General features: G+C 48.1%; 51 protein-coding genes and 1 riboswitch (1 of these 52 running past the window's edge). Of the genes, 24 read left to right on the top strand and 27 right to left on the bottom strand.

Annotation, left to right across the window (positions count from 1 at the left end):
* The 4 genes in view from rpoN to ispG are tightly spaced (at most 45 nt apart) and all read left to right on the top strand, a layout consistent with a single transcriptional unit that may run on beyond the window.
* Window positions 1–574: the end of an RNA polymerase factor sigma-54 gene (gene rpoN, locus BLU99_RS04445; RefSeq protein WP_091899998.1), read on the top strand. The gene continues 944 nt to the left of window position 1, outside the view; the window shows 574 of its 1,518 coding nt (coding positions 945–1,518); its start codon lies beyond the left edge, outside the window; it ends in the stop codon at window positions 572–574.
* A 17-nt stretch (window positions 575–591) separates the two neighbouring features.
* A complete protein-coding gene (locus tag BLU99_RS04440) occupies window positions 592–1,218 on the top strand; it encodes a hypothetical protein (protein WP_091899997.1) in 627 nt (208 codons plus the stop codon).
* Between the two features lie 34 nt (window positions 1,219–1,252).
* The gene (gene purE / locus BLU99_RS04435; RefSeq protein WP_091899996.1) at window positions 1,253–1,759 is read left to right on the top strand and encodes a 5-(carboxyamino)imidazole ribonucleotide mutase; all 507 of its coding nucleotides are present in this window, start codon (window positions 1,253–1,255) and stop codon (window positions 1,757–1,759) included.
* Between the two features lie 45 nt (window positions 1,760–1,804).
* Window positions 1,805–3,178, top strand: a complete 1,374-nt coding sequence (gene ispG, locus BLU99_RS04430) for a (E)-4-hydroxy-3-methylbut-2-enyl-diphosphate synthase (RefSeq protein ID WP_091899995.1) — start codon at window positions 1,805–1,807, stop codon at window positions 3,176–3,178.
* A gap of 5 nt (window positions 3,179–3,183) precedes the next feature.
* On the opposite strand, the gene BLU99_RS04425 is transcribed toward ispG, so the two are convergent.
* Window positions 3,184–3,813, bottom strand: coding sequence for a hypothetical protein (locus BLU99_RS04425; protein WP_144006084.1), 630 nt, complete (start codon window positions 3,811–3,813; stop codon window positions 3,184–3,186).
* 431 nt (window positions 3,814–4,244) lie between these two features.
* Window positions 4,245–4,430, top strand: a riboswitch (cobalamin riboswitch).
* Between the two features lie 58 nt (window positions 4,431–4,488).
* Between BLU99_RS04425 and BLU99_RS04420 the strand changes: the two genes are divergently transcribed.
* On the top strand, window positions 4,489–5,385 hold the full coding sequence (locus BLU99_RS04420) for a LysR family transcriptional regulator (protein ID WP_091899993.1): 897 nt from the start codon (window positions 4,489–4,491) through the stop codon (window positions 5,383–5,385).
* 1,372 nt (window positions 5,386–6,757) lie between these two features.
* On the opposite strand, the gene pdxT is transcribed toward BLU99_RS04420, so the two are convergent.
* The 4 genes from pdxT to BLU99_RS04395 all read right to left on the bottom strand — a co-directional run bounded on the left by pdxT (window position 6,758) and on the right by BLU99_RS04395 (window position 9,921).
* Window positions 6,758–7,309 carry a pyridoxal 5'-phosphate synthase glutaminase subunit PdxT gene (gene pdxT / locus BLU99_RS04410; protein WP_091899991.1) on the bottom strand — a complete coding sequence of 184 codons (552 nt, stop codon included), beginning with the start codon at window positions 7,307–7,309 and terminating at the stop codon, window positions 6,758–6,760.
* Between the two features lie 4 nt (window positions 7,310–7,313).
* Complete coding sequence (gene pdxS / locus BLU99_RS04405) at window positions 7,314–8,207, bottom strand: pyridoxal 5'-phosphate synthase lyase subunit PdxS (protein ID WP_091899990.1); 894 nt, start codon at window positions 8,205–8,207, stop codon at window positions 7,314–7,316.
* A 13-nt stretch (window positions 8,208–8,220) separates the two neighbouring features.
* A complete protein-coding gene (locus BLU99_RS04400; protein ID WP_369807702.1) occupies window positions 8,221–9,102 on the bottom strand; it encodes a bifunctional hydroxymethylpyrimidine kinase/phosphomethylpyrimidine kinase in 882 nt (293 codons plus the stop codon).
* Window positions 9,103–9,228: 126 nt separating this feature from the next.
* Window positions 9,229–9,921 (bottom strand): SIR2 family NAD-dependent protein deacylase, encoded by a 693-nt coding sequence (locus BLU99_RS04395; protein ID WP_091899989.1) that lies wholly within the window; start codon window positions 9,919–9,921, stop codon window positions 9,229–9,231.
* A gap of 177 nt (window positions 9,922–10,098) precedes the next feature.
* Here BLU99_RS04395 and BLU99_RS04390 point away from each other — a divergent pair, with 177 nt between their 5' ends.
* The 6 genes from BLU99_RS04390 (at window position 10,099) to BLU99_RS04365 (ending at window position 15,879) form a co-directional block, all read left to right on the top strand.
* A complete protein-coding gene (locus BLU99_RS04390; protein ID WP_091899988.1) occupies window positions 10,099–10,704 on the top strand; it encodes an FKBP-type peptidyl-prolyl cis-trans isomerase in 606 nt (201 codons plus the stop codon).
* A 30-nt stretch (window positions 10,705–10,734) separates the two neighbouring features.
* On the top strand, window positions 10,735–11,613 hold the full coding sequence (locus BLU99_RS04385) for an FKBP-type peptidyl-prolyl cis-trans isomerase (protein ID WP_091899987.1): 879 nt from the start codon (window positions 10,735–10,737) through the stop codon (window positions 11,611–11,613).
* Complete coding sequence (locus tag BLU99_RS04380; protein WP_091899986.1) at window positions 11,613–12,578, top strand: FKBP-type peptidyl-prolyl cis-trans isomerase; 966 nt, start codon at window positions 11,613–11,615, stop codon at window positions 12,576–12,578. Before BLU99_RS04385 ends, BLU99_RS04380 begins: the two co-directional genes overlap by 1 nt.
* A 111-nt stretch (window positions 12,579–12,689) precedes the next feature.
* Window positions 12,690–13,163 carry an Lrp/AsnC family transcriptional regulator gene (locus BLU99_RS04375; protein ID WP_091899985.1) on the top strand — a complete coding sequence of 158 codons (474 nt, stop codon included), beginning with the start codon at window positions 12,690–12,692 and terminating at the stop codon, window positions 13,161–13,163.
* A 2-nt stretch (window positions 13,164–13,165) separates the two neighbouring features.
* Window positions 13,166–14,881 (top strand): membrane dipeptidase, encoded by a 1,716-nt coding sequence (locus tag BLU99_RS04370; protein WP_091899984.1) that lies wholly within the window; start codon window positions 13,166–13,168, stop codon window positions 14,879–14,881.
* A complete protein-coding gene (locus BLU99_RS04365; RefSeq protein WP_091899983.1) occupies window positions 14,881–15,879 on the top strand; it encodes a M28 family peptidase in 999 nt (332 codons plus the stop codon). Before BLU99_RS04370 ends, BLU99_RS04365 begins: the two co-directional genes overlap by 1 nt.
* Before the next feature lie 7 nt (window positions 15,880–15,886).
* Here the strand turns inward: BLU99_RS04365 and BLU99_RS04360 are convergent, their stop codons facing one another.
* Window positions 15,887–16,519: a DUF4294 domain-containing protein gene (locus BLU99_RS04360; RefSeq protein ID WP_091899982.1), complete on the bottom strand. Its 633-nt coding sequence runs from the start codon at window positions 16,517–16,519 to the stop codon at window positions 15,887–15,889.
* Between the two features lie 134 nt (window positions 16,520–16,653).
* Here BLU99_RS04360 and BLU99_RS04355 point away from each other — a divergent pair, with 134 nt between their 5' ends.
* From BLU99_RS04355 to BLU99_RS04345, 3 genes are all read left to right on the top strand, one after another.
* Window positions 16,654–18,654, top strand: coding sequence for a ComEA family DNA-binding protein (locus tag BLU99_RS04355; protein ID WP_091899981.1), 2,001 nt, complete (start codon window positions 16,654–16,656; stop codon window positions 18,652–18,654).
* A gap of 83 nt (window positions 18,655–18,737) precedes the next feature.
* Entirely contained in the window at window positions 18,738–20,711 is a 1,974-nt protein-coding gene (locus BLU99_RS04350; RefSeq protein WP_091899980.1) for a DUF3857 domain-containing protein, read from the top strand.
* Window positions 20,708–22,543: a DUF3857 domain-containing protein gene (locus BLU99_RS04345; protein ID WP_091899979.1), complete on the top strand. Its 1,836-nt coding sequence runs from the start codon at window positions 20,708–20,710 to the stop codon at window positions 22,541–22,543. Before BLU99_RS04350 ends, BLU99_RS04345 begins: the two co-directional genes overlap by 4 nt.
* Here BLU99_RS04345 and BLU99_RS04340 read toward each other — a convergent pair.
* The gene (locus BLU99_RS04340) at window positions 22,529–23,674 is read right to left on the bottom strand and encodes a glycosyltransferase family 4 protein (protein WP_091899978.1); all 1,146 of its coding nucleotides are present in this window, start codon (window positions 23,672–23,674) and stop codon (window positions 22,529–22,531) included. The two genes, BLU99_RS04345 and BLU99_RS04340, sit on opposite strands and share 15 nt — an antisense overlap.
* Window positions 23,671–24,054, bottom strand: a complete 384-nt coding sequence (locus BLU99_RS04335; protein ID WP_091899977.1) for a GtrA family protein — start codon at window positions 24,052–24,054, stop codon at window positions 23,671–23,673. The genes BLU99_RS04340 and BLU99_RS04335 overlap by 4 nt, the downstream gene beginning before the upstream one ends.
* A gap of 96 nt (window positions 24,055–24,150) precedes the next feature.
* Here BLU99_RS04335 and BLU99_RS04330 point away from each other — a divergent pair, with 96 nt between their 5' ends.
* The 4 genes from BLU99_RS04330 to BLU99_RS04315 are packed head-to-tail and all read left to right on the top strand — an operon-like array spanning window position 24,151 to window position 27,822.
* Complete coding sequence (locus tag BLU99_RS04330) at window positions 24,151–25,191, top strand: pyridoxal phosphate-dependent aminotransferase (RefSeq protein WP_176771041.1); 1,041 nt, start codon at window positions 24,151–24,153, stop codon at window positions 25,189–25,191.
* Window positions 25,188–25,916, top strand: coding sequence for a phosphocholine cytidylyltransferase family protein (locus BLU99_RS04325; RefSeq protein ID WP_091899976.1), 729 nt, complete (start codon window positions 25,188–25,190; stop codon window positions 25,914–25,916). Before BLU99_RS04330 ends, BLU99_RS04325 begins: the two co-directional genes overlap by 4 nt.
* A 15-nt stretch (window positions 25,917–25,931) precedes the next feature.
* Entirely contained in the window at window positions 25,932–26,750 is an 819-nt protein-coding gene (locus BLU99_RS04320; RefSeq protein WP_091899975.1) for a LicD family protein, read from the top strand.
* A gap of 10 nt (window positions 26,751–26,760) precedes the next feature.
* Window positions 26,761–27,822 carry a glycosyltransferase family 4 protein gene (locus tag BLU99_RS04315; protein WP_091899974.1) on the top strand — a complete coding sequence of 354 codons (1,062 nt, stop codon included), beginning with the start codon at window positions 26,761–26,763 and terminating at the stop codon, window positions 27,820–27,822.
* Here the strand turns inward: BLU99_RS04315 and BLU99_RS04310 are convergent.
* The 10 genes from BLU99_RS04310 to dgt form a co-directional block, all read right to left on the bottom strand.
* A complete protein-coding gene (locus BLU99_RS04310) occupies window positions 27,790–28,773 on the bottom strand; it encodes a glycosyltransferase family 9 protein (protein ID WP_091899973.1) in 984 nt (327 codons plus the stop codon). The two genes, BLU99_RS04315 and BLU99_RS04310, sit on opposite strands and share 33 nt — an antisense overlap.
* Complete coding sequence (locus BLU99_RS04305; protein ID WP_091899972.1) at window positions 28,770–29,609, bottom strand: LicD family protein; 840 nt, start codon at window positions 29,607–29,609, stop codon at window positions 28,770–28,772. The genes BLU99_RS04310 and BLU99_RS04305 overlap by 4 nt, the downstream gene beginning before the upstream one ends.
* Complete coding sequence (locus BLU99_RS04300; RefSeq protein WP_091899971.1) at window positions 29,606–30,370, bottom strand: lipopolysaccharide kinase InaA family protein; 765 nt, start codon at window positions 30,368–30,370, stop codon at window positions 29,606–29,608. Before BLU99_RS04300 ends, BLU99_RS04305 begins: the two co-directional genes overlap by 4 nt.
* Window positions 30,367–31,317, bottom strand: coding sequence for a lysophospholipid acyltransferase family protein (locus BLU99_RS04295; protein WP_091899970.1), 951 nt, complete (start codon window positions 31,315–31,317; stop codon window positions 30,367–30,369). The genes BLU99_RS04300 and BLU99_RS04295 overlap by 4 nt, the downstream gene beginning before the upstream one ends.
* Entirely contained in the window at window positions 31,318–31,530 is a 213-nt protein-coding gene (locus BLU99_RS12140) for a hypothetical protein (RefSeq protein ID WP_143065780.1), read from the bottom strand.
* A 4-nt stretch (window positions 31,531–31,534) separates the two neighbouring features.
* Entirely contained in the window at window positions 31,535–32,674 is a 1,140-nt protein-coding gene (gene glf / locus BLU99_RS04290) for a UDP-galactopyranose mutase (RefSeq protein WP_091899969.1), read from the bottom strand.
* Between the two features lie 103 nt (window positions 32,675–32,777).
* Window positions 32,778–34,568: an LTA synthase family protein gene (locus BLU99_RS04285; RefSeq protein WP_091899968.1), complete on the bottom strand. Its 1,791-nt coding sequence runs from the start codon at window positions 34,566–34,568 to the stop codon at window positions 32,778–32,780.
* A complete protein-coding gene (locus BLU99_RS04280) occupies window positions 34,568–36,394 on the bottom strand; it encodes an ABC transporter ATP-binding protein (RefSeq protein WP_091899967.1) in 1,827 nt (608 codons plus the stop codon). Before BLU99_RS04280 ends, BLU99_RS04285 begins: the two co-directional genes overlap by 1 nt.
* Window positions 36,395–36,399: 5 nt before the next feature.
* Entirely contained in the window at window positions 36,400–37,740 is a 1,341-nt protein-coding gene (gene miaB, locus BLU99_RS04275) for a tRNA (N6-isopentenyl adenosine(37)-C2)-methylthiotransferase MiaB (protein WP_091899966.1), read from the bottom strand.
* Window positions 37,741–37,765: 25 nt separating this feature from the next.
* Window positions 37,766–39,103: a dGTP triphosphohydrolase gene (gene dgt, locus BLU99_RS04270; protein ID WP_091900381.1), complete on the bottom strand. Its 1,338-nt coding sequence runs from the start codon at window positions 39,101–39,103 to the stop codon at window positions 37,766–37,768.
* A gap of 234 nt (window positions 39,104–39,337) precedes the next feature.
* Between dgt and dut the strand changes: the two genes are divergently transcribed.
* Genes dut through BLU99_RS04250 form a run of 4 tightly spaced genes read left to right on the top strand, consistent with a single transcriptional unit; the run spans window position 39,338 to window position 44,064 of the window.
* Window positions 39,338–39,775 carry a dUTP diphosphatase gene (dut, locus tag BLU99_RS04265; protein WP_091899965.1) on the top strand — a complete coding sequence of 146 codons (438 nt, stop codon included), beginning with the start codon at window positions 39,338–39,340 and terminating at the stop codon, window positions 39,773–39,775.
* Between the two features lie 29 nt (window positions 39,776–39,804).
* On the top strand, window positions 39,805–41,559 hold the full coding sequence (locus BLU99_RS04260) for a tetratricopeptide repeat protein (protein WP_255397443.1): 1,755 nt from the start codon (window positions 39,805–39,807) through the stop codon (window positions 41,557–41,559).
* The gene (locus BLU99_RS04255) at window positions 41,556–42,419 is read left to right on the top strand and encodes a lipoprotein insertase outer membrane protein LolB1 (protein WP_091899963.1); all 864 of its coding nucleotides are present in this window, start codon (window positions 41,556–41,558) and stop codon (window positions 42,417–42,419) included. Before BLU99_RS04260 ends, BLU99_RS04255 begins: the two co-directional genes overlap by 4 nt.
* Window positions 42,420–42,435: 16 nt before the next feature.
* On the top strand, window positions 42,436–44,064 hold the full coding sequence (locus tag BLU99_RS04250; protein WP_091899962.1) for a peptidoglycan DD-metalloendopeptidase family protein: 1,629 nt from the start codon (window positions 42,436–42,438) through the stop codon (window positions 44,062–44,064).
* 7 nt (window positions 44,065–44,071) lie between these two features.
* On the opposite strand, the gene BLU99_RS04245 is transcribed toward BLU99_RS04250, so the two are convergent.
* Both BLU99_RS04245 and BLU99_RS04240 read right to left on the bottom strand, forming a co-directional pair.
* On the bottom strand, window positions 44,072–45,136 hold the full coding sequence (locus BLU99_RS04245) for a M20 family metallo-hydrolase (protein ID WP_091899961.1): 1,065 nt from the start codon (window positions 45,134–45,136) through the stop codon (window positions 44,072–44,074).
* The gene (locus BLU99_RS04240; protein ID WP_091899960.1) at window positions 45,133–46,149 is read right to left on the bottom strand and encodes a TerC family protein; all 1,017 of its coding nucleotides are present in this window, start codon (window positions 46,147–46,149) and stop codon (window positions 45,133–45,135) included. The genes BLU99_RS04245 and BLU99_RS04240 overlap by 4 nt, the downstream gene beginning before the upstream one ends.
* A 203-nt stretch (window positions 46,150–46,352) precedes the next feature.
* Between BLU99_RS04240 and BLU99_RS04235 the strand changes: the two genes are divergently transcribed.
* Window positions 46,353–47,822 (top strand): ComEC/Rec2 family competence protein, encoded by a 1,470-nt coding sequence (locus tag BLU99_RS04235; protein WP_091899959.1) that lies wholly within the window; start codon window positions 46,353–46,355, stop codon window positions 47,820–47,822.
* Here the strand turns inward: BLU99_RS04235 and BLU99_RS04230 are convergent.
* The 3 genes from BLU99_RS04230 to BLU99_RS04220 are packed head-to-tail and all read right to left on the bottom strand — an operon-like array spanning window position 47,819 to window position 51,334.
* On the bottom strand, window positions 47,819–48,730 hold the full coding sequence (locus BLU99_RS04230; protein WP_091899958.1) for an AEC family transporter: 912 nt from the start codon (window positions 48,728–48,730) through the stop codon (window positions 47,819–47,821). The genes BLU99_RS04235 and BLU99_RS04230 overlap by 4 nt on opposite strands.
* 17 nt (window positions 48,731–48,747) lie before the next feature.
* Window positions 48,748–50,133 carry an RIP metalloprotease RseP gene (gene rseP, locus BLU99_RS04225; RefSeq protein WP_091899957.1) on the bottom strand — a complete coding sequence of 462 codons (1,386 nt, stop codon included), beginning with the start codon at window positions 50,131–50,133 and terminating at the stop codon, window positions 48,748–48,750.
* A 37-nt stretch (window positions 50,134–50,170) separates the two neighbouring features.
* Window positions 50,171–51,334, bottom strand: a complete 1,164-nt coding sequence (locus BLU99_RS04220) for a 1-deoxy-D-xylulose-5-phosphate reductoisomerase (protein ID WP_091899956.1) — start codon at window positions 51,332–51,334, stop codon at window positions 50,171–50,173.
* 202 nt (window positions 51,335–51,536) lie between these two features.
* Between BLU99_RS04220 and BLU99_RS04215 the strand changes: the two genes are divergently transcribed.
* Window positions 51,537–54,086, top strand: a complete 2,550-nt coding sequence (locus BLU99_RS04215) for a C10 family peptidase (RefSeq protein WP_176771040.1) — start codon at window positions 51,537–51,539, stop codon at window positions 54,084–54,086.
* Between the two features lie 89 nt (window positions 54,087–54,175).
* Here the strand turns inward: BLU99_RS04215 and rimM are convergent, their stop codons facing one another.
* From rimM to tsaB, 4 genes are read right to left on the bottom strand one after another with little or no spacing between them, the layout of a single operon-like run.
* Window positions 54,176–54,685 carry a ribosome maturation factor RimM gene (rimM, locus tag BLU99_RS04210; protein ID WP_091899954.1) on the bottom strand — a complete coding sequence of 170 codons (510 nt, stop codon included), beginning with the start codon at window positions 54,683–54,685 and terminating at the stop codon, window positions 54,176–54,178.
* A gap of 2 nt (window positions 54,686–54,687) precedes the next feature.
* Window positions 54,688–55,992 carry a UDP-N-acetylglucosamine 1-carboxyvinyltransferase gene (murA, locus tag BLU99_RS04205; RefSeq protein ID WP_091899953.1) on the bottom strand — a complete coding sequence of 435 codons (1,305 nt, stop codon included), beginning with the start codon at window positions 55,990–55,992 and terminating at the stop codon, window positions 54,688–54,690.
* 9 nt (window positions 55,993–56,001) lie between these two features.
* On the bottom strand, window positions 56,002–56,598 hold the full coding sequence (locus BLU99_RS04200) for a DUF4290 domain-containing protein (protein ID WP_091899952.1): 597 nt from the start codon (window positions 56,596–56,598) through the stop codon (window positions 56,002–56,004).
* A gap of 43 nt (window positions 56,599–56,641) precedes the next feature.
* On the bottom strand, window positions 56,642–57,346 hold the full coding sequence (gene tsaB, locus BLU99_RS04195; protein WP_091899951.1) for a tRNA (adenosine(37)-N6)-threonylcarbamoyltransferase complex dimerization subunit type 1 TsaB: 705 nt from the start codon (window positions 57,344–57,346) through the stop codon (window positions 56,642–56,644).
* Window positions 57,347–57,671 lie beyond the last annotated feature (325 nt).

Genomic DNA, 57,671 nt, shown 5'->3' with positions numbered 1-57,671 from the left:
AGTGTCGCAGTCGTTTGTCGACTCCATGAAGGAATACCAGCAGAACAAGGAGCATCTCAGTCGGCAGACCAAGGAGGCTCTGCTCTATATCAAGAAGAAGGTCGACGCGGCACAAGGCTTCATCGAGGCCATCAAGATGCGCCGTCACACGTTGTCCGTCACCATGCGTGCCATCATCCAGTTACAGCACCAGTTCTTCGTCGATGGCGATGAGGCTTCCTTGCGCCCGATGATCCTGAAGGATGTGGCAGAGAAGACAGGCCTCGACGTGTCGACCGTCTCCCGTGTGAGCAACTCGAAGTATGCACAGACCCGTTGGGGCACGTTCCCCCTGCGCCATTTCTTCAGTGACAGCTATGTGACGGAGAGTGGCGAGGAGTTGTCGACACGGCAGATCAAGGCGGCTTTGCGCGACATCGTCGACGGAGAGGATAAGAAGCACCCCCTGAGCGATGATGCCATCAGAGACCAACTGGCCGCCAAGGGCTTCCCGATAGCACGCCGTACCGTGGCGAAATACCGTGAGCAGTTAGCGATTCCCATCGCCCGACTGAGGAAGATGGCGATTAAGTGAAAAGAAGAGACAACGAGATGGTGATAACAAAAGAGAAGAATATTATTCTGGCAGCGCGCATCGTGAGCATGCTGTTCACCCCTTTCTACCTGCCACTGGTGGGACTGATGGCACTGTTCGTGTTCAGTTACCTCAGTCAGATGCCGTGGGCCTATAAGCTTCAGGTGCTGACGCTCGTCTATGTGTTCACCATCCTGTTGCCCACAGTGCTCATCCATCTCTACCGTCGCTATCAGGGGTGGAACCTGATAGAGCTCGGCATCAAGGAGCGCCGTGTCGTTCCATATGTGATCTCCATCCTCTGTTATTTCTTCTGCGTCTATCTGATGGACCTGCTGCATATCCCCCATTTCATGGGAACGATGGTCTCTGCGGCCCTGTTTATTCAGATTATCTGTGCGCTGATCAATGTATGGTGGAAGATCTCCACGCATATGGCTGCTATCGGCGGTGTGGCCGGTGCCCTCTTCGTGTTCGGCGAGTTCTTCGGCTTCAATCCCGTGTGGTGGCTCTGTCTGGTGCTGATCCTTGCCGGGGTTCTCGGCTCCAGTCGGATGATCCTCCGGCAGCACACGTTACCTCAGGTGGTGACGGGCTTCTTCGTCGGAGTCGTCTGTTCCATCCTGGGACTGATCTATCTGTAGTGATAACATATGATGCAATCAAGTAAATAAAGATATGAAACCATTAGTCAGTATTATCATGGGCAGCACCAGTGACCTGCCTGTTATGGAGAAAGCCTGCAAGCTCTTGGATGAGATGCAGGTGCCGTTCGAAGTGAATGCTCTCTCAGCCCACCGCACGCCTGATGCGGTGGAGGAGTTCGCCCGTACCGCCAAGGACAGGGGCATCAAGGTGATTATCGCAGGCGCCGGCATGGCTGCCGCCCTGCCGGGTGTCATCGCTGCCTCGACCACCCTGCCCGTCATCGGTGTACCCATCAAGGGCATGCTCGACGGTCTCGACGCCATGCTCTCCATCATCCAGATGCCACCGGGCATTCCCGTGGCCACCGTCGGTGTCAACGGTGCGCAGAACGCAGCCATCCTCGCCGTGGAGATGATGGCTCTGGATGATGCCGCTCTGGCACAGCGTCTGGAGGTGTATAAGGGTAACCTGAAGATCAAGATCGAGAAGGCCAACGAGGAACTGGCTGAGGTCAAATATCAGTATAAGACCAACTGATAGCTGTTGACTTTCAGGTATTTTGTAATCAAGGTTCGAAGTTCTATGTATAAGAGAAGACAATCATCCGAGACCCGCGTTGGAACGATTGGCATCGGAGGCTCAAACCCCATCCGTATCCAGTCGATGGCTACGGTCGATACCAACGACACCGAGGGTGGCGTGGCACAGGCCAAGCGCATCATCGATGCCGGTGGCGAGCTGGTACGCTTTACCACACAAGGCACACGAGAGGCGGAGAATATGAAGAATATCTCGGCCCGACTGAAGGCCGACGGTTATATGACCCCTCTGGTGGCCGATGTCCATTTCACAGCACATACGGCCGATATCGCAGCCCTTTACTGCGAGAAGGTCCGCATCAACCCGGGTAATTACGTCGATCCCGGGCGTACGTTCAAGCATCTGGAATATACCGACGAGGAATATGCGGCAGAGCTGCAGAAGATCGAGCGTAAGCTCGTGCCGTTCCTGAATATCTGTAAGGAGCACCATACGGCCGTACGTATCGGTGTGAACCATGGCTCGCTCTCCGACCGTATCATGTCGCGCTATGGCGACACCCCCGAGGGTATCGTGGAGAGCTGCATGGAGTTCCTGCGTATCTTCAAGCGCGAGCAGTTCCATGATGTGGTCATCAGCATCAAGGCGTCGAACACGGTGGTGATGGTAAATACCGTGCGCCTGCTCGTGGCCACGATGGACAAGGAGGATATGCATTACCCCCTGCATCTTGGTGTCACCGAGGCTGGCGAAGGCGAGGACGGTCGTATCAAGAGTGCCTTGGGCATCGGTGCTCTCCTGACGGAGGGCATCGGCGACACCATCCGTGTCAGTCTCTCTGAGGAGCCGGAGTGCGAGATCCCCGTGGCCCGTAAGCTGGTCGACATGATCGAGGCGTGTGCCGCCCTGCGTGAGCAGGCAGAGGCCTCCATCAACGATAACACCATCGTCCTTGATGTCGATGCGCCCGACTGGGAGACCCTGCAGCTGAAGGCCGCCATGGCGGTGGGTGCCCTGCTCATCGACCGTAAGGCTATGAAGATCGTGATCCGTTCGCCTCGCTATGCTTCTTCCCAGTTGGAAGCCCTGGGCGATGCGTTATTGCAGGCCGCCCGTATCAAGTTCACGAAGACGGAATATATCTCCTGTCCTGGCTGTGGACGTACGCTCTACAACCTGCAGGAGACGATTGCCAAGATCAAGGCAGCCACAAAGGACTGTGTGGGACTGAAGATCGGTATCATGGGCTGTATCGTCAATGGGCCTGGTGAGATGGCCGATGCCGACTATGGTTATGTCGGTGCCGGACGCGGTAAGATCTCCCTCTACCGTGCCAAGGAGTGTGTCGAGAAGAATATCCCCGAGGAGGAGGCCGTCGAGAAACTCCTCGAACTTATCCGTAACGATCGGAAATAGATGCCCTAGCGCCTGCCACTGCGGTGGGCGTCGCCGGCCTTCCTACTGGTACCCTGTGGCTGGGTCGGCACGCTGATGGTCTGTTGACGGGCACCCCTGATGGCCTGACTCTTCTTCTTGTCGGGCTGTGGCCATCTGGAGCCGGCCTGCGGCAGTTGGCGTGCGTTGCGGTTGGGGTCGTTCGAGTAGGTGCGCCCTTGATAGGGACTGTAATGGTACTGACGGTTGCCGCCCTTGTAGGTGTCGTAGACACGTGGCGCGTTCCTGTAGAACCTGTTTTTCGGGTAGTGTCTGTATATGACAAAGGTGAACGACTTCGACTGCCAGCCGATGGGCCGGTAGAAGTATTCCGTGATGAGGAACCGCTGATACTGGTAGCTCGAGAGCACGAATTTCAGTTCGTTGTTACGACGCGTCCAGTAGAATCCGTACAGATCGCTCTCGAAGTTGAGGCTGATCATGTAGTCGAGGTTAATCTCATAAACCGCATTGTACTGGTCGTCGGTCAGATCGAGCTCATAGCCCATCTTGTCGGTCAGGTACAGCGCATGGCTGCGTGCCTTGGAGAAACTCATCGCTTGGGCGGAGACGGCTATCGCCATCATCGCCACCAAAGTAATCATCAGTCTTTTCATGATCATCGTTTTTTAGTCGCTTTTTCATCGGCAAATATACGATTTAGTCGATAAAAAAGAAAAAATAATCGACGAACAGGCCGATTATGCGTTTTTTCTCGTATGAAGCCAATACGGTCTTTGTCGGTGATCGGGGAGTTGGTCGTGGACGGTCATGCCGTCAGGCATGCTTGTTCTTATAGACAATCAGCAGCGTGACACCGATGAAGGTCAGCAGGAATTCTATAGCGACGATAATAACATAACCCATAGTGCGAAGTTTTTTTGGTTTCTTATTCTACTGCAAAGATAGATGATTATCCGACGTGGGAGACGCTTCGGTTATTAGTTGTTCCGAACGAGACTATCGGAAAAAGCAATAACCGCCTTTTTTCTGTGGGGATATTTTTGTTTGTTTGTTGAAAATGTGTATCTTTGCACCTGTGATACAGAGATGTGTCGCCCGTGAAGGTGCACTTAGCTGTGCTTAATTGGGAATGTGAGTGAGAATCTCCGACTGTCCCGCAGCAGTAAACTCCATTATGGCTCTCAGGCAGAAAAGCCATTGCCCGTTTGGGCGAGAAGGCGCTTGGGAGTGGAGGAAAGTCTGAAGACCAGCCTTTGTACGGAATGATGCCTGATGCTCTCGATGTAAGGGCAGAGGGAAAGAGTATGACAGAAAGTGAATCGTGAGTTATGGAACTGCGACAACTGAGGTATTTCCTCAGGCTATCCGAGACGCTCAATTTCTCGGTGGCCTCGAAAGAACTGTTTATCACCCAGAGCACGCTCTCGCAACAGATCCTGAATCTGGAGCGTGAGCTGGACCAGCAACTGTTTATCCGCAACAGTCATGAGGTGCTGCTCACCGAGGCGGGCAGGATGCTCCTGCCGCTGGCCCGTGAGAGTGTGTATAAGGTGGACAACTGTTTCCTGAGGATGCAGGAGCTGAAGAACATGCTGACGGGCGAGCTGAATATCGGCGTCACCTATTCGTTCAGCAGCATGATCTCGGAGACGATGATCGACTTCCTGAAGAAATACCCCAAGGTGAAGCTCAATGTGTTCTATGCGTCGATGACAGACCTGATAGAGCGACTGCAGCGCCATGAGCTCGACTTCGTGGTGGCCTTCAAGCCGACGGAGCACAACGAGCATATCGAGAGCCGACTGTTGTTCGACAACCGCCTGGCGGCGATCGTCAATGAGCACCATCCGCTGGCGGCCAAACAGGAGGTGACCCTCGACGAGCTGGAGCGCTACTGCTTCGCCCTGCCTGCCAAGGGACTGCAGGCCCGCCATGCCTTCGATCAGGTGCTTCTGCATACAGACCACCATTATAATGTCAAGGCAGAGATCAACAACGTGTCGCTGCTCTTGAAGCTGGTCCGTCAGACGAAGTTCGTCACGGTGCTCGCCGAGGCGACCATCATCGACGAGACGGGCCTTCGTGCCGTCCCAATCAACGTGCCGTCGTCCAGGATGGAGGGCTGTATCCATGTGCTCCGCGACGGTTATATGAAAAACTCCACACGAGCTTTCATCCAGATGCTTGAACAGTGTACAGAGGTTCTTAAGAACAGGCTGTATTAAGAAAGAGTAGCGCCATTTTCTCTCTCTCTCTCGTGCGCTACTCTTTTTCCATTCCTTAGATTGTCAGGAAAAACTGCCTAAAAAAACGTTCGTCTGAAGTTGCGAACTAGAAAAACCGAGGGGCTCTTTAGTCCCCTTCTTGCCCTGTTTAGGTGCACTTTTCCCCTGTTCGGTGGAGAGAAGGGGCCTACTTTGGGTGGGGGTGCCTTCTAACAGTTAAAGAGATGGTCTCCACGACCGAAAGGAATGGCACTTACGAGTGAAAGGGATAATCTCTTATAGGGTATAGAGATAATCCCTTTCACTCGTAAACCCTATCTCCACGACTCATAGGCCCTATCTCTTTGAGGGAAAAAACCTACCCCTTTCTTGTGCGGATGTAATCGTTTTATTATCAGTCAATTACAAAAACGGTCCAAAACTCACGCCTACGCCCCATATTCCCATGTTCCTGCCCACCACGCGAGTTATGCGCGCCCATTTGTAAAGATATATCACCACAGACTCTTCGAAAGTCCCTTCGACAAGCTCAGGGACCGTAGATCGTGAGCGGTCCCCGAGCACCCCACCGCGGTCCCTGAGCCTACAATCCCCCAGCGGTCCCTGAGCCTGTCGAAGGGACACCCTACAATTTACCCCACAGATTTGGCCGTTTCAAACAAATTGCCTATATTTGCCCTCGATATCAACCGTAAAGATAAGTTATGCAGAAAGTTTATATATCATTATTTATCGTAGTGTTATTCTCGTGTTGCTCAAAAGGATATGATAGAGTAAAATTGATAGCTGGCGATAGCTGCCAGTATTGGTATTATGCGAATTCAGATCCTGATATCAAGACAAAATTCTACATATACTTTGATCGTAAGGGGAAAAACTATACTCTCGAAGAAAGATATGCCGACAAGAAATGCTATCTCCATGACGGTGGGGATGTGGAATATATTCCGACATGGTCTTTGGTGAATGATTCTGTAATTGAGTTGGGTGGACTCAATCGTCATTTGACAGTTGTGAATGACACTTTCCTGATCATAACAACTGATGAATTTCATTGGGTAGACACGCTATACAAGGTAACGGATCCTCATTTGCTAAAGAAACTACAAGAGGTTCGAATTCCGTGAAAGTAAAATAATCGACCATTTGTCTCGTCGCCCCCGCCCTTACGTACAGTTACAGGGGAAAACATATTGCCTATATTTGCCATCGCTAATCAACTATAAATCGCTTGGGATAGCGGATAAACGATCCTTGTGTGAAGAATGAATAAATCCGCAGCCCTGCCATGAGCAAGGCTGCGGATAATCTTTGTAGAGGACTTTTATGTGGTCGCTTCATGACTGCGATGAAGACCGGTGGTGCCGGTCTGTCAGTCGGTCACGGTAGAGAGGAAGAGCTCGTGGATGCGGGTGTCGTCGTCGAGCTCGGGATGGAAGGCGGTGACGAGCTGCCGACCTTGGCGGGCGGCGACGATATGACCGTCGACCTGGGCGAGCACCTCGCACTCGGGCGATAGGACCTGGTTGATGTAAGGGGCGCGGATGAAGGTCATGGGCACATCATCGCCGATACCTGCTACAGGAGCAGTGGCGTGAAAGCTACCGAGCTGGCGACCGTAGGCGTTGCGCTGCACGTCGATGGCCATCGTATCCAGATGCATCGGCGAGAGGAGGATCAGGCCTGCGCAAGTGCCGAAGACTGGCAGACCTGCGAGGATGTCTTTGCGGATAGGCTCGAACAGACCGAGCTCGTGCAGAAGCTTGGACTGGGTGGTCGACTCGCCTCCAGGGATGATCAGTCCGTCTTTCGGCTGTTGCCAGTCGGCGAGCTGCCGTACCTCGAAGGTGTCGACGCCTAAACGATGGAGCATCTGCTCGTGTTCGGCAAATGCTCCTTGTAATGCTAGAACGGCTATTCTCATCGTATTACTTTCCTCGTTCTGCCATCAGCAGTTCAATCTCCTGCTCATTGATTCCCACCATGGCCTCACCGAGGTCTTCGGAGAGCTCTGCCAGCATCTTGGCATCCTGATAGTTGGTGACGGCCTTGACGATGGCGGCAGCACGCTTGGCAGGATTACCGCTCTTGAAGATGCCGCTACCGACGAACACGCCCTCGGCGCCGAGCTGCATCATCAGGGCTGCGTCGGCAGGGGTGGCCACACCACCAGCAGCGAAGTTCACGACGGGCAGCTTCCCGTTTTCATGCACATACCGTACCAGTTCATATGGAGCCTGTAACTGCTTGGCGGCCTCATAGAGCTCATCCTCGCTCATCGAGACGAGACGACGGATCTCGCTCTGCATCAGACGCATATGGCTCACTGCCTGCACCACGTCGCCAGTGCCAGGCTCTCCCTTTGTGCGGATCATTGTGGCACCCTCGGCGATGCGGCGAAGGGCCTCGCCCAGGTTCTTGGCGCCACAGACGAAGGGTACGTCAAACTTTGTCTTGTCGATATGGTAGATATTGTCGGCGGGTGAGAGTACTTCGCTCTCGTCGATATAGTCGATCTCGATGGCTTGGAGAATCTGTGCCTCGGCGATGTGACCGATACGGCACTTGGCCATCACGGGAATGCTCACGGCCTCCTGGATGCCGCGTATCATCTTCGGATCACTCATCCTGGATACGCCTCCAGCGGCGCGGATATCGGCAGGGATACGCTCTAGGGCCATCACGGCACAGGCACCTGCGGCCTCGGCAATCTTAGCCTGCTCGGGGGTTGTCACGTCCATGATCACACCGCCCTTCAGCATCTGGGCCAGTTCACGGTTGAGTTTTGCTCTCTGTTTTGAATCTTGTTTTTTCTGTTCCATTTTTTCTTTGTTCTTATTTCTGTTTCCTGAATGCTGTCGGACTGATACCTTTCTGCTTCTTGAAGAACTTGGTGAAGTGGGCCTGCGAGGAGAAACCGAAAAGATAGGCGGTCTCCTGTACCGTGTGGTCTGTTGACTTCAACTGTCGTTCAATTTCATGCGTCAGGTAATCATCGATGATGGTCTTCGGCGCCTTGCCCGAGATGCGGCGTGTCACCTGTGCCAGATAACGGCTGCTGACATTTAGAAGGTCGGCATAGAAACGGACGTCGCTGGCCTCGCGGTGGTGCTCGGTCACGGCATCGAGGAACTCGTTGTAGAGCTCACTGCTACGCCCCTGTAAGTCGGCGGCTCTGGCCACTTGGGTGTTGATGTACGCCTTAGCCTTTGACTTGGCCTCGTCGGGCTTCGCCCCCTGACTGAGAAAGACGGCCACGGCACTGGCATAGCGGTTGGCTAATCCGTGCATGGAGCCTTCGTCTTTCTTGACAACCAGCGTACAGAGCGGCAACAGCTCGTTTCTGATAGCCTCCTGCATGTCGTGACTGATGAGGGTGTCGCCTCTTGACGACAGCACTACGGCATCGAGCACGACGTGGCGTGGACGGTACTTCCGCAGGGCCTCGACCACCACATCGAGCGTGTCGCGTCTGCGGATCAGTCCTACCTTCACGACCTCGGGCTGGAAATCGTTCATCACAGCATCGATCTGCCTTTCCACGATCGTGGCAGGGATGTCATAGAACTGCTGGATGCCAAGCGTCGTCTGCACGGTGATCGAGGTGATGGCCGACAAGGCATAACCGCCCAGTTCGGAAATCGTCTTGATGTCCGCCTGGACGCCTGAGCCGCCCGTCGAGTCGCTACCTGTGATCGTCAGAATGGGTCTCATCATCTTCTGTTGTCTGATAATTCGACTGCAAAGGAAATGAAATATTTAGAAACAAAGAAATGAAGTTCCCGTTTTGACAAAGGAAACTTCAATTTGAACAAAGATTATTCAATGCCAACGCCCTCAATCCTATTTCATGAGGATGGCAGACAGTTCCTTCATCCCTTCTGATGCTCCCTTCTGGATCTGCTGGACACGACTGCCGGCAGAGATGGGGTTGGGGTCGATGAGATAGATTGGAATGTCTGGACGGGCGTAGTGTAAAAGACCGGCAGCGGGATAGACGACGAGTGAGGTGCCGATGACAATCAGGATGTCGGCCTCTTGTACCTCTTCTGCCGCAGCACTGATCATGGGAACAGCTTCGCCGAAGAACACGATGAACGGACGGAGCAGGGAGCCGTCGCCGGCTTTTGTGCCTGGCTCCACCTCACAGTTCTCGGGGGTGAGCGTGATCTGATAGCGCGGATCGTCGACATCGCGGCTGGAGCACACTTTCATCAGTTCACCATGCAGGTGGATGACCTTCGAAGAACCAGCCATCTCGTGAAGGTTGTCTACATTCTGAGTGACGACGGTCACGTCGTACTGCTCCTCGAGTTTGGCAACGAGCCTGTGGCCCTCGTTGGGCTGTACGCCCCAGCATTTCTTGCGGAGCATATTGTAGAAGTTTGTCACAAGCGTGGGGTCGGCCTCCCACCCTTCGTGGGTTGCCACTTTCTGCACGGGGTAGTTCTCCCACAGTCCGTCGGCGTCGCGAAAGGTCTTCAGTCCGCTTTCTACGGACATGCCTGCACCAGTCAATACAACGATCTTTTTCATGTTTGGTGAGTTTTTTTCTTGGCAAATATACAAAAAATGCCTTTGCCATGACTGTTTTCATTGGATTTTTATATTAATCTGTGTTAATCTGTGTAATCTGTGGTTTAAAATTGCTACCTTTGCACCCGTTTTTATAAGGTTACACATTATTATAATAATAGGAAATATAAGGAAAGAATGGATAAGTTAAGTTATGCTTTGGGCTTGGGCATCGGTCAGCAGTTGGCCCAGATGGGAGCCGATCATATCAGTGCGGAAGACTTTGCTGCTGCCATCAAGGATGTGCTGGCAGGCAATGAACTGAAAGTGTCTCATCGTGAAGCGCAGACGATTGTGCAGGATTATTTTACCAAGCAGGAGCAGAAACTTCAGGCTGAGCGCGCCGAGAAGGGAAAAGTACATAAGGAGGCCGGTGAGAAGTATCTGGCAGAGAATGCCAAGAAAGACGGCATCGTCACGCTGCCCAGCGGACTGCAGTATCAGGTGCTGAAGGAAGGCAATGGTAAGAAGCCTTCTGCTAAGGATACGGTGAAGTGCCATTATGAGGGTACGCTGATCGACGGTACGGTCTTCGACTCCAGCTATCAGCGTGGTGAGCCAGCCACATTCCCTCTCCAGCAGGTAATCGCTGGTTGGACGGAAGGTCTGCAGCTGATGCAGGAGGGTGCTAAGTATCGTTTCTTCATCCCTTACCGTCTGGCATATGGCGAGGGTGGCGCTGGCGCCTCTATTCCCCCGTTTGCCGCTTTGATCTTCGACGTAGAACTGATACAGGTGGTGTAATAGTATAGAATAATCTAAAATTATATAAATATGAAAAAGTTAATGTATGTAGCCGCTATGGCTATTGTAGCTGCAGGTTTTACTGCTTGTGGTAACTCTGCTCCGAAGGCTAGTCTGAAGAGCGATGTTGATACGCTGAGCTATGCTATCGGTATGGCACAGACTCAGGGTCTGAAGGAATATCTCGTAGGTAGTCTGGATGTTGATACGGCTTATATGTCGGAGTTCATCAAGGGACTGAACGAGGGCGTGAATGCTGGCGACAACAAGAAAAAGGCTGCTTATTATGCAGGTATCCAGATCGGTCAGCAGATCAGCAACCGTATGATGAAGGGTATCAACCACGAGATCTTCGGTGAGGACTCTACCAAGACCATTTCCATGAAGAACTTCATGGCAGGCTTTATCAGTGGTACTACAGGAAAGAAAGGCCTGATGACCATCGAGGAGGCTCAGGAAGTGGCTCAGCGTAAGATGAAGGAGGTGAAGGCCAAGGAACTGGAGAAGACTTACGGTCCGAACAAGGAGGCTGGTGAGAAGTTCCTGGCTGCTAATGCTAAGAAGGATGGCGTGAAGACGCTGCCCAGCGGTGTGCAGTACAAGGTCATCAAGGAAGGTACGGGCGCTATCCCCACAGATACCTCTCTGGTGAAGGTAAACTACGAGGGCCGTCTGATCAACGATTCAATCTTTGACAGTTCTTACAAGCGCGGCGAGCCTACTACGTTCCGTGCTAATCAGGTGATCAAGGGATGGACTGAGGCTTTGGTTCACATGCCTGCCGGTTCTGTATGGGAGGTGTATATTCCTCAGGAGCTGGCTTATGGCGAGCGTGAGATGAATATCATCAAGCCTTTCTCTGCACTGATCTTTAAGATGGAGCTTATTGAGGTTGATTCCAAGAAATAATGAAAAAGACTATATTGATGGCACTCGCCCTTGTGGCGAGTGCTTCTTTTTATACAGCTGAGGCTGCAAAGAAGAAAAAGAGCGTGGAGCCTGTGGCTCCTGTCGTTGAGGCTGTGCAGTTGAACAACAGTTCCGACTCTGTCAGCTACGCAGGTGGTATCACCTTGACCAACGGTTTGATACCTTTCCTGCAGCAGCAGGGTGTCGACACCGCCTATATGGCGGATTTCATACAGGGCTTCAAGGAGATGGTACAGGCAAGCGAGAATCCGAAGACGAAGGCCTATGCCGTTGGTATGGATATCGCCCGTCAGGTGTCAACCCGTATGCTTCCTGGTATGATCAAGAGTTTTGCCGGCTCTCCCGACTCTATCGTGAGCGCACAGCTCTATCGTGGTTTTACAGATGCCTTGGTAGGTGATACCACCGTGTTTACGATGGAGACTGCTGAGGCTTATTTCCAGAAAAAGCAGAAAGAGGACCAGGCTGCCAAGGAAGAACGTCTCTATGGTCCGAACCGTGAGGCCGGCATACGTTTCCTGGCTGAGAATGCCAAGAAAGATAGTGTAATCACACTGCCTAGTGGATTGCAGTATAAGGTGCTTGTCCAGGGCGATGGTGAGGTGCCCCTGAAGACGGATAAGGTGCTTGTGAACTATGAGGGGCGTCTGATCGATGGTACGGTGTTTGATGCGTCGGCTAAGCATGGCGACCAACCTTCGGAGTTTACGCCCGAGCAGGTGATCAGAGGATGGACAGAGGCTCTGACGATGATGCCTGTTGGCTCGAAGTGGCAGCTCTTCATCCCGTATGAGTTAGCCTATGGCGCCCGTGAGGCTGGGCAGATTCAGCCTTATAGTACCTTAATCTTCGATGTGGAGCTGGTGGGTATCAGCAGACCGGAGACGGAGAGTCCTGCACCAGCCCCGAAGAAAGGCAAGACATCGAAAAAGACAAAGAAATAAGTAAGTGTGTCACAAATGTGACACACTTTTTTTATTTTTTCCATAAAAAAGTTGTATTATTCAATATATTTATGTACTTTTGCTATCAATATGTAACATAAAATAGGAATAATGGAAAAAATTGATCTTCTGGACAAAAAGATTCTGAGCATTCTGTCGAAGAATGCCCGTATCCCGTTTAAGGATGTTGCTGCCGAGTGTAATGTCTCCCGTGCTGCCATCCACCAGCGTGTACAGCACCTGATAGAGGCGGATGTCATTACGGGCAGTGGCTTCGACGTGAATCCGAAGAGTCTGGGTTATTCCACTTGTACTTATGTGGGTATTAACCTGGAGAAGGGATCCATGTACAAGGATGTGGTTGAGTGCCTGAGACACATACCCGAGGTGGTGGAGTGCCATTTCACGACAGGTCCTTATACCATGCTTGTGAAACTGTATGCCCGTGACAATGAGCAACTGATGGATCTGCTGAATGGTAAGCTCCAGAGCATCCAGGGTGTCGTGGCAACAGAGACTCTGATTTCTTTAGAACAGAGTCTGAAGCGTGAGATACCTATCTGTATAGAAGAGGAGCGGAAATAACTATGGAAAAGTTTGACTTGCAGGCGCATCTGGATGGTGTCTATACGAGGTATCCCGAGGCGGAATACCGGCCGATAATAGGCATCACGGGTAATTATGAGGATCTGACCTGTAAGTTGGGAAAAGGCTATTACCAGTCGGTCGTGGCGGCTGGGGGTGTACCTGTGGTGATTCCTCCTGTGGCCGACGCAGATACGATCGTTAACACACTGGAGCGTGTTGACGCTCTGATCTTGAGCGGTGGCGGTGATATCAATCCTTTGTGGGTTGGAGAACAGCCTTCGCCTAAGCTTCATGGGATCAATCAGGAGCGGGATTTGCCGGAGTTGATGACGGCTCGTCTGGCTTATAACCGGCAGATACCTATGATGGGAATCTGTCGCGGTATTCAGACATTGGCGATGGCTCTTGGTGGAAAGGTGGCGCAGGATATCAGTGATGTGGCTGGCTTGAAACATTCTCAGGATGCGGATCGTTCGGAACCTACACATAATGTCGTCCTTGAGAAGGAATCAGTTATCTCTCAGATATATAATACATCCATTCTCCATGTTAACTCCTTCCATCACCAGGCCGTGACAGACCCCGGTGAGAAGTTCCATGTGGTGGCAAGATCGTCTGATGGTATCGTGGAAGCGATGGAGAGCAGTGAGTACAAACCGATAATTGGTGTGCAGTGGCATCCGGAATGCTTGCAGGATGGACTACCCCTGTTCCGATGGCTTGTGGATAAGGCTGTCGCATATCGTAGGGCCCATCAGTTACATGATCGTGTGCTGACACTTGACACCCACTGTGACACACCGATGTTCTTCCCCCAGGGAATCCGTTTTGATCATCGTGATCCGAAAATCCTGGTTGATCTGCATAAGATGACGGAAGGTCGGCAAGATGCTACAATTATGGTGGCCTATCTGCCTCAGCCGACGTCTCATCCTACTGCCTATGCTGATCAGATCTTTGACGAGATAGAGGCTATCGTCGATCAGAATAGTCGGTATATCTGCATCGCTCGTACCCCGGCAGATCTCTATGAGAACAAGCGTCAGGGTTTGAAGTCGATCATGCTGGGTATCGAGAACGGTATCGCCATCGATGGGCGACTGGAGAATCTCCAACATTTTGCCGAGCGTGGTATCGTATATATGACGCTCTGTCATAATGGTGATAATGATATCTGTGATTCCGCCTCTAAGAGTAGTCATACTCATGGTGGTGTGAGCAGTTTTGGTGAACAGGTAATCCGTGAGATGAACCGTCTGGGGATCATGGTGGACTTGAGTCATGCGGGGGAGAAAAGTTTCTATGATGCGCTGGAGATGAGCTGTATGCCTGTTGTATGCAGCCACAGCAGTAGTAGGGCTCTATGTGACCATCCCCGTAACCTGACCGATGACCAGATGCGTGCATTGGCTGCCAAAGGTGGAGTCGCTCAGACAACAATCTACAGTGGTTTCTTGAGAAAAAACGGAGAGGCTAACATAATGGATGTGATGGATCATCTGGAGCATGCCATTAAGATCATGGGTATCGATCATGTGGGCATCGGTACGGACTTTGATGGCGATGGGGGCGTGCGTGGGTTGGCCGACTCGTCGGAGTTAATTTGTTTTACTCGTCAGCTGTTGGCTCGTCGTTATAGTGAATCAGATATCCAGAAAATCTGGGGAGGGAATTTCCTTCGTGTGATGAGTATGGTTCAAAATGGAAAAAAGTGATGAAAAACAATATACAGAGAATAGCCTGTGCCATGGTCATCGCTTGTGGTATGATGGCATGTGGAAACTTGCGTAAGCAGACAAATGATGATCAGGCGGCATTGCAGCCGGTTGGTCCGGTGTTCAATGCTGATAGTGCCTATCTGTTCTGTCAGAGACAGTGTGATTTCGGTCCTCGTACAATGAATAGCGAGGCTCACGATCAGTGTGGACAGTGGATTATCCGACAGTTTGCTGGATACGGTATGACTGTTGTCCCTCAGGAGGCGATACTAAGAGGCTACGACGGTACTGCGCTGAAGAGCATGAATATCATAGCCAGCTATCTGCCTGATCAGAAAGACAGAATCTTATTGTGTGCCCACTGGGATAGTCGTCCTTGGGCCGATAATGACCCTGATGAGGCTAATAGGCAGAAACCGGTTTTGGCGGCTAATGATGGGGCAAGCGGTGTGGCTGTGATGCTTGAGATCGCACGCCTGTTGGCGAAAGACAGTCTGAAACTCGGTGTTGACTTCGTTTGTTTTGATGCGGAAGATTGGGGGGTGCCTCAATGGAGTGATGTACCAGACGATGGTAATTCGTGGGCTCTTGGTGCACAGTATTGGGCGGGCGTTTGTCCACGTCAGACTGCTAAGAGTTATCGCTTCGGTATTCTTCTGGATATGGTCGGAGGAGAAGGGGCTCAGTTCTATAAGGAGGGTATGTCCGTACAGTATGCATCAAGTATTGTTGACAAGGTGTGGCGTGCTGCTCAGGTGGTTGGCTTCGGTAGTGTGTTCCCCAATCAGATGGGTGGTTACATTACAGACGATCATCTGCCAGTGAACAAGCAGGCGGGTATTCCTTGTATTGATATCATCCCCTATTATCCAGATTGTCAGCAAAGCAGTTTCGGACCTACGTGGCATACTATTAACGACGATATGGATCATATCGACAAGAATACGTTACAGGCTGTGGGACAGACAGTCGTACAAGTTCTTTTCTCGGAGTAAGCGTTTTTCAGATCTGTCCGGCTTCAACCATCAGGACGACACGCTCGGTCAGACGGTCGACACCCTCTGCATCGTATTCCTTCTTGAGTGAGGCTCCGAAACCCCATGCGAAGACCTGCCAGAATCCAGCTCGGATAGGTCCCATGAATGCCTTGATCATGTCGTATGATGAGGAGTGGCATTCACGGTCAATCAGTTTAATCAGAAGTTTTCCCTGTGAATAGGTCAGCTTTTTCATCTTAGGCTTGTATGTGCGGAAGATATCATCTTCCACACGTTTGATATGCTCGTCTTTTGCCTTTTGGTCGGGTAACGTCTCCAGGAATTCCGTGGTCTCAATCAGCATCTGTCGCGCCTCCTTAGCAATAGGCAGAACCTTCTTGACATTTTTTACCAGTCGCATGTAAGAGTCGGCCTGTTTCCTGTTCTTGAAGGTCAGCTGCGGATAGACGTAGACATGGTTCATCTCCATGTATTGGATACTATCGCCCTCATGGAGTACCTTCCCCACCTTCACCGTCGGGACGAAAGTCGGGGAATCCATTTCTGCCAATACCTGTTCGGCAGTCAATTGCTGTTCTTGTGCTTGAATGCCTTGACACAGCGAGATGAGTATGATGAGAGTCAGTATCTGTCGCATAACGGGTGCAAAAGTACGAAAAAGGTATGAAAAGCAGAACGTAAGGCAAGAAAAAAGCACTGTTTTTGCATTAATTACAGAAAAATACACTACCTTTGCGAAAACTAAGAAGGAAAACTTAAATTTAATGGTATATGAAAGCACAAGTCGTGTTGGCATTCTCTATGTTTGCTCTGGCTGTCCATGGTCAGGGGTGGCAGGAGTCTGGAATGGAGCATCCGTGGGAGCAGTATCTGAATGAGGTGCTGACGGTCGATGAGATGGAGTCCGCATCGTGGGAGACGACTTACGATCTCCTCTGCGAATTGGAGCAACAGCCATTGGATATCAATATGGTGACGAGGGAACAATTGGAGGAACTGCCTTTCCTCTCTGCTCATCAGGTCGAAGAAATCATGGAGTATCGGTATCGTCATGGTAGGATAGAGTCGATGGGAGAGCTACTGATGATACGTTCACTTGACTACAGACAGCGACGGTTACTGACTTGCTTTTTATATATAGGTGAAGAGAGTATGCCCAGATTTCCTGATATGAAACAGATTGTCAGATATGGGAAGCAGGAGCTGACGGCCTCGGCGCGTGTGCCGTTTTACGAACGAAAAGGCGATCGTAATGGTTATCTGGGATATCCATACAAACACTGGATGCGCTATCAGTTTACGTATGGCGATAACGTTAAGATAGGTGTTGTAGGAGCTCAGGATGCCGGAGAGCCTTTCTTTGCTGATAGGAACAGACTGGGCTATGACTATTACTCACTTTTTCTGCAAGTGAGACAGTGGGGACGAGTAGAGTCGTTGGTCGTCGGGAATTATCGGGTAGCCCTGGGTATGGGCTTGGTTATTAATAATAGCTTTGGTCTCGGCAAAGTGGCCATGCTGCAGAATCTGGGACGGACAACTTCTAATGTCAGAGCGCACTCGTCACGATCAGGGAACTATCTTCAGGGAACAGCAGCGACGGTTCGGGTGACGGACCATCTGCGGGCTATGGCCTTCCTGTCGTATCGGCCTATAGACGCCACCTTGAACAAAGACTCCACGGTGTCCACTATCTTGGCATCGGACTATCATCGTACGGAGAAAGAGATGGGGAAAAAGCATAACTTGCACCAGACGGCTGTAGGAGGAAGCTTGCGCTATGATCATGACGGTCTGCATGCAGGACTTAATGTCTTGGCTCTACGATATGACAGAGAGTTGCGGCCAGATATATCCGTACTCTATCGGCGTCATTATCCGCGAGGACGGAGCCTCCTGAATATGGGGGTTGACTATCAGTTCGTACGTCGTAAGGTCGCTCTGCAAGGAGAGACTGCCGTAGACAAGAAAGGCCATCTTGCGACAATCAATAGTATGAGTTTGCAGCTGTCCGACAGACTAAGTGTGATGGCTTTGCAGCGGTTCTATGCCTATCGCTACACATCGACGACAGCACAGAGCTATAGTGATGGTGGTCGAGTGCAGAATGAGAGTGGCGTCTATTTGGGAGTGTCGTGGCAGCCCACTTCAGTGTGCTTGTTGACGGCTTATAGCGACATCGCCTACTTTGCATGGGCGAGATATCGAGCGTCACAGTCGTCGTATACTTGGGATCATCTGTTACAAGGTACTTGGCGGCAGCGTGACTGGACATTTGGAGCACGATATCGTCTGAGGTTACGCCAACAGGATAGTAAAGAGAAAACTGCCTTAGAAAACCGATGGGAACATCGTGGTAGACTAAGTGCCGAATATGCGTTTGCTGAGAATCTTAGCTGTCGGACTCAATTGGATGGGGGTTATTGTCCTCATGACAGAGAATGGGGCGCCATGCTGAGCAGCAATATCTCCTATCGGTATCACTGGCTGCGGCTGAACGCAGGACTGGATTATTTCCATACAGACAGTTACGATAGTCGTGTCTATCTTTACGAACAGGGACCGCTCTATACCTATTCTATATATCAATATGATGGTGAGGGTATCCGTTATTGGCTGATGCTCCGTGTCCAATTAGGGAAAAAGATCATGCTGACGGCAAAGGCTGGCGTTTCGGATTATTTCGATCGTTGTGCGATAGGTAGCGGTTATCAGCAGATTGATGCGTCGGCTATGACAGATCTTGATCTGCAGATGAGATGGAAGTTCTAAAGTTTTTTATAATTAGATGATAGAAATTACAAAAGATTTTTGTATCTTTGCAATAAATTAATCATTCAATAAACATTAAACTTATGAGAAAGAAAGGATTTGCTTTACTTTTGGCTTTTTTGAGTATGGCTGGTGTACAGGCCCAAGTCATGGAACCGAACCTGAAATGGGGTAAACCGACCGATGAAGAGTTGCAAATGACTGTATACGATGGCGATACAGAGGCCAATGCTGTGGAATTATACCGTAGCTTGGATGTATACTATGGTGTGCTAGACGATTTTAAAGTTTATTATTCGTTGAAGCGCAGGTTGAAGATCTTGAAGCCAGAAGGGAAAAGTGAAGCGGATTTGAGTATCGTGTACCGTGAGAACGAATCGAACCGTACGACTTGCGAGAATGTGAGAGGACTGAAGGCGATTGCTTATAATCTGGAAGACGGGAAACTGGTAAAGACCAAAATGGAGTCTTCTATGATTCATGAGGAACGTCTTAACAAAAACGAGAAAGTGATGAAGTTCAGTGTGCCTCAGGTGAAGGTCGGTACGGTGATAGAATATGAATATCGGATAGAGAGCGATTATTATTGGGATCTCCGTGACTGGTATGCCCAGAGTAATATTCCTGTTCTATATACCAGATATGAATTGTCTTATCCGAAATGGTTTAATTTCAATATTGAGGAGACGGGTGTGAACAAGATGGAGAAGAAACAGACGACAGGTAATCTGAATATGGGAGAACAGTCTATTGTTACCAATGTGATAACCTTTGAAGGCCGTCGTCTGCCTGCTCTGAAGAAAGATAATTATGTATGGAACGTGAGGGACTATTCTAATAAGGTGACCCATGAGTTGGGAGGTATCAATGTTCCTGGACGACTTTACAAGAATTACACTTCTACATGGGATGATATTGATAAGTCGTTGCTTGGCGATGAAGATTTTGGTGGAAGACTGAAGAAGAGTAGTCCGTTCAAGTCGGAGATCGTTGCGCAGGGCATCGCATCCATTCCCGACCAGAAAGAACGTATAACGGCTGTGTTTAAACTGTTGAAGGAGAAAGTTCGTTGGAATGGAGATTATGCTTTCTGGGGGAAATCGACCTCAAAGGTACTGAAAGAAGGCACAGGCTCTAATGCCGATATGAATTTCTTGTTGATCAATATGTTGCAGGATGCAGGTATTGAGTCTTGTCCTGTAGTGTTGCGTAAAAGAAGTTCTGGAGTTCTGCCATTATCACATGCCAGTTCGAAGTATCTGACAACATTTGTGGTGGGAATTCACGATACAGACTCGACATACCTTTATCTTGACGGTTCCGTTGAGGATGGTTATATCAACGTGCTACCAGCGGACTTGCTGGTTGACCGGGCTCGTGTCATCTCAAAAAGCGGACAAGGATCGTGGGTAGATATCCGGAGTCATGCTTCGGGGCAGGAATCGACCACCATCCAAGCTACTCTTAGTGCCGATGGCTTGCTGACGTGTAAGTCTCGAACACTCTTGGTAAACGAGGCCGCTGCTGCTCTTCGAAAGAAATGGCGACTTGCCAAGGACAGTGTAGATGTAATAGGAGATATACAGGAACGACAGGATATCGTCATTCAGAATTATCAGTTGAATGGGAAAACAGATTTCTCGCCAAGGGTTTCGGAGACAATGGAGTTTACGAGACAGTGTGATGCTACTGATGACAGAATATATGTTAATCCTCTTATACTTGTTCCTATGAAGGAGACACCATTTAAGGATGAAACACGTGAACTGCCTGTTGAGTTCCCTTACAAGCAAGCAGAGACCATGAATACGATGATTACCCTTCCGGAGGGCTATCAAGTTGAAGAGGCACCTAAGCCTATTATACTGAAGGCTGACGGTCTGACAGTACGTATAATGGGGACGGTGTCTGACGATAATGTAGTACAGATGCAATATAAAATGAATCTTAGCAAGTTGTTCTATTCTAATGCAGAATATCAGGATTTGAAGGCCTTCTTTGATCAAGTGGTAGAGCATAACAAGAACATGCTTGTGATAAAGAAAATTTCGAAATGAAGAAACTATTGATATTGCTTGTATTGTTCTCGTGGCAGGAGATGCGGGCCCAACATACTGTAGTGGAGGAATCTCTGATAGAGGTGAACTGTGAGAGTATGACCCATGCGACGGTCCAACGCAGGGAAGTCGTGACAATCCTGAATGAGCAAGGGGCCGATTATGCAGGATTCACATGCTCTTGCAGTAAACAGGTTAGGTTGGTGAAGTTTCGGGGACAGGTGAGTGATGCTACGGGACGTGTTATCCGCAAACTGAAGGAGAGTGAGTTGAAACGCACAGAATATTCAGAGTATTTTGCTGTCGATGATTATACGATGTATTTTGATTACACGCCTCCTACTTACCCTGTGACCATTACTTATGAGTGGTCGATGGATATACGAGATAATCTTGTCGAGTTCCCGGTGTTCTGCCCATTTTCAGGCTACGATGTCAGTGTGAAGAAAGCAACCTATAAGTTGGTTGCTCCCAAGGATATGAAGATCCGATATACGACACAGCATATTGACCATCCTGTTGCGGTGGCAGATGCTGAGAATGGTAAGCAGATGCTGACGCTTGAGGTTTCTGATCTGCCTGCTATCCGTCGAGAACCATATATTCCGCCCCTCCGAGAGTTATTGCCGATGGCCTATTTTGCACCACAGCAGTTTTCTTATTATGGAACTCAAGGGAGTCTTGGAAGTTGGAAAGATTACGGAAGATGGCAATATGGGTTGTTGGAGGGACGTGATGCACTCCCAGAAGAGTTAAAGACAAAACTTCACCAAATGACGGACCATCTGAAGACGGATCGCGAGAAAGTTGACAAAGTATATAAGTACCTTCAGGAGACAACGCGATATGTGGCCGTTCTTCTGGGTGTCGGCGGGTTGCAGCCAACTCCGGCGGCAGATGTCTACAAAAGTGGCTTTGGCGATTGCAAGGGTCTGTCGAACTACATGCGAGCGATGTTACAGGTCATAGGTATTGCTTCTAACTATACTGTCATCAGTATGAACAATCGTCGCTTGTTGAAAGACTTTGCTAGTATAGGCCAGATGAATCATGTGATTCTTCAAGTTCCATTACCAGGTGACACGCTTTGGCTGGAATGTACAAGTTCTCATCTGCCGATGGGGTATGTGCATGAAGATATTGCAGGACATGATGCGATAGAGATTAGTTCAGATGGTGGTCGTATGGTCAGACTGCCTGTCTATGCCGACAGTACGAATCTCATGCACACTACAGCTGAGATTCAATTGGCTTCAGATGGGGCTGCCACTATGGTGCTTTTGCAGACAGTTCATAACCGCCAGTATGAGAACAGTATCCCTCTGCTGAAAATGAAAGAGAAAGATTGTCAGAGAGTGATGTTGAATAAGGTTCGTGTTCCACAAGCGACAGTCAGTCAGTTGGATGTGCGTGAGGTGGGGCAATCCATTATCATCGATGCACAGATTGAAAGTGCTAAGTATGCGTCGGTCACCGGACAACGTCTTTTTGTTCCTGTATGTCCGATTCATCAAGGCTATTCCGCTCCTGTTGTTAAGAATGAGCGTCAGTGGGATGTATATGTTGATATGGGATACCTTGATATTGACGATTTCACGATGACGATTCCTGAAGGCTATGAGATAGAATCTTTGCCTAAGAAGGTGGTTGTGGAAAAGCCGTTTGGAAAGTTCACCTTTGATATATTGAAGGAAGAAGATAAGGTGCATGTCAAATACAGTCTTCTAATGAAGTCTGGATCTTACGAGAAAGCAAAGTTTCAGGAACTGTCAGAGTTTATCAAACAGGTAAGTAGTTCTTATGGGCAGAAGATGGTACTAAAGAAAAAGTAACTGTTTATACAGGTCAATAACCTGACCTGTCACATCTGTACCTTCAAAACGACGGATATACTCCTGACTGCGTAGGATGCGTTGCTCGCGTCCGTCAGCTCTAAGGAGAGTCTGTTGAATGGCATTGGCCATGCCTTGTTCATCGTCAGGATCGACATAGAGACTGTCTGGTCCACCGGCCTCTTCAAGACAGGAACCGGTACAGGCAACAACGGGAAGGCCACAGCGGATCGCCTCAATGATAGGAATGCCGAATCCTTCGTAGCGTGAGGGATATACAAAGGTTTCTGCCATGGCATAGAGGATAGGTAGAGAATCGTTGGGAACACCGTGAAGAACATGTATCCGATGACTCTGGTTATGCTTTCGGGCATATTCGAGGACCTTGTCTGTGTATGTCGTATGCCGGCCAACGATAACAAGTGACAGATCGTCAGGCAGATATGGAAGTGCCTTTACCGCAAGTAGGATGTTCTTGCGTTCCTCAATGGAACCAACATTAAGAATGAATCGTTTTGGCAGGTTATATGATTGCCGAACTGTCTCTTTCTGCGTATCACTGATTTGATCGGAATATTTTGGTGAATAGCTCTGATAGATCAGTGATATCTTTCGCTCATCAACTTGACCGAGTTCTATGATGTCACGCTTGGTGCATTCGCTAATGGCAATGACATGATCTGCCTCGCGAATCGTCTGACGAAACTTCCACGTATAGAGCTTCGTGTCAAGCCAATGGTAGAATTCGGGATGTCGCAGGAAAATAAGATCATGGATTGTCACAACGCTTTTGATACCGCTTTTATGGATACCGAGGGGGAGCTCACCAGAAAGACCGTGGAATAGTTGCACACCGTCATGCATTAAGTCTTTTATGATGCCTTTGCTGCGCCATAGTGCTTTTGGCGTATAGGGTATGCCTGTTGTTGGGTATCGGAAAACAACGTTGTCGTGATCAACAACCTGACTACGCAGTTCGTCATGTCCTTTGTCTGGGGCATATAATATGAGCTGCAGATTGCGAGACTGCGTGGCGATATCGTTGACGAGTGTCCGTCCGTAACTGCCAAGTCCTGTCCCATTGCTGACAATCCGTTTGGCATCATAGCCTATGGTGAAATGCCCTGTCATTTTCTTTTGAAATGCTTAAACACAAATCTGACGATGATGAAGTTCGTGGGGACGGTTATCGCTAATACTGCAAAAGGTGCGAGCAAATGATGTAACCCCATCCAGAGGAAGAAGTTAAAGAGCACAATCTGGAGGAAGTAATTAAAGGCGTGTGCACCGATAAATCCTGCTCCGTTTTCCTTGGAAGTCTTCTCCTTGAACGTGAAATGGGCGGAAAGATAGTAGTTTACTAGGAAACTGAGGAAATAGCCGATAGAGTAAGCTATGTTCACATTTATCCAGTGCTGGAGCAACCAATAGATAGAATAATGCAGTACCATGGCTGTTGAACCCACGATACCGAAACGTATGATCTCTCCGATTGTCTTGTTTCTGTCCATCCCGTGATATTTGAAGGCAAAGGTACAAATAATCTTTTATTTTTCATCCTAAATTCTTAATTTCTTCGTATCTTTGCACCCAAATAAAAGATGTTTATGGAACAGGAAATGAATTTTCTCGATAGGAACGAATTTAATTTCGAACCTAGTCAGAAGGTGCAGGATGCAATCCGCAACTTCGATCCCAAGACGTTGTGCTTCTATACTCGTATCTATGACCAAGGCAAGAAGAGTGTCATCAGTGTTCGTCTTAGTGAGATCTATGGTGTACCAGAGGAACAAGTGTTGTTGGCCTATGGCGGTGAGGATATTTTGAAAAATGCGATTCATTACTACCTGATGAAGGGTGATAATAAAAAGATACTTATTCCGGAATTCTCTTGGTGGTACTATAATAAAGTGGCTAGCGAGTGCTATGGCACTTTCGAGATGTACCCCCTTCATGAGCAGGATGATACCTTTGCCTATGATGTGGACGAGGTCATTGAATACACAAACCGTATTCATCCACGTATGTTATTGTTAGCTTCGCCCAATAATCCTACGGGTAATAGTCTGACCCCGGAGGAAATCGGAAAAATCATGGAGAATATTCCTGCGGATACGATGGTGTTGATTGATGAGGCATATGCTAGTTTCATTACATCTGATACGGATTATATCGCTCCATTGGTGAACAAGTATGCAAACCTGATTATCTCACGTACACTGTCGAAATTCTATGGTCTGCCTGGTCTGCGCTGTGGTTTCGGTTTTATCGGTGCTGGCCATGACCATTTTGTGAGTTATATCAACAAGTACTTGGGCTATAACCGTTTCTCAGAAGCGGTAGCGTTGGCTGCACTTGACAGTGATGAGCATTATCGTCGTGTGGCCGATGACATGGAATGGGGGCGTCAATTGTACAAGAAAGAGTTTGGTGACAAGCCTGGCTTCAAGGTTTATAAGAGTGTCGCCAACTTTATCCTCATAAAGTATCCGCAGGAGATAAAAGAAAGACTGCAAAGCGCTTTAGCAGATAAGAATTACAAGATCAAGTTTATGACGGACAAAGGACTGGAGTCGTGCTTGCGAATTACTTTAGGGCGCAAGGAACAGACCCAGACTGTCGTTGATACGATGTTGAGTTGTCTATGATTGGGGTGATTTTAGCTGCCGGCATGGCAAAACGTCTACGCCCGCTAACTGACACGAAGCCAAAGTGTCTGTTAGAAGTGGGTGGGAAGACTCTTCTTCAGCGTATTGTTGACGCGATGGCGGATACGGGTATCACGGAGTTTGTGGTGGTGACAGGCTACCGTGCTGAACAGATTCGCGACTTCCTGACGCAGCGCTATCCTGACTTCATCATCCACTTCCTTCATAATGCTGACTATGAGCACAATAACAACATCTATTCGCTATGGATGTCTGGACAGGTGGCTCGCGGACAGGAGTTTCTGCTGATGGACAGTGATATTCTCTGTGATCCAGAGACGGTAGCGGTGGTAGCACGACAGGAAACTTCGGCATTGGCTGTCAATCGTCACGAACTGGGCGAGGAGGAGATGAAGGTGGTCGTAGATGCAGACATGCACATCACCGAGATCAGCAAGACTTGTCGCCCGGAGAATGCCCTCGGTGAAAGTGTCGGTATTGAAAAGATGTTGGCAGACTATAGTGAGGCGCTATTCCGAGAACTTGATCAGATGATTGTGCATGAAGGTCTTATCGACATCTTCTATGAGCGCGCTTTTGAGCGTCTCATCCCCAAGGGGTATACCTTCAAAGTGATCGATACTACTAGGTTCTTTAGCTATGAACTGGATACGCCAGAGGATTTTGAACAGGCAAGCCGACTGTTGCCTGACAAACTGAAGTGATAAAATTATTGGTAGATGGCATCCTACGATATTGACCTCCTACATCAGCGCATCTTGCGCATTCTCATGGCTGTTGATAAGACCTGCCGTGAGAATCAGTTACGTTACTATATCTGGGCAGGCACAATGATAGGTGCCGTGCGTCACAAGGGATTCATTCCATGGGACGATGACATAGATATTGCTATGCCACGTCCCGATTATGAGCGGTTCATAGCCCACAGCAAGGAATGGCTGCCGCAGCCCTATGAATTTGTATGTGCCGAGAACGACCCACGATATCCCCTGCCTTTCGGAAAGGTTCAGGATGCCTCGACGACACTTATTGAGCGTACCCACTTACACTACCTTGGAGGCATCTATATTGATGTGTTCCCCATCGATGGCGTGCCTGCAGGTACTTTAAGTCGGAAATGGCACTTTGCCGTTTACGAATATTGGAAGCGTGTACTCTATCTGATTCATCGCGATCCTTATAAACATGGGCATGGGCCTTCATCGTGGATTCCGCTGTTATGCCGAAAGATATATACGATGCAAGGTGTTCAAAAGAGGATACGTCGTCTGCTACTGAGATACGACTATGAGCAGGCTCCTTTGGTGGCTGACTATGACGATGGACGTCACGGAGCTATGAATAAGGATGTGTTGGGTACACCGACGTCCTATTCTTTTGAAGATGAGACCGTGTTGGGTGTGGAGCAGTATGATACCTACTTAAGTCATAAATATGGTGACTATATGACCATTCCTGATGGTGAGCATCAGCGTCAGCATAACTTCCATGTACTCGACTTTGACAGGTCGTATAGGGAGTTGAGTGGTGAGAAGTAAAAAAAGAGTTATGCATAATGTCCTGGTAGATTTTTCACATTTAGCCGACCTAAACGGTTTTGGTGAGATAGCCCGCAATTATGCTCCGCTGCTCGCACAAGCCAAGCTGACGGATATACACCTTATATATATTGTGCCTGACCATCTGATAGGAACCTTCGGCCCGCGCATCGACTATATACGTCGCAGGCATAAGCGGGAAGATCTAAGAAAACTGGACAAACACATTGATTTGTGGCATGCTACTGACCAGCAATATCATTTGCGTGGTGGCGACGGTCGGACACTGCAGCTCCTTACTGTACACGACTTAAACTTCCTGCGCGAAAAGAGCGGGCTACATCGTCTGCGCCATGTTGTGCAGTTGTGGTGGCGTATGAGGTGCAGTGATCATCTGACTTGTATCTCCAAGTACGTCAAGGATGATATTCTGCAGCACTACAAGTTAGGGTCGAAAGTGCCAGATGTCATCTATAATGGTATTGAAAGTTGTGAAGACGAACTTCAGGTACGTCCCGCTTTTGTAGGGGCTAATGACGAAAAGTTTTTCTTCACCATTGGTCAGATACGTGAGAAGAAGAACTTCCAGACGTTGGTGCCAATGATGCGCTATTTCCCTGACCACAAACTCTATATCTGTGGTGATGATCACTTTGCGTTTGCCCAAGAGTTGAGGAAACTGATTAGGGAGCAGGGAGAAGGACGCGTCATCATGACTGGCAAGATCAAGGATGAAGAGAAGCACTGGCTCTATGCTCATGCTCAAGCCTTTCTGTTTCCTAGTCGTCTTGAGGGCTTTGGTATTCCCGTGCTTGAGGCAATGCGTTATCGTTGCAAAGTATTCTCCTCCCGTTTCAGTAGTTTGCCAGAGGTATGCAGTGAGCATGCATCCTATTTCGATGACTATACTCCAGAGACTATGGCAAAAGTTGTACGAGAGGGTGTCGCCACTTGGGAAAAGAACGGCCCACAAGCAACGGCTGCTCTAACATATTCTCAAGGATTCAATTATGATATTTATACGGAAACTTATATCCGCCTATATCGCCAACTCCTTACAGAAGGTAAATAACTGATTCCATACAAATTCGACAGTGGCATCGTTGGCATCAATGCCTAATGCTATGATGTCTGTATCTTGAGGCAGCCAAGTGGTTTTGCTGGCAAAAGGAGAGCAGACCACCAACGAGGGCTTTCCCATGGCATGGACGATATGCCGTCCACCTCCCTCGTTACCAAAATAGGCTGTGCAGTTGGCTGCCATTGCGGCCAATTGGCGTGGACTCTTAGCCTCGATATTCATAAAAACGTTTTGGGGACAATCCAGATGCTCGAAGATGCGACGAGCATTCTCCGCCTCACGCCCAGGAGCGTAGTTGAAAATAAGTTGCCATTGTGGAATGGCCTCGATAAGATGCCCTATCACTTCTGTCATGCGGTCTTCTGGCCACGTCTTTTTCTCCAACTTCGCCGTAACTCCCACTAGCATGACAGGTCGTTTAAAGTCGATTCCCTTCTGGCACATGTAGGCTTTAAAGTCTGCTTTTTCCTTTTCTGTGATGCAGAGTGTTAGGTTCTTGTCTGTCACTTTGGGTTCCAAGGGTTCTGTCAGTTTCAAGTTATGGCTAATCATACTCTCGTTATCTTCGCAACCATCAAAACGATAGTTAAAGATACCCCAGGTATAAGGCTTACGGATACCAATACGCCATTTGCTCTGAATGGAGAAAAGCGCGAAGGGTATGGTGTTGATGGTAGAGCGCATATCGATGATGACGTCGTAGTGTGTCTTGTGAACGATACGCCATACTTTTGTTATATAGGTGAAGAAAGAGTGCCGTTCTTGTTCAGAGAATGTAATGATCCGACTGATGGCGGGATGGCCTTCAAACAATGGAGCTATTCGCTCGTTGAGTATATAATCGATCTCTGCTTCGGGGAAGTTCTTCCTTAATGTGCTCAGCAGAGGTGTGGTCAGAATGGCATCGCCCATCTGGCGAAATCGGATGACAAGTATCTTCATAGGATATCTTTGATAGCAGTTTCTTTGTATGGTCGCTCTAGGTCGAGACGAAAAAAATGGTGCTGTATCTGCTTCTCTTTCGGTGGTAGCTGCATATAATTGCCGTATTTGTTGGAAAGGTACTCATCGTAGTATTCAACCCCAAGGAACTGCTTGTCCTCGAAAGGATAAACCTGAGGTGTGCCAAGGATACGTTTTTCAAATACGCCCTTCAGTCCATCATCATAGTCGCAGACGAAGTCGGATTCCTCGTAAGGGTATTTTGTCATATAGTCCTTTACTTTCTTCTGTAGGTCTTCTAGCGAATAGATCTTATGAAGCAACCACGGAAACCATGAACGAGGGCCATGTCCATGTTTGAATGGATCGCGACCACGTAAGAATAGCAGATGGCGCCAGAACTTATAGCGTTTGAAATGCGCTTTTCGCTCCTTTTCGTCTGCGGGAGCTCCGTCAATGGGGAATACGTCGATATATATACCTTCGAGGAACTTAAAGTCAGGGCGCTCGAGAACAGTGGTTGATGCGTCTTCAATTTTTGCGAAGGGGTAAGGGTAGTTTGGATCAGTCTCTGGAGCAATCACCTCGTATGGCTTTGGTAACCACTCGTGCCAGTGGCTAATCAGTATCTCGTAGTCTGGTCGAGGCATGCAGATATCCATGTCGTCATCCCAAGGAATAAATCCTTTATGGCGCACGGCTCCGAGCATGGTTCCGGCCCAAAGGTAGTAGTGCAGGCCATGTTCGCGGCATATCTTATCAATAGCCTCCAGATTACCTATAATCTTACGCTGTAGAATGCGGATGTCGTAATTCGTTTCGTTGTGTAGTCTCATAATTCTAGTTTGAATTCAATTTCACGTTTCTTCTGGTATCGTTGCCAGAACGCTGCTCGTGCCTTCATCGTGATATCGACACAGATGGTGGGATTGAAATGACGCTCTCGGGCATATTCCTCGACGAGCAGTTGGATAAACCTCTTAGGTCCCCAGAGACGGCAAAAACTCTTGCAGCCACATTTCATATCAACGGGTCCGAAGCGCATCCGATTGATGTCGACGATTGAGAAATGATAGGTGCCTTCTCCATCCTGATCCCATAGAATATTTCCGGGAGAAAAGTCAAGGTGAAGCACCTCTTGATTGTGCATAAAGGCAACATAATGTGCCAAGGCCTTCGCTACGGGCTCGTAGACCTCAGGTGTGGCATCGCCTATCTCATAGAGCAGATGGCGATAGGGACATTGTTGGCTAATAAAGTAGCTCTGCTGCAGAAGTCCTATGGCATTACGGTCCTCGAGATATGCAATGGCCTCTGGCGTTTCTATACCTTTATCCAGGAGACATTTCGGATAGGTAAAGGCGCGGATACCTTTTGGCTTGCGGATGCCTGTGGAATAGATTAGGTCGTTCAAAAGACACGGCTTCCGGAAGCGTTTCACATTCAAGGGCGTTCCGTCTGGGGCTTCGAAGCGTTTGATGAGGTTCCTCCGTCCGCCATAGATATAGGTACCCTCTATATCCATAATAGAAGGCAACTGCATGATAAATTTGCGCAGATGCTCATATTGGGGGTTGATGTAGATCTTTCTGTTCATGATTCCTTGAATTCTTCTCTTGGGATGGCTTTGCCGTTGACCATGATATACTGGCGATCGAACTCCTCGTGGGTACGTTTCCAACGATTGTGTGTCCAAAGATAATAGGAGGGGTCGCGACGGATTGTTTCCTCCAGCATCTGGAAGAAACGGGATGTAATCTCGTTGTCGGGCTCTTGGAAGGCGTGTTGGGATATCTGTTTAAAGGTGCAGACGTATTGTCCGCGTCTTGGTCGTTCCATTTCTGCATAGAAAACTGCATCGTCCATTTTCCTCATGATGCGCTCGCCACCTGTAAAGACAGGTGTGTCGTGATTAAGAAAAGGTAACCACAGATGGATATTGTGCCATCGAGGAGCCTGGTCACTGATATAGCCGAAGAGATAGTTTCGATTTTCTCGCTTGCATGTTGCCAGTTGCCTGAGAATATTTTTCTTGGGAATACATTCTCCTCCATGAGCCTTGCGGATGTCAATGAATAGCTGATCGAAGGCGTCATTATATAGCGGGTGGTAAATTAATCCCATGACAGCTTCTGGATGTCGTTTGAAGGCCAGTCCTATGGCTGAGAGCCATTCCCAATTGCAGTAATGTCCGAGGATTGCAGCACAATTCTGACCTTTGTCGAAGCATCTCTCCATCTCTTCAACGTTGCGATATTCAATATGACGCAGCAACTTCTTGTCGCTGATGGTGAGCAGTTTGAAAGTCTCGAAGATATAGTCACAGAACCAGTGGTAGAACTTTCTCTCAATCTGACGAAGTTCGGTTACGCTCTTTTCCGGGAAAGAGGAAGAAAGGTTCTTCCAGACAATCTTACGTCGGTATTTGACAATATGATAAACAAGTACATATAAACAATCTGACAGTCCGTAGAGTAATCGGAACGGAATCAGAGAAAGGGTATATACAAACCCATAGAGAAGGAAATAGGCAATCTTCTTCATTTATTGTGTATTGAAGTCATTGGTGGCATGTCGCATAATGGACAGATTGAGACGTTGCAGCCGATTGACATCCGCACTTTGTCTGGTGTGGGACCGGTAGGCCGCGGAATTATAGAGGGTATACCCTGTGCTGTCAACGAGCAACTGGGCGTTATTATTATTGATGGCTGTTGGATAACAGCAGATCTTGCAATCTGGTGTTTGTCTACTCATGTTCTTAATTTTTTAGTTGTTTGCTAAGTTGTAGAACTTTTTCCACAATAGGGGCCATATCATAATATTTATATTCTGCAAGACGGCCGCCAAAGATAACGTTGGACATTGTCTGTCCCCATTCACGGTATTGTGCTGCTAGCTGGTTGTTCCTATCATCATTGATTGTGTAAAACGGCTCCCTGCCTTCTTTCCACTCTGTTGGATATTCACGAGTGATAATGGTCTTGGGACAGTTGTAAACTTGTTGACCAAACATTTCAAAGTGCTTGTGTTCAATTATACGCGTATAGGGCACATCACTACTGGTAAAGTTCATAACGGCATTGCCTTGGTAGTTGGGTGTGTCGAGCACTTGGTGTTCAAAACTGAGAGAACGGTACTCAAGCCGTCCGAGACTATACTCAAAGAACTGGTCAATGGGGCCTGTATACACCGTCTTATCTGCTTGTTGTTCCCAATAATGGCGGTCTGCAAAGAAGTCTGTTCTTGTCTTGACCTCAACACCAGCCAGCAGACGGTTGATGAGTGCAGTGTAACCTCCGACAGGAATACCTTGATATAGGTCATCGAAATAGTTGTTATCATAAACGAAACGTAGTGGAAGTCGTTTGATGATAAAAGGAGGTAATTTCGTGCAGGAACGCCCCCATTGCTTTTCTGTATATCCCTTTATAAGTCGCTCGTAGATGTCATGTTCAACCAACATCAACGCTTGTTCTTCAAGATTACGTGGTTGATTGACACCTGCTGCAGCCAGTTGCGCAACCACTTTTCCCCTCTGCTGATCAATAACTTGACGTGCTTCGTCTGGAGTTAGTACGCCCCACATCTGGTGGAAGGTATTCATGTTGAAGGGAAGATTATACAGTTTTCCCTCATAACAGGCAACAGGTGAATTGGTATAGCGGTTAAATGGCATGAGTGAGTTAACGAAATCCCACACTTGACGGTTAGATGTGTGGAATATATGTGCTCCATATCGGTGTACATGTATACCCTCCGTCATCTCGGTGTATACATTTCCTCCCACATGGGGACGTTTCTCAATGACTAGACAGCGCTGTCCACGTTGATGGGCTAGATAAGCAAAGGTTGCTCCAAAAAGTCCGCTTCCAACAATCAGATAATCGTATTTGTTCATTCTTCAAAGCCTTTATTCTTCCTTCTCACCCTTGGTTTTAGCCTTATGCCCTTCACATATTTGTTTCCTGCGATTATGCGTCCAAAGATAATTGATCCTTCATTTATCGAACTTTGAGGTCGTTGGTGGTACGTTGTAAAATAGCTTGATTTAGACGTTGTAGTCGGTCGGCATCAGAACTTTGCCTGATGCTGAACTGGCGAGCGTCGAAATCGTAGAGGATATAGCCTGTACTGTCAATGAGCAACTGAGCGTTGTTGTAATTGTTGACGGCTGTCGGGTAATGATAGGTACTGCTCATGATATCACGACTGAAAGCAAAATCGTCGTGACTTAACTGCATCTGTCCAAGAAGTGTCGCTGCCAAATCCGTCTGGTTACAGATATGTCCGATGATGCGTGGTTCTCTAACAGCACCACCCACCCATAACATCGGAATATGGTTCTTCAAGAGTGGCTTGGACTGATCTATATCGTGGTGGTTGACCCCATGGTCTGCTACCATAATAACGAGCAGATGATCCCATGCTGGTGTCTGACGGAGTGATTCGATGAAATTTTCTAGACAATCGTCAAGGTAGGCGAACGCATTCTGTACCTCGTCTGTATGTTTTTTCGTCGGCACATCCCAAGGCTCGTGACTGCTCAGCGTAGAGTAACCGATTAAGTAGGGTGCTGGTGTTTCCTTGATCAGATGCAACAGTGTCCCGAAGGTGATATCATCGCGGACGCCCCATTGTGCAGTGCCCTGCTCCTCCTTGGAGTAATCATCCTTCCATCTCAATTGTTCCCATCCTGTGCTAATCAGGTAGCCGCGCATGTTGGTGAAGTTGATATCACCTCCATAGAGATAGCTTGTCTTATAGCCTTCTTTCTGCAGGCTCCTAGCGATGCTTGGTAATGTACGACTCTTCTGTGGCATCTTCATGACCGATAGCGATGGAAATGATGGATAGCCGCTTAAGGTGGCGATGGTGCCGCGGTCGGTGCGCCATGAGTTCGCAAAACAGTTGGAGAACCAGATGCCTTCCCGTTTCAGTTTCTGGAGATAGGGCATGACATTCCTAAATTGCTCGCCGCAACTCTCCAACAGAATGACTACCACGTTGGGACGGCTGGTCGTTAGAAGCGTATCTGTCAGCATACTTTCCGTGGTATAAACAGTGTTGGTCAGGGTCTGACACTCGTTATCGTCCATGAACTGATACTGATCAATATTTCCCATCGTATGGCTTAGGGAATACAGAAAACTAAATACAGGGTTAACGGCAGAGTGGTTAAGGAACTGATCTTGTGAATAATATACCTGACCGATGTTCGTCGTTGACTCACCCAGACCTCCTCGGATACCAATGATGAAAAGTGGAATGAGAACCAAATCTCCTATGAGTACAGCACTTTTGTGGTTTGGCAATTTAGTTTCATATGGAATAGACTTGTAGAGACGGTAAATCAGGACCGTACCTATCATTAGGATAATGATCCGTATGGCCATATATAATCCCGATACACTTGCTTTCGCCTCGGCTGGTGTCTCAAGATATTGCAGACAAGTGGCGTCGAGCTTGAAACCCCAGAAAGGATACAGACTAGTGTCAGTAACGAAGGCAAGAATCAATGCAAAGGCGATGATGCTGTAGTAGAATCTCAGAATCTTGATGAGCAACTTGCTTTCCCTCCAGATAGATACGATTGTTACCAGAAAAGGTATAATCAGCAGGTAGAGACTGGTAGAAAGATCAAGCGTGAGGCCATGCCAGATGACATCTACCATATCTTTCACCGTGAAAGAGTGTCCATCATGGTTGAGTAACATGAAGGCAATCTTAGCGATAACAAATAGTAGTATCGTCAATAAATAGGTCTTAACCAGATAGATCAGTCGTTGTCTCATCAGCTTTGCATATCATGCAGTTTCTTGTAATAACCATCAAAAGTCAGCAGACTATCATGAGTACCGCGCTCTACGATTTTTCCCTCGTGGATGACGCAGATTTCGTCGGCATTTTTGATGGTTGACAGACGATGGGCGATTGCCACAGTCGTGCGTGTCTTCATCAAACGCTCCAATGCATCCTGAACCAGTCGTTCACTCTCAGTGTCGAGGGCAGAGGTCGCCTCGTCAAGGATTAGAATTGGCGGGTTCTTTAGGATGGCTCGTGCGATAGACACACGTTGGCGCTGTCCACCAGAGAGTCGACCGCCCCGGTCACCAATATTCGTTTCGAAACCCTGTTCCGATTGTGTGATAAAGTCATAGGCATTGGCGATACGTGCAGCCTCTTCAATCTGTTCTTGTGTGGCGTTCTCCACGCCGAAAGATATATTATTTCTGAATGAATCGTTGAAAAGAATTGCCTCTTGGTTCACGTTGCCGATAAGTTGGCGTAGGTCATGGATACCTAGGTCCTTCACATTGATGCCATCTATCATTACTTCGCCTTCTTGGACATCATAGTATCGCGGTATTAGGTCTACAAGCGTCGATTTTCCTGAACCGCTCTGTCCGACGAGTGCAATGGTCTTGCCCTTGGGGATAATAAGGTTGATATCGCGCAATACCCATGTATCACCATAGCGGAACGATACGTTACGGAACTCTATTTGATGACCGAAACTGGAGATATGTATGGGTTGAGAGATTTCTGTGATGGTGTTTTCTGCCATCAGAATCTTGTCGATACGCTCCATTGATGCCAATCCTTTGGGAATGTTATAACCAGCCTTGGAGAAGTCTTTCAACGGCTGGATAATCGAATAAAGAATGACCATGTAGTAGATGAAGGTCGGTCCCGTAATTGCATGACTGGTCAGTACGAGAATGCCACCGAACCAGAGTACAATAATAATCATGAGTGTTCCAAGGAATTCACTCATCGGGTGTGCCATCGACTGACGGATATTTACGCGCATAATGTCATTGCGATAGGCGGAATTCACACGGTCAAAACGTGTGTTCATTTTCTCTTCGGCACAGAAAGCCTTGATGATGCGTAATCCACCTAGTGTCTCTTCCACCTGACTCATTGTGTCGCTCCACAAAGCCTGTGCCTTGATACTTTTCTGCTTCAGTTTCCTACCGACAAATCCCATGAACCACCCGAAAATCGGTACAAAGACAATGGTGAATAGGGTGAGCTGCCATGATACGAACAGGAGGGTGGCGAAATAAACGACGATGAGAATCGGGTTCTTGAACAGCATATCAAGGCTCGACATGATGCTCGACTCCACCTCCTGCACGTCACCGCTCATTCGGGCAATGATATCACCCTTTCGTTCCTCAGAAAAGAATCCCAACGGAAGTGATGTGATTTTTTTGTATAGTTGATTCCGGATATCACGTACCACACCTGTACGAATGGGGATAATGGTAGCTGACGATAGGAAGTAGGCCCCTGTCTTCATGGCTGTGGTCAATGCAAGAAATAGTCCGATAAACAGGAGGGTCGTCGTTTGTCCATAGCTGGCAATGAGTTGTGTGACATAATAGTTCAAGTTATTCATCAGAACAGCCTGTATGTTACCCCAGTCCCACGCCATCAATGTGGTTGCCGCCTCGGTATCGCCTGTCTGGAACAGAATCTGGAGAATGGGAATCAGGGCAGCAAACGAAAAGATATTAAGAACAGCAGAGAGGATGTTGAAGATGATCGACAACACCAGATATTTCTTATAGGGTGGGACAAACCGCCGTAATACACGTAGAAACTCTTTCATAGCTATCAACTTTCAACTCCAAACAATGTGGCACTAGTGGATCCTGTTATCTTAACTCGGACAATTTCTCCGATGTGGTGGTTGCCCTTGTTGAACACCACCATCTTATTTTGTTCTGTACGTCCGCAGAGTTGCTCACGGCTACGTTTCGAGAATCCCTCTACAAGCACGTCAAACTCTTTTCCTTCGTCTTTTTTGTTTTGAATGGCACTGATCTCAGTCTGGAGCGCAATTAATTCGTTCAAACGACGAATTTTTTCTTCTTCTGGCACGTTATCGGGTAGATGTTTTGAAGCGTAAGTGCCAGGACGCTCGGAGTACTTGAACATGAAGGCTGAATCATAGCCCACTTCGCGCATCAGTGAAAGCGAGAGCTGATGATCCTCTTCTGTTTCATTATGATAACCCACAAAGATGTCGGTCGAGAGTCCGCAGTCTGGGATGATGCGACGGATGGCAGCCACACGGTCCATATACCATTCACGGGTGTATTTGCGATTCATCAGTTTAAGAATCTTGTCGCTTCCGCTTTGTACGGGCAGATGGATGTGCTTACATACGTTGGGCATGTCAGCAATCACGCGTAATGTTTCGTCGCTCATATCCTTGGGGTGTGAAGTCGTGAATCGTACTCTCATCTCAGGAACTTCTTCTGCCACTCTACGTAGCAATGCTGGGAAATCTGGCGTCTCCGGATGGTCTGGTCGGGCATAGGAGTTGACGTTTTGTCCTAGTAGCGTCACCTCCTTAAAGCCGCGGTCACGTAGGTCTCTGGCCTCTCGAAGTATACTTTCCACGTCGCGACTACGCTCACGGCCTCGGGTGTAAGGTACAATACAATAGTGGCAGAAGTTATTACAGCCACGCATGATGCTCACAAAACCACCTATTTTATGTCCCAGTCCGATACGTTGAGGAACTATGTCCTTATATGTTTCCGATGTCGAGAGTTGGATGTTCATAGCCTTATGCCCTGTCTCAGCCTGAGCAATCAGGTCTGGTAACGAGAGATAGGCATCCGGTCCTACCACAAGATCACAATGGTGATTTTCCAACAGATCTTGTTGTGCCCGTTCGGCCATACATCCTAATACGCCGATAATCAAATGCTTTGTAGATACGCCGGCTTTCTGTCTGTGTCTGCGCTCTGCGTCAAGTGCCTCTAATCGGTGATAGATCTTCTGTTCAGCATTATCCCTTACCGAGCACGTGTTCAAGAAGACGGCATCGGCCTCATTCAATTCCTCGGTGGTTTCATAGCCTGCCATCTTCATGACAGAGGCAACTACCTCCGAGTCTGCCACATTCATCTGGCAGCCATACGTTTCTATATATAGTTTCTTCATTTTTCCTTCTTCTTATTTGATGTAATTACACAATTGGCAAGGAGATGCCATTGATTTTCTGGTAGACATCAAGGGCATATACATCTGTCATGCCGCTGATATAATCGATAACGGCCATCAGACGTGTCTCCAGTTTCTGTGATTCGATGTCGTATTGGTTCGATACACGACTGATAAGGTGTTGGGAGTAGAATCGTTCCGGATGGACGGCTGCACCTATGAACTGCTGCATCAATGTTTGCATGATCTGATAACCTGATAGTTCGACATCTAGAACGGGCTTGCTCTTGTAGATTCGTTTTAGCGACACTTTACTACAACGTTTGTAAGCTTCTTTTTGTAATGAACCGATATGGTCGATAAGACTGCCTATAAACGTACCATTAAGAATTTCGTCTTCGAGCTCGACAAACACTTTGACGCATTCGTTTTCCAATTTCCCGATAACACAGGCACGCAGGTATACCACCTTCTCGTTGGGATCAGTGACGTGCTCATCGTCGATACGCCGAAGGATTTTCTGTCGGTCGTCTTCATCAAAGAACGCTAGTAAAAGGTCCATCGTCTCATCGAACGAGAGAATCTTTAACTTATGGGCATCCTCGATATCCATAATCTCATAGCAGATGTCATCGGCTGCTTCTACAAGGTAGACCAGGGGGTGACGCGCATATCTCAGAGGAGCCCCAATTCCTGATAGGCAGATAATGCCTAGCTCATCTGCAATTTTCCGGTATTCCTCTTTCTCTGTATCGAAGAACCCGAACTTTCCTTTCTTGCCTGCTACAGAAGATGAAAACGGGTATTTTACGATACTGGCAAGGGTGGAATAGGTCATAACGAAACCGCCAGGTCGTCGACCCTTGAATTGATGGGTGAGTAGACGGAAAGCATTGGCGTTTCCTTCGAAGTGGATGGCATCGTTCCAGAATGTTGGACTGACCTCACGTTGTAGATCACTGCCAGCGCCCTCTGTGAAGAATGCTTGAATTGCTTTTTCGCCGCTATGACCGAAAGGTGGATTCCCCATGTCGTGCGCCAGACAGGCCGTAGCAACTATCTGCCCGATTTCCTGAAAGAGCGTGTCTCTCAGTTCCGGATGCCTCTTGGTTAGTTGTAGTGCAACATCATTGCCTAAAGACATACCTACACTGGCAACTTCCAAAGAATGGGTCAGACGGTTATGCACGAATATGCTGCCTGGCAGAGGGAAAACTTGAGTTTTGTTTTGCAAACGACGGAAAGGAGCCGAGAAAATCAGCCGGTCGTAGTCACGCTTGAACTCCGTCCGGTCATCATGGCGCTCGGGGTGGCGATGTTCTTGTCCGAGTCTTTTATTTGAAATCAGTCGTTGCCAGTCCATCATATTGAATGCAAAGGTACGAATAAGTGAGCGAAAAACCAAATTTATTTGGTGTTTTCCGAATGATGGTACTTTCGAACGCAGTTCAAGGGTACGAATAAGTAAGCAAAAAACCAAATGGCAAAGCTTATTTCGCAGAAATTAACGAAAAAATGAAAAATAAATGACCGTAATCGTCGTAATCTGCGGTAAAAACATTAACTTTGCACATTGATAAAACAAGAAATTAACGAAATGCTGGAGATAAAAGTTGTCAATAAAGGGCACCAACCTCTGCCGCAATATGCCACGACGCAGAGCGCTGGTATGGATTTGCGCGCTAATTTGGAAGAACCTGTGCTGTTGAAGCCTATGGAGCGCAAGTTGATTCCGACAGGGCTGCACATCGCTCTGCCTGTGGGGTATGAAGCACAGGTCCGACCACGTAGTGGACTGGCACTGAAGAAGGGTATTACAGTGCTGAACTCTCCTGGTACTATCGATGCTGACTATCGTGGTGAGGTAGGTGTGCTGCTCATCAATCTGTCACAGGAGGATTTTGTTGTCAACGATGGAGAACGTATTGCACAAATGGTCATTGCCCGTCATGAACAAGGCTCTTTCATGCCTGTTGATGTGCTTGATGAAACTGAGCGTGGCGAAGGAGGTTACGGTCATACTGGTGTGAAATGAAATAAGGGAGTGAGAAACTCAAGGAAAGAATGAGTAATCGTTGTAAGATGAAAGGCATAGTGATTTGCGGAAGGCCGTGGGCTATTCGGCTGTTGCTATGCGTGGCTTTGCTTTTTTCTTACATTTCTCTCCTTAAAATATCTGCCCAGGAGCAGTCCTATGACCAGTTCTTTATGGAGGCTATGGTTCAGCGGCAGAAAGGAAATAACGATGCTGTGTTTGATCTTCTGCGTCATTGTTTGGAAATCCGGCCAGATGCAGCGGAGGCGTGGTACTATATCTCACAATATTATAATGCCCTGAAGAATGCCGACAAGGCCATGGCATGCATCAAACGTGCAGCAGAGTTGTCGCCTGGTAACGAGACCTATATGGAAACGTTGGCACAAGCATATATCCGTCAACAAGACTATGCGAATGCTATCGCAGTTATTGAAGGGCTATATGAACGTAATAAGGACCAAGAGGGATTGTTGGAGATGCTCTTCCAACTGTACCAGCAAGAAAACGATTATGCAAAGGCTATCCGTGTATTGGAGCGGATGGAACAGATAGACGGGAAAAGTGAACGTCTGTCGGTGGCCAAGAGTGAGATATATACCCGAATGGGTAATAAGAAGGCAGCAGTAGCTGAGATAGCAGCCCTATCGAAGCAGTATCCTAATGACCTTAATTATATGGTGATGTATGGAGAGACGCTGATGATGAATGGGCAACTGAAACGGGCGTTAGGCATCTACGACCGTGTCCTAAAACAAGAACCTGATAATAATAGGGTACTTCTGTCATTGCGTACTTATCATCAGGCGCTTGGTCATACAGAGGTTGCAGACTCTCTGACGAAACGTGTACTACTGAATAGGAATGCTACGACAGAGGAAAAGGTTCGCCTGCTGCGACAGGAGATTTCTGCTAATGAGGCTGCTGGAGGTGATAGTACACATATCCTAAACCTTTTCCGCATGATGTTGGCTCAGCCACTTTCTGATACAGATATGGCTGTTCTTTATGCATCTTACATGAATGCGAAAAGGATGCCTCGTGATAGTATACGTCCTGTCTTGGAGAAGGTGTTGGAGATGACCCCAGACAATGCTGCCGCTCGTTTACAGTTAGTAGGTTATGCATGGGATGCAGAGGATATGGATCGCGTCATCTCCCTGTGTCAGGATGCCCGACAATATAATCCCGATGAGATGGCATTCTACTATTACCAAGGGATTGCCTATTATAAAAAGGATAATCTTGACGGTGCTTTGTCTGCCTTTCAGAATGGTATCGGTGTCATCAATGAGGAGAGCGACCCGATGATTGTTTCTGACTTTTATGCCGTGATGGGAGATGTGCTTCATCAAAAAGGAATGGCTCAAGAGGCGTTTGCCGCATACGACTCTTGTCTACAGTGGAAGGCTGACAATTTTGGCTGTCTAAACAACTATGCCTATTATTTGAGTGAACGAGGCGAACAGTTGGACAAAGCCGAGGAAATGAGCTATAAGACAGTGAAAGCGGAGCCGAAGAATGCGACCTATCTCGATACTTATGCGTGGATTCTGTTTATGCAGGAACGATATACGGAGGCAAAAATATATATTGATCAGGCGTTACAAAATATGGAGGATACGCTTGGCAATGCAGTCATCATCGAACATGCAGGAGATATCTATGCTCAGAACAAGGACATGGACCGTGCTCTTTCTCTCTGGCGTGATGCTCAACAGCAGAAGCCGGATGATCCATTGTTGAATCGGAAAATAAAACTCAAAAAATATCTAAAAGAATGAAACTGTCCAGTATTGTAAGAGTGGCCGTTTTGGCTTTACCGTTAGTGCTTGTCTCTTGTGGTTCTCACAAGAAAGTGGTTCAGGGCCCTGTTACACTCTCTCCAGAGCAAACCGAGGGCGCACACTTTATCTCAAGTGTGCAGGACAATGCGCAGACAACTAAGTTCATTACTTCGAAAGTGAAGTTCTCTGTCGAGGTGGGGCCCCAGAAGTTGACCCTTACCGGTAATCTGAAAATGAAACGCGATGATGTTATCCGTCTTCAGTTGATGGCGTTCGGTTTCGTTGAAGCTGGACGTATAGAACTGACAAAAGACTATGTGCTCATCATGGACCGTATTAACAAACAGTATTTGAAGACGCCATATATGTCAGTGGATTTCCTGCGAAATAGTGGCCTAAACTTCAATACTCTGCAGGCGCTCTTCTGGAACGAACTCTTCAAACCCAATGAAGGACGTGCTCAGAAGCAACATTCTGCCAATTCTAGTGGGACAGTTTACTCTACCTTAGAAAGTGGCGATGATATGATTATCAGTCTTACCGAGGGAAAGATGGATTATAGCTGGCTTGCCAGTAAGAAGAATGCGTTGATTAAAATGGCCAATATCCTCTATAAGGATCGTTTCAACGGCAATACCCAACTGAACTGGGACTATGACCAGTTCGAAATGGTAAATAAGAAGATGTTCCCGAAGAAGTCAGGAATTGTCTTAACGACACCGGACAAGGAGGTGAAACTGAATATGACATTGAATTATGTTGGGTCTGACACGGAATGGGAGACACGTACGGAGATTTCTAATAAATATCGTGAAGTTACCGTTGACGAAATTCTGCGCCGTTTTATGGCCCTTTAAATAAGACAGAATAGGAGTGAAGAGACTGTTCGTCCTCTGGATTCTGGTTAGCTTAGTGGCGGTTGCTCCGGCACAGCAGACAAGGAAAACGTCTGCTCAGCGTAGGACAACCACCACTAAGTCGTCTCGTCCTGTCAAGAAAACGACGTCTGTCAAAAAAACGGCTTCTGCGAAGAAGGTTGCAACCCCAAAGACCACAACGCCGAAGAAAAGTACACCTGTTACGGTCAAAGGACTGAAAAGTGAACAGGAACGTGTTCGTCGACAGATCAAAGAACAGGAGCGGCGCCTACAGGCTAATGAACGGGATGTGAAGAAACGTCTGCAAACACTGCTCGTTATTAACAATGAGATTGCTGATAAGCGTAGGGCGATTGATACCATCCGTCACGATATCACCAAACTTGATGACAACATCCATTTGCTCCGTATCCAGTTGAAGAATCTGGAGAAAGAGTTGCAAGATCGGAAGCAACGTTTCAGGAAATCCCTGAACTATATGTATCGTAATAGAGACATCCAGAGTCAGATGATGTTTGTATTCAGTGCTAATAGTTTCTCCCAGATGTATCGTCGTCTACGCTTTGTCCGTGATTATGCTAGATATCAACAGGCTCAGGGCGAGGCTGTGAAATCGATGCAGATGCAGGTACAAGAGACTTATGATGAGTTGACTTCCGCCAAACGACAGAAGAATGATCTGCTTTATCGGGGAGAACAGGAGAAGAAGTCGCTGGAAAATAAACAGGTGGAGCAGCAGAATGTTGTGCAATCTCTGAAGAAGCAACAAAAAGCCATTCAAGATATTCTTGGAAAACAGAAGAAACGCGATGCGGAGCTGAATGCACAGATTGACCGAATGATTGCAGAGGAGATTGCTCGAGCGAAAGCACGTGCTGAAGCAGAGGCAAAACGCAGGGCTGCAGAGGAGGCCGCAAAAAAACGAGCAGAAGAATTGGCTCGGAAGAAAGCTGCTGCTGAGGCTGCAGAAAGAGAGAATGCCCGTCGTGTTGCAGAAGCTAAGGCTCATGAGGAAAAGGCTAAGGCTGATGCCCGAGCTGCAGCTCAGAAAAGTGCTGCCGAGAAAGCCGTCGCTGAACGTGCTGCCCGGGAGGCAGAGAGAGCCCGCTTGGCTGCTGAGCGTAAAGCTGCGACAGAGAAAATAGCTCATGAACGTGAAGTGGCGGAAGCCAAGAAATCTACTACACCTGATTATACTGTTTCTACCGAAGACCGTCGACTTAGTGGTAACTTTGAGAATAATCGTGGTCGTCTTCCAATGCCAGTTGTTGGCAGTTATAAGATCGTGTATCGTTTCGGTACCAATAATGTTACGGATGTCAAGGGACATGTGACACTTGATAAGAAGGGTATTGACATCAAGGGACAACCTGGTGCTCCAGTACGCTGCGTTTTTGACGGCGAGGTCAGTGCAGTATTCGGCTATGGAGGTACTACGGTTGTTATCATCCGCCATGGTAGCTATCTCTCTGTCTATTGTGATCTGGCATCTGTCAGCGTCAGTCGTGGACAGAAAGTCAGTACACGCCAGACGATTGGAAGGTTAGGCTCAGATGGTCTCATGCAGTTCCAGTTACGTAAGGGAAATGCCAAATTAAATCCCGAGTCTTGGCTGGCTAGATAAAAAGTGCTTATAATACCAACCCCTGCAAAAGAGATACGTAGGTCTCTATTGCTTGTTCAATCTCGGAGATTTTGATAAACTCGTCGGCAGAGTGTGAGCGGCTTGATGAGCCAGGGCCTAACTTAAACGAAGGGAAAGGCATTAGTGCCTGATCACTCAATGTCGGGGATCCGAAAGGTTTCATCCCGTAGTCTATGCATCTCTTGACTAATGGGTGATCGGCAGAGATGCTTGATGAGTGAAGACGGAAAGAGCGGGCCTTCAGTTCGCATTTCTTCATCTTGTTACGGAGGAACTCAAACAGATACTCGTTCTGGTAGTATTCATTGGGACGAACATCTATGACAAAATGGAGAGTGTCTGGTACGACATTATGCTGTGTACCTCCTTCGATGACTGTTACAGTCATCTTAGTCTCTCCCAGCAGTGGGCTGTTCTTGCGGAAGCGATAGTCACGTAACCATAATAGGTCGTCAAGTGCCTCATAGATGGCATTTATTCCTTCGTTTCTGGCAGCATGTCCTGATATACCATGAGCATAACCGTCTATGACCATTAGGCCTTTTTCGGCTATGGCAGGTTGCATGCCTGTGGGCTCACCGACGATGGCCACATCAATTTCAGGCAAAAGAGGAAGTACCCGACTGAAGCCGTTTTGTCCCGACACCTCTTCTTCTGCTGAAGCAACCCACAGCAGGTTGTAGCTCCTCGGACGGTTCAACATGATGCGATAGACCTGTAGTAGGGCGACAAGGCCTCCGCCACAGTCGTTTGAGCCGAGGCCATAGAGGACGTCAGCTTCCTGTGTTGGCGTAAAAGGATCACGCGTCCACGATGTGACGGGTCTCACAGTGTCGATATGAGCGTTTAACATGATTGTCTTACGGTTCTCATCCCAGTCTGGGCAACCCACCCATAGATTATTCTCTTCCCGCCCGTATGGCAATCCCCACCTTTCCAGATACTCTGACAGTTTATTAGCAGCCTTAGTCTCCTCTCTGCTTATAGAGGGGATGGCAATGAGCTCTTTTAACAATTCTACTGCGTCGTTGGTATAATCTTTGATTATCATGTCGGTAAGTCATTATTTCTGTTATTACTTCTTGACACAATCACCGATAGGAGCATGGAAAGAACCAGTACGCCGAAGATGATGGCAAGCGAGAGTGGTGTAGACACCTCTATATGCGGCATGCTTAGATTGATGCCGATAAGCTGTCCGAATGCGTTCATGTATTCGTCCATCGCCAGTAGCATTTTGATACCTACAAAACTGAGTATGATGCCTAGACCATATTTTAGGTATGTGAAATATCTCGCGATGGCCGCAAGTGCAAAGTAAAGAGCCCGGAGTCCAAGAATGGCGAAGATATTCGATGTGAGTACGATAAATGGATCTCGGCTCACAGAGAAAACTGCAGGGATAGAGTCGACGGCGAAGGCCACGTCAGTCGTCTCAATCACAATGAGAGCGATGAAAAGTGGAGTGGCTAGCCGCCGGCCACTTTCTGTCACGAAGAAATGATCTTCATGCATTTGGTCGGTCACAGGGAAGAAATTCTTGAATACTTTTACAAAAATGTTCTTCGAGGGGTCTACATGCTCATCTTCTTCATGACTAAACATCTTAACGCCTGTGTATATTAGGAAGATTCCAAAGAGCCCGAGGATCCACTCAAAACGACTAATCATCGCAGTACCCGCGAAGATGAAGATGCTTCGTAGGATAAGGGCGCCGAATATTCCCCAGAAAAGTACTTCGTGCTGATATTTTCGTTTGATGCCGAAGAAAGAGAATAGCATTAGGAAAACAAAGAGGTTATCCATCGATAATGATTTCTCAATCAAATAACCAGCAAGGAACTCCATTGCTTTCTCATGTGGATCAATGGGGTAGAATATATAGATACCTGCACAGAAGATGAGTGACACACCAATCCACACAGCGGTCATTTTTAATGCTTCGGAGATACTGACTTCATGCTGTCCTTTCTTGGCGAACATCTTCAAGTCGGCCAATAGCATAATCAACACCAGAACATAGAATAGAATCCACGCCCATAGGGGCATATTTATTGTTTCCATTTGATTTACATTCTACTGGCAAAGATACGGAAAAACGTGAGCAGGACAAAATAAGTTCACTTATTTTTTTTGCTGAGTGTAGGTATCCTCGCGATTTCTATCGCAAAGTTACGGAAAAATGAGGGGAATAGCAAATAATGTGTGAGAATATTTTGTTTTACGTTCGACTTTCCGTATCTTTGCAAACCGAGATCTGAATCATTATGAAGAACAACCCTCTGAAAGCGTGTCCGTTATTGCGCCTGGCTATTTGTCTGATGGTCGGAATTGTGCTAGGTCATCATGTGCCGTTGTTGACTGTACTTCCATTCTGCTTTGTAGGTATGGTAGTCCTTGCCTTGTTGCTATGGCGATATGCTACTTTGCAATCACTGGTAATCGCTGCCTGTTTTGTTCTTCTTGGATGGTTGCTACTGCAACGGCAGCGTGCCTCACTCGAGGTGAGATGGCCCGACGGACAGGTGCAGTATGAGGCGGTGGTGCTCAGTGAGCCGATGGAAAAGCCGAAGACCACTGCTGTTGACGTGATGTTGGTGCGAGATGGTTGGAAAATCAAGTGCTATCTTTATAAGGATAAGCGAAGTCGATCGTTGCATATCGGCGACGGTCTATGGATTCAGTCACGGATCAGACGTGTTGGTGATTGGCGTATTGGACGGTTCAACTATCGGCATTACCTCGAAGAACGTGGCTTTGTGGGCACAACGTTCGTTGCCAGTTGGAACTGGCGGAAAGTAAAAGTGTCGTTAAGGGATCTTTCGTATCTGCAACGAACACAACTCGGGTTCTTGAAATCACGTAGTCGTATTTTACAGCATCTGGCGACGCAGGGATTGACTGATGAGCACTATGCTGTAGTGTCGGCCATGGTACTAGGTGATAAGTCGTCATTAACGAACGAGGTGAAGAATCTCTATTCCGTGACAGGAGCGTCACATGTGCTGGCCTTGAGTGGTTTGCATCTTGGCATCATCTATACCCTGCTGTCGTTGTTGGTAGTACGACGACGTTGGCATACTGTATCGCAGTTTCTGATAGTCTTGAGCATTTGGGCTTTTGTTTTTCTGACAGGTATGTCGGGAAGTCTTATACGTTCTGCTGTGATGTTGAGTCTCTATGCGTTGTTGTCGTTAGGCCACCGGGATAAGTTGTCGGTTAATACACTGGCTTTTACGGCCATTGTGATGCTGATGGCGAATCCTTTGTCGCTCTATGACGTTGGTTTCCAATTGTCGTTCATGGCGGTATTTGCTATCCTGCTTTGGTTACCCTTGTTCGATGAGGTCTTTTCTTGGGAATATCTGCAATCGCATCGTTTAGCCAAATGGGTATGGGCTCTGGTGTCTGTCTCCTGTGCCGCGCAGATTGGGGTAGCACCGCTCATCGCCTATTATTTCGGTCACTTCTCAACATTCTTCCTACCAACAAACTTTATCGTCGTACCTGCAGCCACGCTTATCCTTTATCTGTCGCTTATTGTACTATTGGTTCCTTCCTTCACGTACATATTATTATATGTGGTCGGCATATTGCATAGTGTATTACGATATATTGCCTCCGTTCCTGGGTCCAGCATGGGTCCTCTTCACCCAACGCTTTTGCAGGTGATGATGGTCTATGTGATTGTGGCATCTCTCTATCTGCTGATCGTCAGACTATGCAATCGCTCTTAGAAAAGAAGCGTTGCCAAGGCTGGAATTGTCAGCATAGAGAGTAAGGTGGTGATGAAAGTTACCTCGGTAATCGTCGTTGTGTCACGACCGTACTTCAAACATAGAATCGTACCGTAGGTGGCTACGGGCATAGCGATGACTACCGTATTGATGTTTACGACGAACGTAGAAAAACCCAGTAATGTGCACAGATAGTAAATACCTATCGGGAGAATAGCCAGGCGGAACAGTGTTGTAGCATAGACTGTGTGGTTGCCGAGCATCGTACGGAACGAAAGGTTCGACATCGAAGATCCGATAATGAGTAGGGCGGCCGGTACGGTGATATTTCCGAGCATGGTCAGTGGTTGACTGACTGCGGGGGGAATATAATCGATTTCCAGAGCAACAATCGCCATCGTCAGGTAAGCTGCTATCATCGGAGTGGAGTAGAGAACCTTCTTCTGAAAACGTGGTCCTTCGACGGCATTCTTACCTGTGATGAGTATGGTGCCAACGGTAAAGACGGCAAAGGTGTTTACTACGTTTAGGACGGCTGCATAGAACACTGCTTCGTGCCCGAAGAGTGATGCTACTACGGGATAGCCCATAAATCCAACGTTCCCGAACATCAGGGCAAAGCCGATTGCTCCCTCGTCTTCTCTCTTGTTGGTCAGAATGCGTGGCAGGAGAAAGGCTACACCTGTCAATACGATATAGGTGATTGCGCTGATCAACAGTAGTGGCAGGATATAGTTTCTGTCAGGCAACTCTCCCGTCATGGCCGACGAGAGAATAAGTGCCGGACAGGTAAGGTTAATCACCAGTCTTGACAACTGTCTATCGAAATCACCTCCCAGATAACCCAACTTGCCTGCCACGTATCCTACGATAACAATGGCAAACAGTGTCATCATCACATCAGCCATTAACTTTTATTTCTCAACTACATATACCCCAGCCAACGAAGGATATCGTTGAGGTTCGCCACGACCATCAAAAGTATCAAGATGCCGAAACCAACATATTCGGCGCGAATCATGAAGTTTTCCGACGGCTTACGACGTGTAATCATTTCATAGATAAGGAAAAGTACGTGGCCACCATCAAGCGCAGGAATCGGTAGGATATTCATGAAAGCGAGGATAATTGAGAGAAAAGCCGTCATCTTCCAGAACAAATACCAATCCCATACTGGTGGGAAGAGAGAGCCGATGGCTCCGAAGCCGCCAAGTGATTTCGCACCGTCGGCAGTAAATACGTACTTCATGTCACCCACATAACCAGCAAGTACATTCCAGCCATATTTGATACCGGCAGGGAAACTTTCAAGGAAACCGTATTCACGGGTAAAGGGCTCGTAGAGACCGGCCAGACTCTTTACGAAGAACCCAACCTTCAGGTCGGAGGTAAGGGTGGTACATAGCGTATCAGTGCGCTCTCCTTTGTCGACGACGAGCGTTACCGTGCGTATCTTCAAACTATCTGCGGTGGTCTTTGCTGTCGTCAGCATATCCTGGAGTACACCAATTTGATCGGTGAATTCATTATAGCTGTCGACGGCCTTACCATTAATGGCGAGGATCTTGTCGCCTTTGCGCAGGCCAATCTCTGAGGCTGGTGTGTCAGTTATCACGCTGTCGATTTCTGCGGGCGTGATAGGAGTGACGAAGCGAGGCTCTGTCTTCAGCATATCGAGGAGATTCAGGTCGCCAGGAAGTGTAAGACTCATCGCTTTGCCATCGCGGATGATGTCTACACGGTGGGCCTCAGATAGGTCACGGTAGAGATCGGCGGAGAAATCCTTGAATGCACCTTTGTCAGTGCCTACGAGGATATCACCATCTTGGAAGCCGAGAGCCTTGGCCTCGGTGTTGAACTTCATACCCAGTGTCATATCTTTCACGGGGATGTAGGTGTCGCCCCAGTGGAAAAGAATCATGGAATAGATGAACAGAGCGAGAAGGAAGTTTACAAGTACACCGCCAATCATGATCAGCAGGCGCTGCCAGGCCGGTTTGGAACGGAACTCCCACGGCTGTTCAGGTTGTTTCATCTGCTCAGTATCAAAACTCTCGTCAATCATGCCGGCAATCTTGCAATAGCCGCCGAGGGGTAGCCAACCCATACCATATTGTGTGTCACTGTTCTTGGGCTTCCACTTAAAAAGACTGCCATCCCATTTCCAGATACTCGGGTCGAAGAAAAGATAGAATTTATCTACGCGGACACCGAAAAGCTTGGCGAAGAAGAAATGACCGCCCTCATGGAGCAGTACCAGCAGGCCGATGGCCAGCATGAATTGTAATAATCTGATTAAAAAGATATCCATATTGTTGTTTATGGTTTGCTGTTTACTGAAAAAGTGGTTATTTGTTCATTAGTTCTGTGGCGATGCGGCGCGCCTCAGCGTCGGTCGCGATATATGTCTCATAAGTCGGCATCTTGTCGAATGTGGCACGTGTCATCGTTTCTGCAATAATGTCACCCATCTGCAGGAAACTGCACTTGTCTTCGAGGAAACCACGGTTCACGATCTCATTGGCTGCATTGACGATACATGGCATGTTTCCACCCTTGTCAATGGCCTCGAAAGCCAGAGCCAGACAACGGAATTTCTTTAGGTCAGGCTCAAAGAACTCCAGGTCCTGTGCTGCGAAGAGATCGAGTTTGTCACCGCTCAGCGGTAGCCTGCGTGGGAATGAAAGGGCATACTGGATTGGCAGTCGCATGTCGGGTACACCGAGCTGGGCCTTCACGCTGCCATCCTGGAACTGGACGGCGCTGTGGACGATGCTCTGGGGGTGGACGAGCACTTGGATCTGCTTGGCATCGACACCGAAAAGCCACTTGGCTTCAATTACCTCAAAGCCCTTGTTCATCATTGAGGCAGAGTCGATAGTGATCTTTGCTCCCATATCCCAAGTCGGATGGCGCAGAGCATCTGCCTTTGTCACGTGAGCAATCTCCTTCATCGTCTTCAGACGGAACGGACCACCACTGGCTGTCAGCAGGATCTTTTCTATCGGATTATGGTCCTCACCAACGAGACACTGGAAAATAGCAGAGTGCTCGCTGTCAACAGGTAGAATGGGAGTATGATATTGTTGGGCGAGGGCGAGAATCAACTCACCGGCCACGACAAGCGTCTCTTTGTTGGCTAGGGCGATAGCCTTTCCTGCCTTAATGGCATGGATGGTGGGCGAAAGTCCGGCAAATCCTACCATCGCTGTCAGAACCATGTTGATAGGCTCTGCTTCTACGATCTCGTCAAGGGCTCGCGCTCCAGCATAGACCTTCACGTCGGGTAGATCGCTCATCAGCGACTTCAGTTCATCGTAACGGGCCTCGTTAGCGATGACAACGGCTGCAGGCTTGAATTGATGGGCCTGCTTGGCAAGCAAGTCAACTTTGTTGTTGGCAGTCAGACAATACACCTCATACAGGTCACTGTGCTCCTCAATCACTTCAAGAGCTTGTGTTCCGATTGATCCAGTGGAGCCTAGTATAGCTATCTGTCTCTTATTTTTCATTGTTTCTGTTTTATTATTTGACTGCAAAGGTACAAAATAAATATCAATTCCATCAAAAAAAGGCGTTTTCTTTGGTCCTCTGCTTATTTATTCGTACCTTTACACACCATTTATGTTCCTTTTGAGATTCAACGCAAAAACAAAATGATAAAATATTAGAATGAAACAGACTATTAAATCTTATTTAAATCGGGAAGCGAAGATGCTTCTCGTAACTGTGATGTGTGTACTGAGTAATCTGTCGCTTCATGCACAGACCGTTGGCCCGCTGATTCAAACACAGTGGGATCAGGGCAGTCCTTATAACTTGATGATCCCTGAGAAAGACGGGGTGCATTGTCTCACCAGTTGCGGTGCGACGGCGGAGGCACAGCTTTGCTATTATCACCGCTGGCCGGAACATGGAATGGGGCAAGGCTACTATCACATTTCTGGCGAAGATTTTGTTTATGTCGATCTGACACAAGACAACTACGACTATGATAAGATGTTGCTGAAGTACGACGCCAACAGTAGCGAGGAGGCGAAGAAAGCTGTGGCCTTACTGATGCGTGATGTGGCTTTTACCGGTGCGGTATTGGATGTGGATGTGTCGGCAAGTCCTAGTTACGGTTATCTCGCTAGTCTGTTGGGTTTCGATTATGGGATGACGCATCTTGATGGTGGCTATTGCACGATAGAGGATATCAAAACGATTCTCCGCACAGAGTTGGATGCGGCACGCCCTGTTATTGTGGATGGTAGTAACGGCTCTGCAGGTCATTCTTTCATTTGCGATGGCTATAATGACAAAGGAGAGTTTCACTTTAACTATGGCTGGAGCGGTAAATCTGATGGCTGGAGTACTCTGGAGAATTGCCTCTTCCCCCTCAGCATGAGCATTGTCTTCAATATTAAGAAGGACGAAGGTGGTGACCCAGGATTCGCTTTCTGTTCCAATAAGGATTTTAAATGGGTGGGCGGCAACACGCTCTCCGGCAACTATAAGTTTGATTGTTACTTCAGTCACGATGTGGTGCCTCAGATTGCTTTGGCAGTAGAGAATACGGAAACACATGAGGTACAGTATTTCTATCACTACGACAAGGAACCCGGTGATCCAAATGACGTGGAACTTGTCTGGGAGCTGAACGAAGACCTGCCTGATGGTAGTTATATTCTTTATCCTGTGGGACATGGCAAGGAGAAGAATGTCCAGTGGCAGAAGGCCTACTTCCGTGCTCTCTGTCAGCATGAGGTGGCACTGACAGTGAAGGATGGTGTGAAGACCTTTGCCAATGCCTCGATGAATGATCCCGTGAGAGACGGCGCCGTTGAGCTCGATGGCCTCTGCTACGAACTGGATCAGGCTGCAGGTACAGCTACCTTTACCTATCGTAACGATAAGTACGCTAGCTATTTCGGTGATATCGTGATACCGGAGAGTATTACCTTTGACGGTAAGAACTATAACGTCACCGCCATCGGCGAGAATGCCTTCCGTGAATGTAAGCATCTGGGTAATGTCACTATTGGAAAGAACGTTACCTACATTGGATGGGCTGCCTTCGACCAAGCCTCTGTCGGAGATGTGACCTTTGCCGAAGGTTCACAGCTGGATAAGATTGAGAAGTTTGGTTTTTACGCAGCATCTTTTAAAAACGTTGTGCTGCCTGAGGGCCTGCGGACGATAGGGGCTACGGCTTTTGCCAACTCAAAGATCAATTGTATCACGATTCCTACGACGGTTACTTCTTGGGGAGAGAGTTGTTTCTGCACAGAAAACCTCGTCAGCGTCCGTGTCAACAGCACTACGCCGCAGACGGTTCCTGATATCTTCCGCAAGAATATCGACGATGCTGACTATTCCAGTTTTAATGGTTCCTGGGGTATCTATGGTATATCAGCCACGGTGCTCTATGTACCAGCAGGCTCTAAGGATGCCTATGCACAGGCTGACGTCTGGAAGGATTTCGGATTCATCTTGGAGCCGGATGACGATGATAGTTTCGTGGCATCCATTTTTCTTGACGCTGTCGAAGTTGACGGGGTCCTCTATCAGGTTAATGGTACAAAGGGCATTGCCCGTGCCATCAGAGTTAAGAAAGGTGTAAAGGAAGCTGTCCTCAAAAATACGCTTACTATGGGTAGTAAAACGCTCCATGTGAAGAGTGTTGGCAGTGATTTCCTCTATGATAATAAAGATGTAGATAAGATTGTTGTTGCGGCCAGTGTGGAAACGATAGAAGAAGATGCCCTCGATGAAAATGTGGGTAGTCTGGAGTTTGAGGCTGGATCACACCTGAAGACGATAGAACATCATGGACTGTATGCCCTTACTCTTCGTTCGCCACTGGTATTGCCGGAAGGACTGGAAAGCCTGGGAAGGATGTGGGTTACTGTGCCCGATATCACCATCCCCTCTACGGTAACAAAGATGGAGGATACAAATGTCTTTTTTGATCTAAGTCACTGTCGTGTCTCCTGGCCGACACCGCTCGTAGTACGGAACTTATTTGATGATTTTGTTGATGTAAGGAATGCTACGCTTCATGTGCCAGAAGGTACCAAGGCGCTCTATGAAGCTGCCGATGGATGGAAACAGTTCGGAAAGATTGTTGAGGACGGTGGCAAGTCGGCCATCCTAAGCGTCAGCACCAGTCAGACAGATAATACCGACGATGCCTGGTACACCCTCGATGGTCGTCGTGTCACTCAGCCTACGAAGAAGGGACTGTATATCCACAAGGGTCAAAAGATAACGGTCCGCTAAGTCATGATGGAAAGGCAGCAAGTCCCTTGATGGAATCAGCAAGGGACTTGCTTGTCAACAAATCTATTCATTACTTAAATAGAACCAACTCAAAGGTCGAGCAGACCTTTGGGAATGCGCATGGTGATAGTGCGGTTCTGTTGATCGATAGCCGTGATGATATCTTCGGAAGCGGGAATGAGTCGACCGTTCTCAAGGCAGAAGAGGATGTTAATGGTAGAATCGTCAACAGAGGCAATACGTCCGATGTTGCAGTTGCTGTCTGCATCGATGATATCATAGCTTACGATGGCCGCCCATGAAATGTTCTCGTCATCGCTGTCGGCGAGCTCACGGGGGAAGTAGACATCGCAGCCCGTCAGTTCTTTTGCACGCTCAAGTGTGTCGATGCCCTCAAACTTCATCAAGGCGTTGCTGTCAGTCTTGAAACGATACTCCTCAATGAAGAAGGGCACTAAGATTCCGTCTAGGTCAAGGATCAAGTAGTCGGCATCGGTCCGGTCAAACACATCATCATCAAAGAGAAAAGAAATCTCCCCTCTCACACCGTGGCCTTTACCGAGCTTACCGATCTTGTATACTTCTTCTTTTTTGATCACTGTTAGTTCCTCCTGATTCTCGCTCCAAGTGCATTCAGACGGGCTTCGATATTCTCGTAGCCGCGGTCGATCTGCTCGATGTTCTCAATACGACTGGTGCCGTTGGCACTCATGGCGGCAATCAGTAGGGCGATGCCTGCACGGATGTCTGGACTTGACATGCGACCGCCGCGGAGGGTGATCTTCCGATCGTGACCGACGACAACGGCTCTGTGGGGATCGCAGAGGATGATTTGTGCGCCCATGTCAATCAGTTTGTCGACAAAGAACAGTCGACTCTCGAACATCTTCTGATGGAAGAGTACGCTTCCGCGTGCCTGAGTAGCTACAACGATCAGAACACTAAGCAGGTCGGGGGTTAGTCCTGGCCAGGGCGCATCGGCGAGTGTCATGATGGTGCCGTCGATAAACGAAGGTATCTCGTAGTGCTTCTGACGAGGGATAACTAAATCATCACCATCCACCTTGATCTTCACGCCGAGACGACGGAAAGCATCGGGGATGATACCGAGGTCTTTCACGGAAACATCCTGAATGCGGATGCCATCGCCGCATACGGCTGCCATACCGATAAACGACCCCACCTCAATCATGTCAGGTAGAATCTTATGATCGGCACCGTGCAGACGGTCAACACCGACGATCGTCAGCAGGTTCGATGCGATACCGCTGATCTTGGCTCCCATCTGGTTGAGCAGATGACAGAGCTGTTGTATGTATGGTTCACAAGCCGCATTATAGATGGTTGTGGTACCTTTGGCAAAGACAGCTGCCATAATGATGTTAGCTGTTCCCGTGACGGAGGCCTCGTCAAGTAGCATGAAAGTGCCCTTCAACTTCTGGGCCTCAATCTCATAGACGCTGCGTCCTTCGATATGCTTAAACTTCGCACCGAGTTTCTTGAAACCTAGGAAATGGGTGTCTAGTCTTCTGCGTCCGATCTTGTCTCCGCCGGGCTGTGTGATGATAGCTTTGCCCATTCTGGCCAGCAGCGGACCAATCATCAGGACACTGCCACGCAGTTCCGCGCAACTCTTGACAAACGCGTCGCTCTCCAGATAGTCGAGGTTCAGTTCGTCGGCCTGAAAGGCATAATCGCTGTGCGACAGTCTGTTGACCTTCACACCAATGTCGCGGAGAAGTTGGATGAGGTTGTTGACATCGCGGATGTCTGGGATATTGCGAATCACCACCTTCTCATCTGTCAACAGCGAAGCACAGATGACCTGTAATGCCTCGTTCTTGGCTCCCTGCGGCTTGATGGTTCCGCTCAGAAGATGCCCGCCCTCAATAGTGAATGATGCCATAGGCTGTCGTTATCTTTTTTTCTTGTTTCTTTTGTTATCGTCCGCAGCAGAGACCTTCTCGAATTTGAAGGAGTTGAGGTCGAGTTGGATGATGCCGTCGGTGAAATGCGCCAGATCGCTGGCTATTCGCTCGTCATCCATGGAACCGTGCCCCCATGTTGCCAAATCACGTTTCATCTGGTTGGCTGTATAACGGGTCAGTGTGTCGCGCTCTTCTCCCTTCGGCATGGTCTTGAGTTTCTCAAAGAGCTCTTCTACAAGCCGACCGTAGTGGCGAAGCCTGACACCGTCCTTCGGCAGGGCCATCGGACGGGGCTTGCTGAGGATTTTCTCTGCCGATGATACGTCGAAGGGCCAGTCGATATCCAACTGCTTACGACTCATCAGATACAGATGATCCCAAAGTGTCTGCTCATAGTCGGCATTGTCTCTGGGCTGCGGTGCTTTGGTCTCCATCATTCTGATGATGGCTCTGGCGCAGTTCTCCCGGTCTTTCTTGTCTGGCAGACTGATGGCATGGTCGATCATCTTCTGAATCTCCCTGCCGTATTCCGGCATTGCGAGTTTCTCGCGCTTGGTGTTGTAATCTAATCCTTTGATGTCCATATGTCTTTTTCGTTTTTTCTATTTAATAACCGGCTGCCAATGGCTAAATCAACTTTTTCGGCATTTTGGCCACGAAATCCTTCAGATAGTAGGGCACAAAGTAGGCCACGTCTTCTGTCTGGCCATTCAGCCAGCGCCGGTCGGCGAGAGGCTGCATCCATTTTGCCAACGGTTCGACACCGTCGATATAATGGACGTTGGGGTGATTGATGGTCTCCATACATTTCCCGGCTCCGTTTCCGAAGAAATAGACAGGATGCTGGTCGAGATACTCTCTATAGGTGTTTGCATCCACGATGTCGGCTCCGGTCTCGCGCACAGGTCTTAGGGCACGATCATAGATGGCGGCATACACTTCCATGCGTCGGGCGTCAAGCATTGGACAGAGCAGGGCATCGTCTTCGAGCTCCTCCATGTCTTTCATCTTACCTAATAGGACAGGCACACATAACAATTCCAACGTAGGCACGGCAATCAGTTTCAGGTCTCTGGCATAACAGATACCCTTGGCCATGGAGACTCCGATGCGTAGTCCGGTATAGGATCCGGGACCGCAGCTCACAGCTACGGCATCGAATGGAATCGCATGGTTGTCGGTAAACGAGAGTGCCTCGTCAACGAAAGTACCTAATTTCTCTGCATGGTTTGGGCCCGTGTGGTCTTCCTGTTGGAAAATGACCTGCGTGTCTTCCGACACCGCCACAGAACATGCGTTCGTACTTGTTTCTATGTGTAATATTGTCGACATGTTATTACTTTCTTATTAATAAGGTGCAAAATTACGAAAAGTTGGGCGCAAAACAAAGAAACTTGTTTCTTTTTTACCCAAGACACAGCAACTTCGTGACTTTTATCACAAAGTTACTCAATTTTTTCGTTAATTCCAAGCGATTATCAGAAATTAACGGTGTTAGGAGAGGGCAAAGGGAGAGGCTGTCTGTTCTTAGTCGTGCCCTCGGATAGAAGCGACATGTCGGCCCTCTATAATATATAATAAGGTGTGCCTTGCATTTGTGCTTGATGTTGGTCAAGAGGGATAAAAATTTCGCATATAAAATGAAATTTTTCCTGGA

Origin of the sequence: Prevotella sp. lc2012 (assembly GCF_900107065.1) — a bacterium.
Taxonomy (GTDB): domain Bacteria; phylum Bacteroidota; class Bacteroidia; order Bacteroidales; family Bacteroidaceae; genus Prevotella.
The sequence above is the reverse complement of the archived record's forward strand: the minus strand, read 5'-3'. Positions and strand labels throughout refer to the sequence as shown.

Coding starts and splice junctions, on each gene's coding strand:
- BLU99_RS04440 (WP_091899997.1), top strand. CDS start 592: ATGGTGATAACAAAAGAGAAGAATATTATTCTGGCAGCGCGCATCGTG.
- purE (WP_091899996.1), top strand. CDS start 1,253: ATGAAACCATTAGTCAGTATTATCATGGGCAGCACCAGTGACCTGCCT.
- ispG (WP_091899995.1), top strand. CDS start 1,805: ATGTATAAGAGAAGACAATCATCCGAGACCCGCGTTGGAACGATTGGC.
- BLU99_RS04425 (WP_144006084.1), bottom strand. CDS start 3,813: ATGAAAAGACTGATGATTACTTTGGTGGCGATGATGGCGATAGCCGTC.
- BLU99_RS04420 (WP_091899993.1), top strand. CDS start 4,489: ATGGAACTGCGACAACTGAGGTATTTCCTCAGGCTATCCGAGACGCTC.
- pdxT (WP_091899991.1), bottom strand. CDS start 7,309: ATGAGAATAGCCGTTCTAGCATTACAAGGAGCATTTGCCGAACACGAG.
- pdxS (WP_091899990.1), bottom strand. CDS start 8,207: ATGGAACAGAAAAAACAAGATTCAAAACAGAGAGCAAAACTCAACCGT.
- BLU99_RS04400 (WP_369807702.1), bottom strand. CDS start 9,102: ATGATGAGACCCATTCTGACGATCACAGGTAGCGACTCGACGGGCGGC.
- BLU99_RS04395 (WP_091899989.1), bottom strand. CDS start 9,921: ATGAAAAAGATCGTTGTATTGACTGGTGCAGGCATGTCCGTAGAAAGC.
- BLU99_RS04390 (WP_091899988.1), top strand. CDS start 10,099: ATGGATAAGTTAAGTTATGCTTTGGGCTTGGGCATCGGTCAGCAGTTG.
- BLU99_RS04385 (WP_091899987.1), top strand. CDS start 10,735: ATGAAAAAGTTAATGTATGTAGCCGCTATGGCTATTGTAGCTGCAGGT.
- BLU99_RS04380 (WP_091899986.1), top strand. CDS start 11,613: ATGAAAAAGACTATATTGATGGCACTCGCCCTTGTGGCGAGTGCTTCT.
- BLU99_RS04375 (WP_091899985.1), top strand. CDS start 12,690: ATGGAAAAAATTGATCTTCTGGACAAAAAGATTCTGAGCATTCTGTCG.
- BLU99_RS04370 (WP_091899984.1), top strand. CDS start 13,166: ATGGAAAAGTTTGACTTGCAGGCGCATCTGGATGGTGTCTATACGAGG.
- BLU99_RS04365 (WP_091899983.1), top strand. CDS start 14,881: ATGAAAAACAATATACAGAGAATAGCCTGTGCCATGGTCATCGCTTGT.
- BLU99_RS04360 (WP_091899982.1), bottom strand. CDS start 16,519: ATGCGACAGATACTGACTCTCATCATACTCATCTCGCTGTGTCAAGGC.
- BLU99_RS04355 (WP_091899981.1), top strand. CDS start 16,654: ATGAAAGCACAAGTCGTGTTGGCATTCTCTATGTTTGCTCTGGCTGTC.
- BLU99_RS04350 (WP_091899980.1), top strand. CDS start 18,738: ATGAGAAAGAAAGGATTTGCTTTACTTTTGGCTTTTTTGAGTATGGCT.
- BLU99_RS04345 (WP_091899979.1), top strand. CDS start 20,708: ATGAAGAAACTATTGATATTGCTTGTATTGTTCTCGTGGCAGGAGATG.
- BLU99_RS04340 (WP_091899978.1), bottom strand. CDS start 23,674: ATGACAGGGCATTTCACCATAGGCTATGATGCCAAACGGATTGTCAGC.
- BLU99_RS04335 (WP_091899977.1), bottom strand. CDS start 24,054: ATGGACAGAAACAAGACAATCGGAGAGATCATACGTTTCGGTATCGTG.
- BLU99_RS04330 (WP_176771041.1), top strand. CDS start 24,151: ATGGAACAGGAAATGAATTTTCTCGATAGGAACGAATTTAATTTCGAA.
- BLU99_RS04325 (WP_091899976.1), top strand. CDS start 25,188: ATGATTGGGGTGATTTTAGCTGCCGGCATGGCAAAACGTCTACGCCCG.
- BLU99_RS04320 (WP_091899975.1), top strand. CDS start 25,932: ATGGCATCCTACGATATTGACCTCCTACATCAGCGCATCTTGCGCATT.
- BLU99_RS04315 (WP_091899974.1), top strand. CDS start 26,761: ATGCATAATGTCCTGGTAGATTTTTCACATTTAGCCGACCTAAACGGT.
- BLU99_RS04310 (WP_091899973.1), bottom strand. CDS start 28,773: ATGAAGATACTTGTCATCCGATTTCGCCAGATGGGCGATGCCATTCTG.
- BLU99_RS04305 (WP_091899972.1), bottom strand. CDS start 29,609: ATGAGACTACACAACGAAACGAATTACGACATCCGCATTCTACAGCGT.
- BLU99_RS04300 (WP_091899971.1), bottom strand. CDS start 30,370: ATGAACAGAAAGATCTACATCAACCCCCAATATGAGCATCTGCGCAAA.
- BLU99_RS04295 (WP_091899970.1), bottom strand. CDS start 31,317: ATGAAGAAGATTGCCTATTTCCTTCTCTATGGGTTTGTATATACCCTT.
- BLU99_RS12140 (WP_143065780.1), bottom strand. CDS start 31,530: ATGAGTAGACAAACACCAGATTGCAAGATCTGCTGTTATCCAACAGCC.
- glf (WP_091899969.1), bottom strand. CDS start 32,674: ATGAACAAATACGATTATCTGATTGTTGGAAGCGGACTTTTTGGAGCA.
- BLU99_RS04285 (WP_091899968.1), bottom strand. CDS start 34,568: ATGAGACAACGACTGATCTATCTGGTTAAGACCTATTTATTGACGATA.
- BLU99_RS04280 (WP_091899967.1), bottom strand. CDS start 36,394: ATGAAAGAGTTTCTACGTGTATTACGGCGGTTTGTCCCACCCTATAAG.
- miaB (WP_091899966.1), bottom strand. CDS start 37,740: ATGAAGAAACTATATATAGAAACGTATGGCTGCCAGATGAATGTGGCA.
- dgt (WP_091900381.1), bottom strand. CDS start 39,103: ATGGACTGGCAACGACTGATTTCAAATAAAAGACTCGGACAAGAACAT.
- dut (WP_091899965.1), top strand. CDS start 39,338: ATGCTGGAGATAAAAGTTGTCAATAAAGGGCACCAACCTCTGCCGCAA.
- BLU99_RS04260 (WP_255397443.1), top strand. CDS start 39,805: ATGAGTAATCGTTGTAAGATGAAAGGCATAGTGATTTGCGGAAGGCCG.
- BLU99_RS04255 (WP_091899963.1), top strand. CDS start 41,556: ATGAAACTGTCCAGTATTGTAAGAGTGGCCGTTTTGGCTTTACCGTTA.
- BLU99_RS04245 (WP_091899961.1), bottom strand. CDS start 45,136: ATGATAATCAAAGATTATACCAACGACGCAGTAGAATTGTTAAAAGAG.
- BLU99_RS04240 (WP_091899960.1), bottom strand. CDS start 46,149: ATGGAAACAATAAATATGCCCCTATGGGCGTGGATTCTATTCTATGTT.
- BLU99_RS04235 (WP_091899959.1), top strand. CDS start 46,353: ATGAAGAACAACCCTCTGAAAGCGTGTCCGTTATTGCGCCTGGCTATT.
- BLU99_RS04230 (WP_091899958.1), bottom strand. CDS start 48,730: ATGGCTGATGTGATGATGACACTGTTTGCCATTGTTATCGTAGGATAC.
- rseP (WP_091899957.1), bottom strand. CDS start 50,133: ATGGATATCTTTTTAATCAGATTATTACAATTCATGCTGGCCATCGGC.
- BLU99_RS04220 (WP_091899956.1), bottom strand. CDS start 51,334: ATGAAAAATAAGAGACAGATAGCTATACTAGGCTCCACTGGATCAATC.
- BLU99_RS04215 (WP_176771040.1), top strand. CDS start 51,537: ATGCTTCTCGTAACTGTGATGTGTGTACTGAGTAATCTGTCGCTTCAT.
- murA (WP_091899953.1), bottom strand. CDS start 55,992: ATGGCATCATTCACTATTGAGGGCGGGCATCTTCTGAGCGGAACCATC.
- BLU99_RS04200 (WP_091899952.1), bottom strand. CDS start 56,598: ATGGACATCAAAGGATTAGATTACAACACCAAGCGCGAGAAACTCGCA.
- tsaB (WP_091899951.1), bottom strand. CDS start 57,346: ATGTCGACAATATTACACATAGAAACAAGTACGAACGCATGTTCTGTG.